General features: G+C 68.1%; 42 protein-coding genes and 2 pseudogenes (2 of these 44 cut by a window edge). 14 read left to right on the top strand and 30 right to left on the bottom strand.

The annotated features are described in order from the left end of the window. The 6 genes from ACWCPW_RS33010 to ACWCPW_RS32985 all read right to left on the bottom strand — a co-directional run. Nucleotides 1-1,350, bottom strand: the 5' portion of a protein-coding gene (locus tag ACWCPW_RS33010) for a hypothetical protein (protein WP_449765229.1). 3 nt of this gene lie to the left of the window's left edge; 1,350 of the gene's 1,353 nt are visible here — the first part of the coding sequence; the start codon lies at nucleotides 1,348-1,350; its stop codon lies beyond the left edge, outside the window. After that, entirely contained in the window at nucleotides 1,343-3,490 is a 2,148-nt protein-coding gene (locus tag ACWCPW_RS33005) for a tetratricopeptide repeat protein (protein ID WP_449765228.1), read from the bottom strand. The genes ACWCPW_RS33010 and ACWCPW_RS33005 overlap by 8 nt, the downstream gene beginning before the upstream one ends. Nucleotides 3,491-3,555: 65 nt before the next feature. Further along, entirely contained in the window at nucleotides 3,556-6,570 is a 3,015-nt protein-coding gene (locus tag ACWCPW_RS33000; RefSeq protein ID WP_449765227.1) for a S8 family peptidase, read from the bottom strand. Between the two features lie 438 nt (nucleotides 6,571-7,008). Further along, nucleotides 7,009-7,731 (bottom strand): hypothetical protein, encoded by a 723-nt coding sequence (locus ACWCPW_RS32995; protein WP_449765226.1) that lies wholly within the window; start codon nucleotides 7,729-7,731, stop codon nucleotides 7,009-7,011. After that, complete coding sequence (locus ACWCPW_RS32990; protein ID WP_449765225.1) at nucleotides 7,728-8,288, bottom strand: SigE family RNA polymerase sigma factor; 561 nt, start codon at nucleotides 8,286-8,288, stop codon at nucleotides 7,728-7,730. Before ACWCPW_RS32990 ends, ACWCPW_RS32995 begins: the two co-directional genes overlap by 4 nt. Before the next feature lie 280 nt (nucleotides 8,289-8,568). Then, on the bottom strand, nucleotides 8,569-9,546 hold the full coding sequence (locus ACWCPW_RS32985; protein WP_449765224.1) for a serine hydrolase: 978 nt from the start codon (nucleotides 9,544-9,546) through the stop codon (nucleotides 8,569-8,571). 445 nt (nucleotides 9,547-9,991) lie between these two features. Between ACWCPW_RS32985 and ACWCPW_RS32980 the strand changes: the two genes are divergently transcribed. Then, the gene (locus tag ACWCPW_RS32980; protein ID WP_449765223.1) at nucleotides 9,992-10,651 is read left to right on the top strand and encodes a hypothetical protein; all 660 of its coding nucleotides are present in this window, start codon (nucleotides 9,992-9,994) and stop codon (nucleotides 10,649-10,651) included. Between the two features lie 173 nt (nucleotides 10,652-10,824). Here the strand turns inward: ACWCPW_RS32980 and ACWCPW_RS32975 are convergent, their stop codons facing one another. The 8 genes from ACWCPW_RS32975 to ACWCPW_RS32940 all read right to left on the bottom strand — a co-directional run bounded on the left by ACWCPW_RS32975 (nucleotide 10,825) and on the right by ACWCPW_RS32940 (nucleotide 23,366). Further along, the gene (locus tag ACWCPW_RS32975) at nucleotides 10,825-11,574 is read right to left on the bottom strand and encodes a sulfite exporter TauE/SafE family protein (protein WP_449765222.1); all 750 of its coding nucleotides are present in this window, start codon (nucleotides 11,572-11,574) and stop codon (nucleotides 10,825-10,827) included. Further along, on the bottom strand, nucleotides 11,571-12,446 hold the full coding sequence (locus tag ACWCPW_RS32970) for a fumarylacetoacetate hydrolase family protein (protein ID WP_449765221.1): 876 nt from the start codon (nucleotides 12,444-12,446) through the stop codon (nucleotides 11,571-11,573). The genes ACWCPW_RS32975 and ACWCPW_RS32970 overlap by 4 nt, the downstream gene beginning before the upstream one ends. Next, nucleotides 12,443-12,880, bottom strand: a complete 438-nt coding sequence (locus ACWCPW_RS32965; protein ID WP_449765220.1) for a RidA family protein — start codon at nucleotides 12,878-12,880, stop codon at nucleotides 12,443-12,445. Before ACWCPW_RS32965 ends, ACWCPW_RS32970 begins: the two co-directional genes overlap by 4 nt. After that, the gene (locus ACWCPW_RS32960) at nucleotides 12,877-13,401 is read right to left on the bottom strand and encodes a hypothetical protein (protein ID WP_449765219.1); all 525 of its coding nucleotides are present in this window, start codon (nucleotides 13,399-13,401) and stop codon (nucleotides 12,877-12,879) included. Before ACWCPW_RS32960 ends, ACWCPW_RS32965 begins: the two co-directional genes overlap by 4 nt. Beyond that, entirely contained in the window at nucleotides 13,398-14,921 is a 1,524-nt protein-coding gene (locus ACWCPW_RS32955; protein ID WP_449765218.1) for a purine-cytosine permease family protein, read from the bottom strand. Before ACWCPW_RS32955 ends, ACWCPW_RS32960 begins: the two co-directional genes overlap by 4 nt. 70 nt (nucleotides 14,922-14,991) lie before the next feature. Continuing rightward, entirely contained in the window at nucleotides 14,992-15,678 is a 687-nt protein-coding gene (locus ACWCPW_RS32950) for a GntR family transcriptional regulator (RefSeq protein WP_449765217.1), read from the bottom strand. Nucleotides 15,679-15,990: 312 nt separating this feature from the next. Beyond that, nucleotides 15,991-17,694, bottom strand: coding sequence for a hypothetical protein (locus tag ACWCPW_RS32945; protein WP_449765216.1), 1,704 nt, complete (start codon nucleotides 17,692-17,694; stop codon nucleotides 15,991-15,993). Between the two features lie 875 nt (nucleotides 17,695-18,569). After that, a complete protein-coding gene (locus ACWCPW_RS32940) occupies nucleotides 18,570-23,366 on the bottom strand; it encodes a DNA-binding protein (protein WP_449765215.1) in 4,797 nt (1,598 codons plus the stop codon). A 580-nt stretch (nucleotides 23,367-23,946) separates the two neighbouring features. Between ACWCPW_RS32940 and ACWCPW_RS32935 the strand changes: the two genes are divergently transcribed. Then, on the top strand, nucleotides 23,947-24,774 hold the full coding sequence (locus tag ACWCPW_RS32935; protein ID WP_449765214.1) for a tetratricopeptide repeat protein: 828 nt from the start codon (nucleotides 23,947-23,949) through the stop codon (nucleotides 24,772-24,774). A gap of 383 nt (nucleotides 24,775-25,157) precedes the next feature. Next, nucleotides 25,158-26,069 carry a HEAT repeat domain-containing protein gene (locus ACWCPW_RS32930; protein ID WP_449765213.1) on the top strand — a complete coding sequence of 304 codons (912 nt, stop codon included), beginning with the start codon at nucleotides 25,158-25,160 and terminating at the stop codon, nucleotides 26,067-26,069. Between the two features lie 404 nt (nucleotides 26,070-26,473). On the opposite strand, the gene ACWCPW_RS32925 is transcribed toward ACWCPW_RS32930, so the two are convergent. From ACWCPW_RS32925 to ACWCPW_RS32905, 5 genes are all read right to left on the bottom strand, one after another. Further along, entirely contained in the window at nucleotides 26,474-27,415 is a 942-nt protein-coding gene (locus ACWCPW_RS32925; RefSeq protein ID WP_449765212.1) for a TIGR01777 family oxidoreductase, read from the bottom strand. A gap of 181 nt (nucleotides 27,416-27,596) precedes the next feature. Beyond that, nucleotides 27,597-28,322 carry a hypothetical protein gene (locus tag ACWCPW_RS32920; protein WP_449765211.1) on the bottom strand — a complete coding sequence of 242 codons (726 nt, stop codon included), beginning with the start codon at nucleotides 28,320-28,322 and terminating at the stop codon, nucleotides 27,597-27,599. 331 nt (nucleotides 28,323-28,653) lie between these two features. Next, a complete protein-coding gene (locus ACWCPW_RS32915; protein WP_449765210.1) occupies nucleotides 28,654-29,439 on the bottom strand; it encodes a metallophosphoesterase in 786 nt (261 codons plus the stop codon). Between the two features lie 398 nt (nucleotides 29,440-29,837). Then, nucleotides 29,838-30,167: a DUF6087 family protein gene (locus ACWCPW_RS32910; protein WP_449765209.1), complete on the bottom strand. Its 330-nt coding sequence runs from the start codon at nucleotides 30,165-30,167 to the stop codon at nucleotides 29,838-29,840. Nucleotides 30,168-30,578: 411 nt separating this feature from the next. Further along, entirely contained in the window at nucleotides 30,579-31,469 is an 891-nt protein-coding gene (locus ACWCPW_RS32905) for a LysR family transcriptional regulator (RefSeq protein ID WP_449765208.1), read from the bottom strand. A gap of 412 nt (nucleotides 31,470-31,881) precedes the next feature. On the opposite strand from ACWCPW_RS32905, the gene ACWCPW_RS32900 reads away from it, so the two are divergent. From ACWCPW_RS32900 to ACWCPW_RS32890, 3 genes are all read left to right on the top strand, one after another. Continuing rightward, nucleotides 31,882-32,526: a mycothiol-dependent nitroreductase Rv2466c family protein gene (locus tag ACWCPW_RS32900; RefSeq protein ID WP_449765207.1), complete on the top strand. Its 645-nt coding sequence runs from the start codon at nucleotides 31,882-31,884 to the stop codon at nucleotides 32,524-32,526. 161 nt (nucleotides 32,527-32,687) lie between these two features. Then, on the top strand, nucleotides 32,688-33,650 hold the full coding sequence (locus tag ACWCPW_RS32895) for an EamA family transporter (RefSeq protein ID WP_449765206.1): 963 nt from the start codon (nucleotides 32,688-32,690) through the stop codon (nucleotides 33,648-33,650). Nucleotides 33,651-33,791: 141 nt separating this feature from the next. Then, nucleotides 33,792-35,006 (top strand): MFS transporter, encoded by a 1,215-nt coding sequence (locus ACWCPW_RS32890; RefSeq protein WP_449765205.1) that lies wholly within the window; start codon nucleotides 33,792-33,794, stop codon nucleotides 35,004-35,006. Nucleotides 35,007-35,070: 64 nt separating this feature from the next. Here the strand turns inward: ACWCPW_RS32890 and ACWCPW_RS32885 are convergent, their stop codons facing one another. The 4 genes from ACWCPW_RS32885 to ACWCPW_RS32870 all read right to left on the bottom strand — a co-directional run bounded on the left by ACWCPW_RS32885 (nucleotide 35,071) and on the right by ACWCPW_RS32870 (nucleotide 44,098). Continuing rightward, on the bottom strand, nucleotides 35,071-37,566 hold the full coding sequence (locus ACWCPW_RS32885) for a hypothetical protein (RefSeq protein ID WP_449765204.1): 2,496 nt from the start codon (nucleotides 37,564-37,566) through the stop codon (nucleotides 35,071-35,073). Nucleotides 37,567-38,764: 1,198 nt separating this feature from the next. Beyond that, the gene (locus ACWCPW_RS32880) at nucleotides 38,765-39,646 is read right to left on the bottom strand and encodes an alpha/beta fold hydrolase (protein WP_449765203.1); all 882 of its coding nucleotides are present in this window, start codon (nucleotides 39,644-39,646) and stop codon (nucleotides 38,765-38,767) included. 19 nt (nucleotides 39,647-39,665) lie between these two features. After that, on the bottom strand, nucleotides 39,666-42,026 hold the full coding sequence (locus ACWCPW_RS32875) for a WD40 repeat domain-containing protein (protein WP_449765202.1): 2,361 nt from the start codon (nucleotides 42,024-42,026) through the stop codon (nucleotides 39,666-39,668). Next, nucleotides 42,023-44,098 carry an nSTAND1 domain-containing NTPase gene (locus ACWCPW_RS32870; RefSeq protein ID WP_449765201.1) on the bottom strand — a complete coding sequence of 692 codons (2,076 nt, stop codon included), beginning with the start codon at nucleotides 44,096-44,098 and terminating at the stop codon, nucleotides 42,023-42,025. The genes ACWCPW_RS32875 and ACWCPW_RS32870 overlap by 4 nt, the downstream gene beginning before the upstream one ends. 272 nt (nucleotides 44,099-44,370) lie before the next feature. On the opposite strand from ACWCPW_RS32870, the gene ACWCPW_RS32865 reads away from it, so the two are divergent. Then, complete coding sequence (locus ACWCPW_RS32865; RefSeq protein WP_449765200.1) at nucleotides 44,371-45,393, top strand: hypothetical protein; 1,023 nt, start codon at nucleotides 44,371-44,373, stop codon at nucleotides 45,391-45,393. Between the two features lie 248 nt (nucleotides 45,394-45,641). On the opposite strand, the gene ACWCPW_RS32860 is transcribed toward ACWCPW_RS32865, so the two are convergent. From ACWCPW_RS32860 to ACWCPW_RS32850, 3 genes are all read right to left on the bottom strand, one after another. After that, nucleotides 45,642-46,880 (bottom strand): PP2C family protein-serine/threonine phosphatase, encoded by a 1,239-nt coding sequence (locus tag ACWCPW_RS32860; protein WP_449765199.1) that lies wholly within the window; start codon nucleotides 46,878-46,880, stop codon nucleotides 45,642-45,644. A 625-nt stretch (nucleotides 46,881-47,505) separates the two neighbouring features. Further along, nucleotides 47,506-47,937: a hypothetical protein gene (locus ACWCPW_RS32855; RefSeq protein WP_449765198.1), complete on the bottom strand. Its 432-nt coding sequence runs from the start codon at nucleotides 47,935-47,937 to the stop codon at nucleotides 47,506-47,508. 108 nt (nucleotides 47,938-48,045) lie between these two features. Then, nucleotides 48,046-48,795 carry a hypothetical protein gene (locus ACWCPW_RS32850; protein WP_449765197.1) on the bottom strand — a complete coding sequence of 250 codons (750 nt, stop codon included), beginning with the start codon at nucleotides 48,793-48,795 and terminating at the stop codon, nucleotides 48,046-48,048. Nucleotides 48,796-49,384: 589 nt separating this feature from the next. On the opposite strand from ACWCPW_RS32850, the pseudogene ACWCPW_RS32845 reads away from it, so the two are divergent. The 4 genes and pseudogenes from ACWCPW_RS32845 to ACWCPW_RS32830 all read left to right on the top strand — a co-directional run. Then, nucleotides 49,385-49,603, top strand: a pseudogene (locus ACWCPW_RS32845) (acetate--CoA ligase family protein); the annotation flags it as partial. A 313-nt stretch (nucleotides 49,604-49,916) separates the two neighbouring features. After that, nucleotides 49,917-51,161 (top strand): Na+/H+ antiporter NhaA, encoded by a 1,245-nt coding sequence (gene nhaA / locus ACWCPW_RS32840; protein ID WP_449765196.1) that lies wholly within the window; start codon nucleotides 49,917-49,919, stop codon nucleotides 51,159-51,161. Between the two features lie 390 nt (nucleotides 51,162-51,551). Then, nucleotides 51,552-51,698, top strand: coding sequence for a hypothetical protein (locus tag ACWCPW_RS32835; protein ID WP_449765195.1), 147 nt, complete (start codon nucleotides 51,552-51,554; stop codon nucleotides 51,696-51,698). After that, entirely contained in the window at nucleotides 51,695-52,180 is a 486-nt protein-coding gene (locus ACWCPW_RS32830; RefSeq protein ID WP_449765194.1) for a hypothetical protein, read from the top strand. Before ACWCPW_RS32835 ends, ACWCPW_RS32830 begins: the two co-directional genes overlap by 4 nt. Before the next feature lie 160 nt (nucleotides 52,181-52,340). Here ACWCPW_RS32830 and ACWCPW_RS32825 read toward each other — a convergent pair. The 3 genes and pseudogenes from ACWCPW_RS32825 to ACWCPW_RS32815 form a co-directional block, all read right to left on the bottom strand. Then, nucleotides 52,341-52,571: pseudogene (locus ACWCPW_RS32825) on the bottom strand (ATP-binding protein); the annotation flags it as partial. Then, nucleotides 52,517-52,762: a hypothetical protein gene (locus ACWCPW_RS32820; RefSeq protein WP_449765193.1), complete on the bottom strand. Its 246-nt coding sequence runs from the start codon at nucleotides 52,760-52,762 to the stop codon at nucleotides 52,517-52,519. The pseudogene ACWCPW_RS32825 and the gene ACWCPW_RS32820, both read right to left, overlap by 55 nt. Next, the gene (locus tag ACWCPW_RS32815) at nucleotides 52,763-53,092 is read right to left on the bottom strand and encodes a hypothetical protein (RefSeq protein WP_449765192.1); all 330 of its coding nucleotides are present in this window, start codon (nucleotides 53,090-53,092) and stop codon (nucleotides 52,763-52,765) included. 185 nt (nucleotides 53,093-53,277) lie between these two features. On the opposite strand from ACWCPW_RS32815, the gene ACWCPW_RS32810 reads away from it, so the two are divergent. Further along, the gene (locus ACWCPW_RS32810) at nucleotides 53,278-54,201 is read left to right on the top strand and encodes a helix-turn-helix domain-containing protein (protein ID WP_449765191.1); all 924 of its coding nucleotides are present in this window, start codon (nucleotides 53,278-53,280) and stop codon (nucleotides 54,199-54,201) included. A gap of 262 nt (nucleotides 54,202-54,463) precedes the next feature. Beyond that, complete coding sequence (locus ACWCPW_RS32805; protein WP_449765190.1) at nucleotides 54,464-54,943, top strand: pyridoxamine 5'-phosphate oxidase family protein; 480 nt, start codon at nucleotides 54,464-54,466, stop codon at nucleotides 54,941-54,943. Nucleotides 54,944-55,133: 190 nt separating this feature from the next. Here ACWCPW_RS32805 and ACWCPW_RS32800 read toward each other — a convergent pair whose 3' ends face one another. Then, complete coding sequence (locus ACWCPW_RS32800; RefSeq protein WP_449765189.1) at nucleotides 55,134-56,141, bottom strand: GNAT family N-acetyltransferase; 1,008 nt, start codon at nucleotides 56,139-56,141, stop codon at nucleotides 55,134-55,136. Nucleotides 56,142-56,504: 363 nt separating this feature from the next. Between ACWCPW_RS32800 and ACWCPW_RS32795 the strand changes: the two genes are divergently transcribed. Further along, nucleotides 56,505-57,671 carry the 5' portion of a rhomboid-like protein gene (locus ACWCPW_RS32795; RefSeq protein WP_449765188.1) on the top strand. Its footprint extends 108 nt past the window's final position, so 1,167 of the gene's 1,275 nt are visible here — the first part of the coding sequence; its start codon is at nucleotides 56,505-56,507; its stop codon lies off the right edge, out of view.

Below are 57,671 nucleotides of genomic sequence, written 5' to 3'. Positions count from 1 at the left end.
ACTCTCGGAGCCCCCGGGGCGGAAGCGGTCGGGCAGGCTCCGCCAGGCACGGGCGAAGCCTGGGGGATAGGCGGTGAGCGGAAGCGCGCTGTGGAGTTTCGGGTGGTAGTCGCCGATGACGGGCAGCCGATCGGTGACGCAGGCGGCCGCGAGTATCGTCGCCTGCCGTCGCAGGTGGGTCAGGGCGAAGCGTTCGGCGCCTTCCTCCGTGGTCCACTCCCGGTTCCAACCGTGTCGGTCGCCGTCGAGGGTGGCGTCGCCGGCGAGGCGTTGCAGCCAACGGAGCCATGCGGCGGCCTCCTCCGGCCGGGCCGCCCCCTCGCGGTCCGTGGGACTGCGCAGGAAGCGGTACCACGCGGCGGGGAACCACCACGGTCCGAGCGCGAAGTCCCAGGGCTGCCGTGGGCCCGGCGCAGATGGGGGAGAGGGATCCCAGAACGGCTTGGCCACGGCGCCGATCAGGGTGTCGGGCCCGTCTCGGGGAACGTCCGGTGCGGCGAGAGCCTCGTGCAGTCGATCCCACAGCACCTGCGGATCGACGACGAAGCTCCGCTGATGGGCCGACGGGAGCCGCAGGGGAACCGAACGCGTGACCGATCGGCCGGTGTCCGATTCGACGCTGTGGTGGGGCAGGCGCTCGACCCAGCGAAGTCCGTCGTCTTCGGACCGCAATTCGACGAGGGCCCGTTCGTCGGGCTCCGGCAGCGGAATCGGTATCCCCCTCGCCAGATCGGGCAACGACAATGTGTGTGCGAGCATTTCGTCCTGCCCGTTCGACCGGGAGATGTGGCACAACGTGGTGGAGATGCAGAATTTGCCGCTCTCGGCGACCGCGACGCCGGGGCCGCTGGTGCCCAGTCGGATGTGGTCGGCCTGCACGCCGGCCAGGCCGGGTGCGTGGAGCGTGAGTCGACACAACTCCGCTCTCGACCCGGCGATTTCCGTGACAACGACAAGGTGATCGTCGAAGAACTTCATGTATGGCACGCCCGTCACGTAGTCGGCCCGCTCGTTTGTCAGCGGGACGGCGATGTGTCGATGTGGTTCGTCGAAGTGCACCCAGCCCTGGATCCGGGGCAGGTCCGTCAGACCGTCGCCCGCGAGCCTGAGCCACACGGCGACCCACGTGTCACCGTCCTCGTCGGGAGGGAACGTGTGCCGTTGGACCCAGGCGACGCGGTCCCGGTCTACGACCCCCGCCATGACTTCGATCGCGTACCCGTCCGGTGGTCCCGGCGTAGCCGCGTCACGGTCCTCGCCATCCCACCACCACGCCGGAGGTGGGAACTCGCGCAAGGGGCCGTCGATTCCCAAGGCGTGCCCGATCACGGTGAGCAGGTCTTCAGGCACCGGCCGCACGATCCCTTGTGCTCCGATCGCCGCCGCCTTCCAGCTCCGCCAGGAACGCGCTTGCCGAAGCGGCCTCGACGGCGTCGATCCGCTGGTAGATCGAGACCGCAGTCCGCATGTCCGCCAGTGCGGCGACCCGGTCGCCCATTCCCGCCAGCGTGCGGGCTTTGCCCTCCAGGGCCCGTGCCTCTTGCGCCCCGCTGCCAACGGCGCGGGCCAGTTCCAGGGCCTCCCGAAACGTTGTCACGGCCTCTGCGGGACGCGACGACTCGGTAAACAGTGTGCCGATGCTGTTCAGAACCTCGGCTTCCGACCACAGCTCGCCGCATTCTCGTAACAGGTGCAGGGACTGCTCGAACAGGTCGGCGGCGGCCGGATATTCCCCGCCGGTCAGCCGTACTCGGCCCAGTTCGTGGAGGAGGAGAGCCCGCGCGAAGGACTCGTCGGAGTCGGTCAGGTCCAAGGCCCGCTCCAGCAGGTCCACGGCTGCCTGACCCCCGGTCGCCAACTGCGCGCAGTCCAGTTCCAGGTCCAGGCGGATGGTGATCTGCCCGGACAGGTCGCCGAGGTCGAGGTACAGGTCCAGGGCATGCTTCAGCAGGCCGGCGGCGGAAGGGGAGTCCCCGCACATCCCCCGCGCCAGGCCCAGTTCGCGGAGAGCGTCGGCCTGCGCGAGCGGATCGCCGAGGTCGGTGTACAGCTCCAGGGCCCGCTCCAACAATTCGGCGGCGGTCTGGTGGTCCCGGGCCTCCGACCTCACTCGGCCGAGATCGCTGAGGGCGCCTGCCGGCCCAAGGCGGTCGCCGATGCGGTGGGCGATGTCGGCCGCTTGTTGGTGGAGGCGGGCGGCTTCCGGCCAGGGACCGTACAGTCGCCGGAACGCGGCCAGGGCTGCGGTGGTGCGGATCACGTGTGTGGGGCGATCGTGGCGTGCGGCGTGGTCGAGGCAGGCGATGAGATTGGGTTGCTCGGCGCGCAGCCAGGCCAGCGCCGCGTCGCGATCGGGCAGGGCGGGACCGGTCACCCGAGGCTGCGAAGGTTGTCGAGGGCGAGGGATGACGTCGAAGAATTGGGCGGCGGCCTCGGCGGTGTGTTGGTAGTGGTTCAAGAGCCGGGTGAGGGCCTGTTCGCGTGTTTCGCGCGGATCGCGGTGCGTGGCGAGGGTGTGGGCGTAAGCGCCGAGCAGGTTGTGGAATCGGTAGCGGTCGGCGGTGGTGCCGGTGAATCCGGTCACGAGATGGGCGGCGTGGAGTGCCGCCAGTTCTCGGCGGGCGCGGGTGAGAGGGACGTCGGCGAGGGCGGCCGCCGCGTGGGCATCGATGTCGGGGCCGGGGTGCAGGCTCAGGCGGCGGAACATGCGGCGCAGGGAGGGCGGCAGGCCGCGGTAGGACATCTCGAAGGCCGCCGCGATGGCAGGGTCTCCGTGGGCCGGTTCGGCGTGGCGGTCCTTGATCTTCGCGAATTCCTCGGCGCAGTCGGCCGGGTTCCATTCCGTGCGGGTCGCGATTCGTCCGGCGAGCAGGGTGATGGCGAGGGGGAGATGTCCACCGAGGTGGACGATCTTCTTCACGGCGCGCCGGTCGACCGTGGGCGGGTGGCGAGCCAGGGCGGTGAAGAGGAGGACTGCGTCGTCTTCGGGTAGGACGTCGAGTTCGATGGTGTCGCTGACATCGAGTTCGGACAGGTGGTGGCGGCTGGTGACCAGGACCAGGCAATTGTCGGCGCCGGGGCCGGGGAGGAGCGGTGCGACCTGCTCGGCGTCGGCGGCATCGTCGAGGACGAGCAGCACTCGGCGTCCGACCAGGCGGTCGCGCCACAGCGCGGCGCGCGCGCCCGGCGTGTCGGGGAGGTGGGCGTTGTGCAGGCCCAGCCCTTCCACCAGGAGGTGGGCCAGGACGGCGGCCGGGTCGGCCGGGTTGTGGTTGAGGGTGTGTGCGTGCAGCCGGACGAGGTACTGCCCGTCGGGGTAGCGGTCGGTCAGGAGGGCGGCGGCGTGGGCGACCAGAGCCGTCTTGCCGACACCGGGCACACCGGTCACGGCGAGGACTTCGACCGCCTTCGGCCCGATCGCCGCGTCGGTGTCCCCGGCGGCGGCCAACAGCCGGTCCAACTCCGCGCGGCGGCCTATGAACTTGGTCATTGCTCGCTCCGGGGTCCATGTCGTGGTCGGCGGCGTCTGCCTCTGCCTCGATCGAGCCGTGCCGGCTACCGAGGACTCAGTGCGTACGCACGCTCGATGGTCTGGGCCATCGTGTTGCCGGCGGAGTCGCGAGTCGTGGTGCGCAAGGCGACGAAGTCGCCGTCGCCCGAACCCGGGGGCGGGAGCACGGCCACGAAACGTCCGCCGCCAACGGGCATGGAAGTCAGCCGCTGCCACGTCGTACCCTCGTCGAGCGAAGCCTCGATCGACGTTGTCCGCACGCCTGCGGTGTTCGTGCCCTCGACGGTCATCCGCAGCACGGACGGGCGACCCCTCGGAACGCGGTCGTCGGTCCCGAACTCCCCGTCGACCCGAGTCGCGAACAGCGGGGCCACTTCCTTCGCACACTCCTGCTCGCTGGGCCGCGACGACACGAAGGTCCACTCGGCCCGGACCCGGGTCGCGGTCACCGCCTTGTCGCGCTGGGCCTCCAGACGCATCGTGTATCGCGCCGGGCTCGAGAGCAGACCGCCGAGTTCCGCCGAGGACGGGGTGTCACTGGAGGACACCTCCAGGCCGTCCCGAAGAAGCGTGACCCGACCGGTCCAGGGCCCTGCGGTCGCCGATCCGGCGTGCCCCGGGGTCGACGCTGAGAAGGGATGGATCTCCGCGTAGATCGCGTCGCCGCACCGGGCGCTCGCGACGACCGGCGAGAAGGCGGGTGCGTTCCACCTCTCGACCGTGCGTCGACCGGGAACGTATCCGGTGGCGGGACCCACTTCGTATCCTGCGTCGGACTGGAGATATCCCGACCATGTCAGGTTCGGGCCGGCCGAGAAGTACTCGGTCATGGTGCCCGGGATCGCGACGTCGTGGAACCATCCCGAGCCGTATCCGCTCTTGTCCAACTCCGACAACCGGGAGAGCGTACCCGGCATCGAATCGTTGTCACCGTGGATCCGCGTCTGTACCTCGGCGAGGTCGCGGGTGCGCACCCGGTAGGACGGATCGCTCGGAATACCACCCTCGTGCAGGAGCGTCAGGTTGTACGCGGTTCGCGCGTCACTGCGGAATTCGCGCATGACGAGCGAGTACGACCTGGATGTGACCTTCTCGGTCGGGACCGCGTACAACAGGGTCGTGGGGTCGGTGGCGGCAATGGCGCCCTCCTGCGACACACCCGCGATCGTCTGGGCCAACGACAGGCGTCGTAAACGCAGGCCCGCGGCGGAGTTGTCGAGGTCGACGGTGACCGGCATGCCCGCTCGGGCGTCCAAACCGAGTGAGACGTTCTGCGAAACGGTCACCTCGGGGACGCCGGCGATGGTCCAACTTGCCGCGTCCTCGCCGGCCGGAGTGCGGATCATCGAGTCCGCCGCGTACCGGCCCTTCGGAACTCGAACGACGAGGGAGTCGCCCATGGGGGTGGGCCGGAAGGACTCGCCGGTGTGGAGGTCGACGAGCCGTACCGCGCTCGTCCGGGGCAGAGCACCGTTGCGATCACGCACGTCGAAGGTCACGTCGTACATCTCGGACTCCGCATAGGCGCTGATCGGAACCCGCACGATGCGACCACTCGCACCGGTTGCCAGCAACGTCGCCCCCAAAGGTGCCTGCCCGGCTGCGGCTGCGGTGAAGGTCACCGTGACGTGGGCGGTTCCGTGGGCGGGCACCGTGACCTGCGCGCTGTCGACGGCTATCGGGGCCGCTCCGTCCACGCGCAGGTCGAGCGTTTCCGGCGTGTCGCCGTCGTTGCGGAGGGTCAGTGGGTGCGTGAGGGGGTTCGCATGCGGCCATTTCGAGAACAGGGAGAGGGTGCTCTGCTCCGCGAATACGTTCTGGGTGACGGCGCGGGTGACGTCGACGCGACCGGCACCCTGGGCGAATACAGCGGTGTCGGGCGTGGGTTCGGCAGTCCCGACCAAAGCGGCCTTGAGACGATCCGCACGCCATGTGGGGTGCTGTTGCGCGAGCAGCGCCGCCGCGCCGGCGACATGGGGAGTCGCCATCGAGGTACCGCTCAGGCGGGTGTGGGACTCGCCGATGGGCACACCGGCGTGCGTGTCGGCCGCGCGGGCCGCGGCGATGGCCACGCCCGGCGCGGTCACCTCGGGTTTGAGCGCCTGGTCGCCCAGGCGTGGTCCCGTGCTGGAGAACGGGGCGACGGACCCGTCGCGGTCGATCGCACCGACGGTCAACGCCGCGGTGGCGGCACCCGGGGCGCTCACCTTCCCACCGAACAAACCGTTGTTGCCGGCGGCGACCACGAACAGCGTGCCCGTGGAGGCGGTGAGCCGGTCGAGAGCGAGAGACATCGGGTCCTTGCCGTTACCCGGCCCGGATCCCAGGCTCATGTTCACTACGCGGGCACCGTTGTCGGTCGCCCATTGCATCCCGGCGATGATGCGGGATTCGCTGCCGAAGCCCTCGTCGTCGAGCACCTTGCCGATCAGCAGGGTGCTGTCGGGTGCGACTCCCTTGTACGGGCCGGAGGTCGTACTCGATCCGCCGGTGACGATCGAGGCGACGTGGGTGCCGTGTCCGTTGCCGTCCCGGACCCCTTGCGCGTTGTCGGTGAAGTCGGCGGACTGCGCCACCGCGTCGACGAGATCGGGGTGGGTGGCGTCGATTCCCGTGTCCAGGACCGCGGTTCGCACGCCTTGTCCGGTGTGGCCGGCCTGCCAGGCCGAGGGTGCGCCGATCTGCGGCACACTGAGTTCCAGATCGGCCGCGACCCTGCCGTCGAGCCAGATCCGGGTGATCCCGGGGGCCGCCGCCCGGGTCTGCGACGATCCCGTGGTGACCGACTGCCAGAACTCGCCGGCGGTCGACTTGGGCTCGGCCACGGCACGCGCGCCGATACTGGGCAGTTCCCGGCCCGGTCCCCCTCTGAGGGCCCTTTGATCATCGGACTGGATGATCAAGGGAATGGTGGGTCGTGACCGGTCGTCGTAGCGTGCGCGGAGCAGACCGGTCACATCGAACAGCCGGGCGTCCAGGACGCCTTGGTCCATCAGGGCAAGTGCGTCGGCCGGCAGCACGGACACCGACGTCCCGCTCCGCCATTGCGTGAACGCCATCCCCGCACGGCCGGGGCCGGGCTCGACGGACACTCCCGTGACACGTCCCCCCGAGAGCCGATCGACGCGGACGCGATCGCCGGTCACCAATGTGACGTTGTCGTGGGCGTCGCCGGTCTCCGCTCGACCGGTCGGTGTCCGGTTGCCCGGCGCCGATGGTCCGACGGCCGACGCGCCGCCGCCGGACACCAGCGTCGCCGCGAGCGCGATCGCCGCCAATCCGAAGCCTGTCGACGTCTTGCCGGATCGCCTTCCGTACCGATGCACGGCATCCTTTCGTGGATCGTTGAGCGGCTGTACTCGGCCGCGGTCTGTCGTTGAGTGCGCGAGCGACGACGTATCCATCGCGCCCGGGGTCAGGACATGCCGATGGCGCGTTTCCGGCTCCACCCGTGCGTCGCCTGCCCGAAGCGGGTGCGCCGTCGGGCGGCACCGCCTCTATCGGCGGGTCGACCGGGGATAGCGGTCGAGCACGGTGCCGTCGGCGGTGTAGCCGACGACGGTGATCCGTTTGGGGGGTACCGAGAGCGTGGGAGGCGCGGCGGGATCGACCGGGTCCTGAGGGACCTGGAGATGGAAAGCGGCCCATCCGGGTGCACCGTTCAGCGTGACCACGTTGGCGCGAAGCGTCCTGCCATCCTGTTCGATGGTCACCGAGTCCAGAGTTCCCGTGCCCCGGTAGGTCCCCACGTAGAGGGTCGTGTTCAAGTCGCCGAGGGCCCGAGACGTGAACGAAAGCGGGGCGTCGCTCGAGGACAACCGGTTTCGGTGCTCCAGCAGCTGCGTTGTTCCGGTCCACACGACCGTGATGATCTGACCGTCCGAGGTCAAAGTGATCGTGCTGCCCTGCCCCACGTCCACGCGTTCCCCCGAGGCGACGACCCGAGGTCGCTGCGGAGCCGTCTCCGTCGGAGCGTTCGTGGTCACGGGCGTTGCCGTCGTGGCGGCGGGAGAGGTCGAGGTCTTCGTCGACGTCGGGTCGAGTCCGACCGTCAGGACGGACGTGATCACCACTACGCCCAAAACCGTTCCTCGGGTCGCGCGCCGACGCCGGCGCAGCCCCTTCGCGCGCCGGACCACGGTCTCCACCGGGGCGGGGTGTGGAGGAAGGTCGGTCGTGGCCGTCCGCAATACGTGCAGGATTCGGTCGTCGTCCGTCATGTGCGAGTGGGCCTTTTCAACGTGTCCGGCTCCTGTCGGCGGTCGGTGTCTCCCGACCCGCCGATCAGGCCTGTGAGCGTGGCGTCGCCACGAAGCTTGGCCAATCCCCGGGTGACCTGGCTGCGTATCGTCGACGGCCGAGTGCCGAGAACTTCCGCGGCCTGCTCGTGGCTCATGTCGTCGAGGTAGCACAGAGCGATCGCGGCGCGCTGGCGGACGGGGAGTCGGGTCAGCGCGTCCATGATCACCCGGCGGTCCTCGAATCGGAGCGTGGTGTCGCTCGTCGAAGACTCCGGTGGGCGATTGGTGAACCACTCGCGAACTCGGCGCCGGCGCAGGCGGTCCGTGTTGTGATGGAACATCATCTGCCATACGTAGTTGTCCATATGGTCGCTGCGCCGCACGCGATCCCACTTGATGTAGACGCGTGCGAGCGTTCCCTGCGCGAGTTCCTCGGCGTCGTGATGGTTGCCGGTGAGCGTGTAGGCGGTGCGCAGCAGCCGAGGCCAACGGCTGACCATGAAATCGCGAAATTGCTGTTCGAGCTGGTCGTTCAAGCTTCCTCGCCCGGAAACGTGTGCTGTGGTGGTCGTGCCGGACGTACGGGTTCGAACCACCTCGGGAGCGGACGGACGGTCCCATCCACTTCTCAAGACGCCTGTCGCACGGCGCGTGTTGCTCGGGGCCGAGAATCTCTCGCGCCGTCGTCGAATACGTCGATCCGACCACGCCGATTGCGCGAAGTACGCGTCGGGTGGTGCGGCTGTACGGGATCGCGATCGGGCGGAGCGCAGGGTCGGCCACCCCGGACCGAGGGCGACCGACCCCGAGGATTGATCAGTTGCCGTTTTCGCCGGTCGGTGAACCGTCGGAGACGGTCGGGAGGTCGGTGGGGTCGGTCCTGTGTGTGTAGCCCGGAATCGGGAGGCTTCCCCCCAAGTGCGTGTGCACCTTGGCGGCGATGTCCTCGATGTCCCGCACGCCGGTGGCCATGTTCGCCTTGTCCGCGGTCAGTACGACCACCCCGTAGTCGTGTCCGCGCCCGGTGAAGGCGCCGAGGCTGTGCACGCGCCAGCCTCCGGCGGAACGCTGGAGCCACCCGTTCTTCACGTGCACAATGGCGTCGCTCGGGGCGCCGGCGGGCGTTCCCCATCGCTGCGCGGGAATCACACGGTTCATCAGGTCCAGCGCGTATGTGCGGGAATCCTCGTCCAGGACCGGGTTGGTGGAGGTGAGCAGCCTCGTCAGCCTGATCTCGTCGGCGGCGTTGATCCGGGTGAGCCCCCAGTACCCTTCCGCGTCGGGCACGGTGTTCGCCATGCCTGCCGAGTGCAGGAAGTCGTTGATGCGGGGCAGCCCGAGCTGTCGCCACAGGGTGGTCGTCGAGTCGTTGTCCGACTCGGTGATCATCTTTTCGGCGAGTTTGCGTTCGGTTTCGGTCAGGTCGCGGTGCTCGTCCTGGGCGGCGCGCAGGAGCGTGCCCAGGACGATGACCTTGACCACGCTCGCGGAGTCGTAACTCCTGTTCGCGTCGTAGGAGCACTCTGTGTCGGTCGTGCGGTCGTACAGGGCCAGGGAGGTGCGTCCGGCCTGCGCCTCGATCACATCCGTGAGGTCCTTGGCCAGGCGTTCGGAGAGGAGCCGGTCCGCGGATGTGCAGACCACCTTCGCGCTCGGCCAATCGGCCGATGTTCCTCCGCTCGTACTCGCCGTCGCCGGATACGCGGTCGTCGCGACGGAGACCAGCGTCGCGACGACCATCCCCATGGTGAGTGTGTGTCGCTGGCGGCCCGGGACGGGCGTGCGCACAGACATGTCGAACTTCCCTCTTCACAGTGAGGTGAGCCGGAGCGAGGAGGCCCGGCGACACCTTCGTCGATTGCCGGGACACGAAGGCGTCTTCGCGCCCGAACTCCGGAAGGCGGGTCATCGCCTTCGCCGATAGACGTTGCCGAGACCTGCACCCGCTGCTCACGCGGCCGGCTTGTTACCGAACCGCGACAGCGACGATCCCCGGTGCCCGATCGGCGGCACGACCGTGTGCGATCCGTGGTCGACCGGGTGTGCATCGGATGCGTGTGTCGACCGCGGTCGCTCGGGTACGGAGGCGAGGGTTCGACGCGGCGACGGGTTTCTCCAATGCGTGTACCCCCTCGCGCCGAAGGATGTTACGCAAACGGATACCGACGACCATCCGCGTCCCGCCGCTGATGCCCAGGGAGCGTCGGGCTTGTGCGACGCCGGGAAGGAGTGGCAACCGATGCGAACGGCTCGCGAATTCGGGTACGTGATCTCACCGGAAGTGGCCTTGCGCAGCCTGAACCTGGAGGCCCGCTTCGGACATCTCCGAGGCCGACGGAACCGTGCCAAATGGCTTTGCTACACGGGCGCTCTCGCGTCAACCGCAGGAGCCCTCCTGGCGCTCTCCAAGGCTCCTCGCGGGCATCTGCCGGAGGCGATCGACGCGATGCTCTCCATCGCCTTCTTCGTGGCGGTCTCGGTCCTCGCATTTCTCCTCCTCGCGCCGCAGCGTTGGTTGCCCGTGTCCCCGTACGAGATCCTCTCCAGATACCACTGGGAGGTATGGCCCTGTGTCGTCGAGGTCGGCCTCCCTCCGACGATTCGATTGATGCGTCCGGACGGCAGCCTGTGCGCGAGACTCCACCCCCGTTGGTCGCAGCAGGTTCTCGCCGAGGCGGGCCTGCACGAGCTGACCCATGTGTGGTTCGCGGGCGACCTGCGCTTCGGTGGTGTCGTCGCGTCGCCGGGTGGTGCCTTGCCCGTCCTGGCGCCCGCCGGCGAGTATCCAGGGCGCGCACCGATCGAACCCGGAGCCGACGAAGGAGACGATCGGAAGGCCCTGTACGCGGGCATCTATTCGCGCAACCCCAGAGTGAAAGGGTGGGGAAAGGTTCCTTGACCCTTCCATCGGCGGCACCGTCTTTGCCGGGGAACGCCTTCACCGGCTCACCGAAGCCACCCCAATGGGGCCTCGGGACACGCGGGTTGCCGGCCATGACAGTGTGACGAAGGCGGCGGGGAGATCTCTTCCCGAGAGCCCCACCGTGCCTTGCCGCAGAGCCGGTTCGCCGTTCACAGCCACAGCGCGATGGCGACGACCGTGCCGAAGGCGACTATGACCACGCGCAGCGGACCGGGCGCGAGTCGGCGCGCGACGCCGACTCCGACGTGGCCGCCGATCAGGCTGGTCACGGCCATGATCGCGGCCGCGCTCCACTGGACGGGCCCGAAGACCGCGAAGAACACGGTCGAGCCGACGCCGATCACCAGGGACAGCACGTTCTTGAGGGCGTTGACCTGGTGGAGTCCTCGATCGAGGAGCAAACCGAGGACGGCGAGCATCATGATGCCGATGCCGGCCCCGAAGTACCCGCCGTACAGACCCACGACGAACTGGATCGGGACGACGAGGCGTCCGTCTCGGCCTTCCGTTCGACGGTGCGCGACGGCGCGGGCGAGTCGCGGTTGGAGCGCCAGCAGCAGGCAGGACGCGAGAACCAGGCAGGGGGCCAGCGCGTCGAAGACGTCGGCGGGGCCGATCAGCAGCAACGCGGCCCCGGCGACCCCGCCGAGTGCTCCGGCCGAGGCCAGGCGGGGGAGTCCTCGGGTCTGGCTTCGTATCTCGTTTCGATAGGCGACCGTGCCCCCGACGTATCCGGGGAGCACGGCGACCGCGTTGGTCACATTGGCGGTGACCGGGGGATATCCCACGGCCAGGAGCGCGGGGAAGGACACCAGGGAGCCGCCGCCGGCGATGGCGTTGACCAGGCCGGCCATCAGTCCGGCGACGGCTACCAGGACGAACTCCGCCCAACCGGTCACGACGGCGAGGCGACCGCGCCGACCTCGCTGGCGAGTCGGCCGATCCCCTCCACCGCGACCGCCACCGTGCTGCCTGGGCGAAGGAATCGGCCGGTTCCCCAGGCCACGCCCGGTGGCGTGCCGGTGCCGATGACGTCGCCGGGTTCCAGGGTCAGGCCGGTGCTGATCCCGGCGATCAGCGTCGCCACATCGAAGATCATGTTGGCGGTGGTGTCGGACTGGCGGATCTCGCCGTCCACGGTCGTCTCGATGGTCAGGTTCTGTGGGTCCGGTATCGCGTCCGCGGTGACCACCCACGGTCCCAGGGGGGCGTATCCGTCGGCGGACTTGCCGACGAACCACTGCTTGTGGCGCTGTTGTCGGTCGCGAGCGGTGACGTCGTTGAGGATGGTGTAGCCGAAGACGTGGTCCAGTGCTCGTTCGCGACGGATGTGACGGCCCGACTTCCCGATGACCACGGCGAGTTCACCCTCGTAGTCCAGTTGTTCGGTGAACTCCGGGTCCCAGGGGATGGTCCCGCCGTGCCCGGCGAGGGCGGTGTGGGCCTTGGTGAACCAGATCGGCTCGTCGGGGATCTCGAACCGCACCCCTTCGGCGTACGCGCCCTCGCGCACGTGCTCGACGTAGTTCTTGCCGACGCACAGGACGTTCTTGGGCGGGCGAAGGATCGGTGGGAGCAGCCGTGTCCCGGCCAGCGATCGCAGCCGCCCGCGCAGGAGTTCCGCCTCGGCGGGGGCCAGCGGCCGCGCGATCAGGACCGCGACGTCGGTGGCGTCCTCGCGCCCGGGCAGGGAGCGGACCGGGGCGAACCGGTCGTCCTCGACCAGGGCCGCCGACGTGGTGCCGTCGTGGGAGACGGTGGCGAGCCTCATCGTCGGTCCTCCCGCGGAGGCACCGCCGCGACGGCGCTCATCTCCAGCTTGAGCCGCGGATCCACCAGGCGGGACACCTCAAGCAGCGTGCCGGCGGGGAATCGGCCCTGGAAGTAGGGGGCCATGACCTCGCCGATGGCGTCCTGGTCGTTCATGTCGGTGACGAAGGTGTCGGTGCGGACGACGTGCGCCCACGTGGCGCCCGCCGCTTCCAGGCAGCGGGTCAGGTTGTCCATGACCAGCCGGGTCTGGAGGCGGACGTCCTCGGGAGGGTCGAGTTCGCCGTGCTCGTGCGGGTGTTGGTGGTACAGGGGGAGTGCGGTCGCACCGGAGAGGAACAGGAGATCGGCGCCCGCACTCACCCGGATGACCGGGGTGTAGGGCATGAAGAAGTCGGTCTTCTCGACTTCGACGGGCGAGTGGGGGAAGGTCACTGGAGGGCTCCGGTGCTTTCGATGGCGACGTTGTCGGCATAGGGATCGGCGGGCATCGGGCCCTGCTTGATCTCCAGCAGGCGGGTACCGTCCTCCAGCGTCTCCACGGAGTGCCCCTCGTAGAGCAGGACGAGGTCGCCCGACCCCAGGGTCACGTGTGCCACGTGTTCGCCCTCGCGGGTGAAGATGCCGATGGAGGCCCGACCGCCGAGGCAGATCATCACCTGGTGGCGTGTCTCGCTCTGCGGCGCCACGTCGTTGATGTGGTAGTGCGGGCGGACGTACGCTCCCGCGGGTCGCGCGAGCACGGTGAGCTGCAACGGCAGTTCGTCGGAGGTCAGGTGGGCCTTGGTGGTTCTCTCCAACTCGGGGCTGGCCACCCGGTAGTGCCGGGCGAGCCACTCCCGCTCCTCGGCGGTCTCGAACGTGGGCGGGTAGGCGGCGAAGTCGTCGAAGTCGGCGCGGACGACGAGTCCGATCCGGCGTCCGTCCGGCGCGAGGAATTCTTCGGCGGCGCTCATGAGATGCTCCCGATCGGTCGAAGCGGATTGCTTTCGGTGGTGAGGGTCTTGTCGACGACGGGGGATTCGTCGCCGGTGGCGAAGGTGGTGGCGGTGATCAGGGCGCCGGAGCGGACGGCGCGCAGCGCGCTCACGCCCTCCAGGGCCAGATAGAGGAACCCTCCGGCGAGCAGTCCGGCCGGATAGGCGAGGTCGGCTCCGTGCAGCCGCTCGGAGACCGAGCCGAACAGGGCGTTCAAGGCCCCGCCGCGTTCGCCGAGTTCGCTGCCCAGGGTGGTGTTGGAGAACGGCAGGCACAGTACGTAGCCGGCCACCAGCGACACGAACGCGTTCCAGCGCCAGGGCAGGGAGCTCACGGGCGCGGTCGCGGCCCTGATCATCTCGTCCCCTCGCGGCCTGCGCCACAGGTACACCGCCCAGATCCCGACGAACGGGCCCACCCAGTAGGTGGCCAGGAGGATCAGATTGGTGGCCTTCTCGGCGAGGTCGCCCGCGTTGAGGTAGAGGGTCAGGCCGAACGCGACCACGGCGACGACGGCGGTCATCACCGGCCGGGGCAGTCGGACCCCGGAGGCCAACATCTGGAGACCGGCCGAGTACTGCGCGACGGTGGCGTTGGCGACCACTCCCAGGTATAGGGCTACCAGGACCAGGGCGCCCCCGGCGCCGCCACCCATCAGCGAGTCGATCGAGGCCATCGGCGCCGCACCGCTCAGCAGCGCGCCCGCGGCCAGACCCAGGATCTCGATCCAGACACAGGCCAGCGAGATCCCTCCGAACACCGACCAGAACAGTCGCCGGGGTCGCACACTCGCGGGAAGGTAGCGGCAGTAGTCGGGGGCGTTGTGTGCCCATCCGAAGGCGAAGCCGAAGCACACGGCGGCCAGGAGACCGAACGCGCCCCACGCGTTCGGGCCCGAGACCGAGTGCGGAATCGACACCTGGTCCGCTTTGGTGATCACGACGACGGTCACCGCGACGAAGCCCGCGCCGACCACGACGACCATCGCGTGTTCGAACAGGTGCATGACCCGATAGCCCGCCACGCTCACCGCGGCCTCCAGCGCGAAGACCAGGGCGATGGCGACGTATTCGTTGAGACCGAAGGCGACCTGGAGCGCCTCGGCGCCGAAGATCGCGCCGAGTGCGATGAACGCGACGCTGGTGAAGGCGGCGATCGGCCCGAGCACCATGATGCCCCGCCCGAACGGGGACCGGGCCTGGGCCAGTGTCGCCAGGCCGGTCGTCGGTCCGGTCAGGCCGAGCGCGGCCGGCCCCAGAGCCCCGAGCATCGTGCCGACGACGATCGCGGCCGCGGCCTGCCCGAAGCCGAGACCGATGAAGTCGGTCGCGCCGAGGGCTCCCAGGAAGAACGCGGTGGGGACCAACTGGGCCGCGAACCAGAGCAATCCCACCCGCCCGACGGACCCATGCCTGTCGCCGTCCGGCACGGCCTCCAGCCCTCGTCGCTCGAGGACCTCGCTCGCTCTGTCGTCGGGGTCGTCCTGTCTGACGTTCATGACGTTCGCCTCCTGATCGAAGGACGGCGTGACCGGGACCGAGGGCGAGACGTGCGCCGTCGGCGGTGGTTCAGTCGTCCGACTGGGATGTGTGACGCTCGTACACCCGCGCCGCGCACATGACATGGCGACCGGCGATCTCGTCGGCCGCGTCCGGGGTGCCGGCCGCGATCGCGTCGAGCAGTTGCGCGTGTTGCACGAGTGCCTCCCGTGCCCACCGGGTGTCGTGCAGGTTGCTCAGGCTGGAGACCGCGATGCGATCCCACAGCCGCCCCAGTGCCTCCTCGAGCAGCGGGTTGCCGCTCAGCGTCGCGATCGCCCGGTGCAGTTCGAGGTTGGCGCGCGTCATCTCCGGGAGGTCCAGCGTGCGGGTGGCCTCCTCCATCGCGCTCGCCGTGCCGCGCAGCGCCACGATCTCGGACGGGGCGATCTCTCCGGCCGCCTGCCGCTCGGCCGACAGCCGAGCGGCCAGCGACTCCAACGAGGCGCGGAGCCGGTAGGAGTGCCCGACGTGCGCGGCGGGCAGCGACGCCAGGACCACGCCACGTCCGCTGGGCCGGACCAGGCCGTCCGCCTGCAACCGGCGCAGGGCCTCGCGCACAGGCGTGCGGCTGACCCGGAGCTCCTCGCTGAGCTCCAGCTCCGCGAGGCGATCACCCTGTGCGAAGCGCCCGGACAACATCAGTGCCCTGAGCTTGCGGTAGGTGGCCTCGCCGGCGCTCAGCTCGTTCGTCGATTCGGTGCGCTCCGTCGTCATGCATGCAATGTATACATTGCATGCCGAGAGGACAATGGGGTGACGCACATCGGATGACAACGCAGGAAACGGCCGGTGCCCATCGGCCCGCACGCGACCGGACGCGGTCCAGGAACCGTCACCCAGGCATCAAGGCCGGTTCAGTGGTGGGGACGCACCCGCTTCGGACGGCGCGCGACACCTCGACCCGCTCCGTCGACTCGTCGTGCTCGCCGGGTCGCGCGACCGACCCGGCGCGAGTGGCGTCCCATCCCGGCTGCCACGTGCTCTCGGGGCACCTCATGGAGAGGCTCCCGTCTTCGAGACACCGTCCTATCCGTCTTCCGCGGGCAGGTCGACGCTGTCGCGTTGCTTCCGCGGAAGCGCCCGTACCGCCCACGTCGCCGTGACGCACGCACCTGCGACAACGTAGAGAATCAAGGTCCAGGTCATTCCGACCCGCGACCACCAACCCAGGTCCTTCGGGTGATCGTCCCGGTGGTGCTTCGGCGCATCCTGGCGGAGGGGCGGAGATGTGGGTGGTCCATCGAGCGATCCCCCGTTGTCGACGGCGCCGGCCGGCGTGGCGCTGAGGGGAGTGAGGGTGCTCTCGTCGGTGGGCGCTCCCGTTCGCAGGGTTTGTGGACCCGGCGAATCACGAATGGCGGGGGATGTCCTGGTCCCACAGCCGTGATCACGACCACCGCGATAGGGCGAACCCACTTTGTAGTCGCCGCCCTTGGGAACGGTCAGCCGTGTCCACTCGCCGATGGGCCGGACACAGCCACCGTCCATCGAGAGCCAGGGCGAGTACACCACGCGCAGCGTGTAGGAACCGGGAGCCGGAATGTGCACGATGATCTCGGCCTCGTCGGCCCGCAGCACCTTCGCGGGTTCGTCGATGAGAGGCACCGCGTCCAGGACGTGGTAGACGGTCCACTCGCCGTTGCCCCACACCGGCCTCAACCAGGTGGGGCCGGAGCGCACGATCCGAGCCTCCTCCCGCCCCGAGCTGTCGGGCGTTCCGGAGTTCAGCACGACGAACTCCACCGCCCAGAGTTTCAGCCAGGCGTGGTAGGTGTCGGGCGTGAGGGTGCCGTCGTAGAAGAGGCGACCGCGTTCGACATCGAGCTGACGGTTCCAACCACGCGCCAGGTTGAAATGCGGTGCCAAGACCGCCGCTTCACGATGATCACGGTTGGGAACAACCTCGATCCGTGTGCGCTCCGCCCCGCGCAGGCGCAATTCTCGGACGACGTCATCGGTATGTCCATGCCAGGAAGGTACGGTGGCCGTGACCCGGAGATCGCGAACGGTCGCGTTGAGGATATGCATGGTGGTCAAGACCAAGAACGTGATGCCGAACGCGTGGACAACCCGCCGGCGACCGTTCGAGCCCGCCCACCGCGCCGTGAGGGCGGCCAGGAGAAGAGGCGGTCCGAATGTCGCGGCCAAGCGCACGACGTTGGTCCCGACCGGCGAGGGTATGAGGTAACACAGGACCACGCCCAACGCGTATACGGCGGAGCCGACGCGCGGTAGACGCCACTCGCGGGGAGCCGTGACGACAACCGCGACGCAGACCGCGAGCGGCATCAGAAGTCGCTCCCCCGGCATCGGCTGCTCGCCGTGAAAGGGAAACAGGAGCGACGCCGCGGCCAGTGTCGCGCAGGGGGGCAGGATGAGCGGCACAGCTCTCGACCAGTTCCAGTCGATCGCGGCCGCGGCACCGACCACCAGCAGGAACAGGCCGGCGATGGGACTTGCCAGCGTTGCCGCCGCCGAGCAGAGGGCGATCACAGACCGACGACCGGCCAGCAACGCGCCCAGCCCGATCGCCGTACCGAGGGCGAAGGTTGTGCGGCCGGAGGCCACGTTGCACCAGATCATGAGCGCGCCCAGCGCCGCCGGCGCCAGGGCCCGTCGCGGGCCGAGCTTTCGCGCGAACAGAACGGCGGTGAACCATGTCCCGAGCAGCCCGGACGCGACCGATACCGCTCTGACCCCCAGGTTCGCCATCAACAATGGCGACAGCACGCTGTAGTTCGCGGTGTGGGCACCCCCGTACCACGAAAGGTTGTACGCGGATCCGGGTTGACGTTCGGCGAATCCGGACCAGGCGAACTGGGCCGCCAGGTCCCCGCCTCCCGTGGCGAGGAAAGCCGCCCAGAGAATGTAGAGCGGAACGACGGCACCCGTGACGACCGTAGGAGTCCGCAGATGTCGCCACCTGCTCGTCCATGGTTCGGAGGTTCCACCTCTCGGGGATGAAGCGCGTCGCGTGGCCGGTGTGGTCGCGTGTTCGGCGACACCGTCCAAAATCTTCTCCAGCCGTGTTCTCGATGTAAGCGACGCGCTGTTCGTGAAGCGGCCGGATGCCGGCGGTGCCGGTCAACGTGCCGACGGGCTCGTCCCCCGGACACCGTCGACACCGCCTGCCGGGCAGCGTGACCCGAACGCCGGATGGAACACGGCGTGCGAATGCCGCGCGCATCGCCCGGTTCGGGCAGGCCGGTTCCCTGCTCATGGATGACCGCATGGGCTCCGGCACGGAGACCTTCGCGGCCGCGTCGGGACCCGCCTCCGGAGCGCTGGTGCGGAGAGAGGCGTACGTCGCGGGTGGGCTGTCGATGCGGTGGCATGGGCGATCGCACAACGAAGCAAGGACATGCCGGCGTGATCCCCTGGGCTCGCGCGTGCCGATCACGATTGTCGTCTCGGTGGCCGAATGGCCATCGAGAACGTTAGATCCCGCGCCCCGGCACACTCTTGTACGAACGCGCCGCTGTACGGACGCACCGCGCGAGTGATGGGTGTGCGGCGTTGTCCGGTGGCTGCGATTCGTGGCGGGATGCGAGCCGTGACCTCGGCCGGAGACGGGTGGTTCGGCGCCGGCCGAGATCGCGACGGTGTCAGGGCGTGGGCTTCTCCTCGTAGCGGGGTGCGTCGTCGTCGAGGACGCGTTGCCACGCGCGGTGGAGCAGGGTGGGTGCGGGCTCGCGGGGGACGATGGCGCCCAGGATCGGGGTGCCGACGATGCCCATGGTGGCCATGGGGTCGAAGAAGGGAAGCTTCCAGGTCTCGAGCGCGGCGTATGGGGCTTTGTTGGCGGTCCAGGGTCCGGGGAGGAACAGCGAGCGGCCGGCTCGGGCGCGGCGGGCCCGGAGCACCAGGTCTTCACGCTCGGTCAGTTCGGTGGCGGCGGCGGTGAGGCGCGGGCGCTTCCACCCGGTCCAGCGGGCGACGTTGCGGTCGGTGGGGTCGGGGAGGGCGAGCAGCATCAGATAGAACGCGGCGGCGTCCGGTGCCAGGGAGAGGCAGGCGGCGACTTCGGTGACGAGATCGGGTACGGATCGGGTGGGGTCTTGCGGCCACCAGGTGCCGTCGGGGTCGCGCTCGCCGGCGACCGGATCGCCGGGGTCCGCGAGCGAGGCGGCGAAGTCGGCGTCGTACACCCGCCGGAAGGCGGTTCCGCGTTGGTAGTCCTGGGCGAACTCCGGCAACGTTGAAAGGAGAAGGGTCAGGTAGGGGTCCCGACCGTCCGCGTCCAGGAGGTCGGTACGTACGATCGGGGAACTCATGATGTTCGGATGAAGATCCCAATCGAGGCCGCGCGTCATCACGACGGCTCCGTGCCTTTCCCACACCTCGTCGGTCTCGGTCGGGGGACCCGCCGCCGTACGGAACGCGCCCAAATGGGCGTTGTGATCGAGGTCAAGCAACGTGCCCGGTTCGGCGAGGCGTTCCCGCAGGAGTGTCAGAGCAACGGGTAGCGACGCGCGCAGGGCGTGTCCCGCCGGGAGTCGGTGCGCCAGCCAGCTCGCCACCGAGACCAGCGCCGGCAGGATCTCCCCGCCGAACCCCGTTTTGTCATCGTCCTTCCAGGGACGAAGTCGGCTGCCCCTGAGCACTGTCCGGGTGCGAGTGCGAGCGAGGTCGGGGCTCTTGGTCGGGTCGAGCAGGGCGCGCAGCGCCAGCATCGTCGCGGTGAGGCGGCCCTCGTCGCGCCACAGCAGATTGGGCATCGCCGCCGTGGCCTCGACCAGGAGATCGTCGGGGATGGGCTTGAGCCGGCCGACCCGACGATTCCACAACTTTGCTGCGGCGGAGACGTCCACCCCGTCGGTCCACAACCGTTCCGGGTCCTGCGGGAGGAGTGCGGTGACCAGTTCCGCGCGTGTGGTCGGTGATGCCAACCGCACGATCTCGTGGCGTGCGAGCCGGGCCTCTCCTTCCTTCAGGCCGAGCAGTCCACGGAGTTCGGCCGAGGGGAAGTCCGTGTCCTCCACCTCGGGCAAGCCGGCGACCACCAGCCGAGAGGCGGCATGACCGATCCCGGTGACTGCGTGCAACTCGTCCGCGCCCGCCTGATCCCACGCGAACGGCGGGCGCCCGTCTCGCAGGGCCGGATGGGCCGCGGCCGCGATCGCGGCGAGATCCAGTTCGACCGAGGAGTCGACGCGATAGGCCGAGGGCAGCTTGAACTCGCCACTCGGATCCCGGTGCAACGCTTCGAAGTCGCAGCCGTAGTTCTTGGCATCGCGGCGCACCTCCAACGGAACCGACGCCCCCGCGACGAAGAGAAACGCTCCATCCCCCAACGGCAGTACGCCACGTGAACTCGCGGCGTCCTCGTTCTCCCATCCGGCATCGGTGAGCGCTTCGCGGCGCACGTGCACGGTGACGCGACGCCACGTTCCGGCGCGCTCCCCGGCCGGCCCCAGAGCATGGACGAGGTTCAACAGGCGATGCAGCGCGTCTCGTTCGGCGGCGGAGGTCGTCGGCGCACACGCCCGCACGCCGATCGCGGGAGCGGCGGCGACGAGATCGGGCACGGATATCAGTGAGGCGGGAATCTTTGTCCGTCCGATGTGCAGACGGACGTCGGCGTCGTCGGGGGCCTTCGAATCGGTCATGTTCTCGCGCAACGTCGCCGCCAGCACGCGTAGTTGGGCACACGCGCGCGGATCGTTGAGGGTGAAAACGTCGGGCCGTGAGATTCCGCGCCACAGGGACAGACCACTGAGAGCGTGCGCGAGCAACCTGTCCCCCGGGTCGTCACGCGGGTCGTCGGCCTCGTCCGGGGGCCCGTCGCGCAGGTGTCGGGTCAAGCGGTCGGCCACGGACCGCATCGAAGTCTGCCGTTGCTCGACGAAGCGGATGACGCGCGCGACTCCGGCGGCGAGCGTGTCGTCTTCGACGCGCGGGATCAGTCGGCGCACCCGCGCGGGAAGCGCGGCGTCGTCGGCGTGCGCGGCGGCGTCGAGCAACGCGGACGCGGTGGCGTGATCGATCTCGCGCAACGCGGCCGAACCCGCCGGGTCGCGCGGTCGCATGAGGTGCCAGAACGAGGTCGGCGGCAGCACGCGGCCCTCGGACAGGAACGCCGAGTCCGCCGTCGCGGTGATCACACCGTCGGGATCGACCACCGCGCGGTAGCCGAGCCTGTGTCGGATCAGGCCTCGGGGACGATCGTCGCCGGGCAGGGTCAGCGCACCGAAGAAGTCGATGGTGAAAGGTCCGTCGAGGACCGTTCGCGAAATGGTGACCGTGCGGCCCGCCAGGTCCTCACCACGCAGCAAGCCGCCGTCGATCTCCGTCACCCGCCAGCCGAGCAGGCCGTCCACCGGCACGCCGACCGGAGTCGCCTCGTCGGACGGGGCAGGGCGTACCCAACCGGGCTGGGCATCCCACGCGAGTCTCGGACCGACGTCCGTGAGCAGGAAGGGCGGCGTCGCCTTGTCGCGCCGTGCCCCCGTGGCGGGATCATGAGAGAACCACAACGAGGACCCGCGGTCCCAGGCCCACAGCGAGACGCCGTCGCCACTCACGGCGGCCTCCCTCGGGATCGTGGTGTCACCCATGCGCAGGATCCCCCGACCGGTGAACCGACCACCTCCCGGAAACGGCAGGGAAACCTCGCCGCGGCGACGTTCGAACTCATCCGTGTCACCGGTCAGGGAAAGCGGCGGATTCGAGTCCTCGCAGACCTCATCCTCCTCCTGCGGGAAATGCCAGTATCCGAGCAGCAGGTCTTCGTGCCGCTGTGTCCAGAAGACCAGAAGGGCCCCGTCCACGAAATGGAATCCACGCCGACCCGTCCACATGTCCTCCTGTCGCGAGCGGATTCGGTGCGTCAGGATCGTTCCCCGGGAACCGATTACGCGGGCTTCAGTGCCGTTTGCCACGATGAGATGTGGCCAGGCGTCGAAGAACGCCGGCGGTGTGCCGTCGTGGCCTGCCGCCAAGCTCTCGGCCTCGGGCAGGCACAGCTCGTCGAACAGGCCACCGCGCAAGGTGCGCACGAGTTCCGGGGCCGGGTCCACGGCGCATGCGGCGAACACGTTCTCCGAGGCCAGGGCGAGGATCTCGGGGGGCACCCACGTCAGGTGTCGTTGGGCGTGCGGGAGGTTCGGCAGACCCGCAGGCCACGCGCCGCGAGCCTGCTCACGCACCCAACCCGTCAAGAGGGAGCGCCCGCCCGATGTCGCCGCGAGGGCGCGAAGAGTGCGTCGACCATCGTCGTTGTCATGGATCGGCTGTAGGCCCTTGTAGAGGCAGGCCGCGAGAGTGGGGTGTTCGGCCAGGGCTCGGAGGTCGCGCCGCTCCGGCGCCCTGCTCCAGAGACTCGCGTCGAGATAGCCGATTCCGGGTTCGGTGGGTCTCACCGGGATGTCCAGGGAGAGCAGGAGGTCAACCAGGTCCAGGTCGTAGGTGAGCGAGCCCGTCAACTCCACCGCGGCGCCGGAGGCCGCGAGTTCGCCGCGCAGGCGATCCGCGACCCGCTCCACCAGTGCGTGTAGTCCGGGGAGTCGGGGATCGTCTCCACCCGAGCTCCAGCTCTTCAGGATCCGAGCGAGCCATCCGGCCGTGCCGTCGGTGGGACGTTCCCGATCGGTCACGTTGGGGTCGTCGCCCAGTCCCGCGGTTGCACTCGTCTCCTCGAGGAGCGCTATCCAGTGCACCATCAATGCCCGGTGCTGCTCGATGGGCTTGTCGCTCCGGGGCCAATCGGGAGTGAGGTTCAAGAGGGCGCCCCGAACGGAGGGATCGCGGCGAGCCAGCATCACCAGTGCCTCATGGTGCGCCTCCCACCAACTCACCGGCGCGTCGATGACCGAGGGTAGCGCGAGGATCTCGGCGAGATACCCCTGTTCGCGAACCGGGGCGTCGCCGGCCGCCCGCGCCAGCCGCTTGATCGCGGCGGCCATCTGCGCCGACGGTGCCAGATTCGCCTCGGTACGACTCACGGACACGCGAGCGAAGCGTCGAAAGGCGGCCTCGGGCGTCAGACGCGTGGACAACTCCTTGGAGTACTCCGCCACCGCCTTCGCGGGAAGGACCCCGGCCTTCGCGAACTTCGTGAAGGTTTCGTCCACGTGCGGATCGTTCACCGCGAGCGCGTGCTCCGCCTCGGCCTGACGGGCGGCGGAGAGCCGGCGCGCGGCGAAGGACGAGTTCCCCGCGGCCAGAAATACCCACGCGGCCTGTTCATGGAACTCGGGAAGCAGATGCGCGGCGACGCGGACCAGTTCGGTGGCGAGGTGTTCGAAGGTCTCCTGGGCCCGGGCCGGTCGATGCGAGACGTGCCGGCAGGCCTTCCGCAGTTGCTCTTCCCACTCGGGAAACAGGGCAAGGACGCGTGTGCGGTCGACCGGATGATGGGTGCCCAGCCAGGATGAAAAGGCTTTGGCCTGAAGGGTGTTCACGCTTGTGGGTTCCTCCCGTTCGGCATCGCCCGGTGCGATCCCGGCGGCGACGCAGGGCAGGTTACCGGCGTTTGTCGCTCCGGCAGGCACAGGTGAGCCCCGTGGGAGTGCGCCGGCAACACTGTCGGGATTTTCCTATCCCAGGGCGGCGGTTTCGTGCACCGTGGGAGAGTGTGTGGTTGTTGCGCGAGCGGGTTTCAGTGTGGGCACGAGCAAGCCGGTATGGTCCCGCTGGTTCCCTGATCCGAGGAAACCGCACTGAGGGAACCGAGTTGTGGGGTCGGATGGCCCTCGCGCCGGGTTGTCCTCCTCGGGTTCCGGATTCTCTCTCATGGCTTTGGTGTTCGCGGGCGGTAGCCGGATCCGGCACCACCAACGCCGGGGACGGATTCGCGCCGCGCGGGTCGAAGGTCGAGGACGGCACGCGGCCATCGGTGGCCGAGGCCGGAGGGGAGATCAGGAAGCGGGTCGCCGGTCCCCGCCACACGGATCTCCATGACCGATGCACCTTGAGTCGGAACCGAAATCGGCGGCCGTCGAGTCGGGCCTGCCGGAAACCCTCACCCCATCAGGACACATCATGAGCATCCCGCGCCCCTCCGCCGACGACGCCTATGCCACCGCCATCACACACCGGCTGGAGGGTCGGTCCGAAGATGCCATCCACTGGTATCGCCAAGCGGCGGAAGACGGCCACACCGACGCGATGTTCTGGTTCGGCGGGCTGACCTACCAGGGAGGCGACGTCGCGGAAGGCAAGCGCTGGTTCCGTCGCGCGGCCGCAGCGGGACATGCCGATTCGGCCAACGAACTCGGGGTAATTGCCTATGGATCAGGTGATACTCACCAGGCCGCGGGGTGGTACCGCAAGGCGGCCGACGCCGGACACGTCAACGCCATGATCAGCCTCGGCGACCTGCTCCACCATCGCGGCCGTGACGACGAGACCGTCGTCCTTTGGCGCAAGGCCGCGGCGGCAGGCGCGAATGGCGCGATGTACGGGCTTGCCATGGTCGCGACCGAGCAGGGCGACACCGCGGAGGCGAAGAGGTGGTACCGCAAGGCCGCCCAGGCCGGAAACAGCGGCGGCATGTTGCAACTCGGTCTGCTTCTCCTCGATCAGAACGCGGCGGAGGGGGAGGCCTGGTGGCTGCGCGCACTGGACGCAGGTGAGTCCAAGGCGCACTACCACCTGGGCAAGCTCTACAAGGAGCAGGGCCGTTCCGAGGAGGCCGAACCGCATCTCCGCCGGGCCGCCGACATCGGCCACCCCGGTGCCGCGTCCACCCTGGCCGACCTTCTCCAAGACGACGGACGGAGCGAGGAAGCTGAAACATGGTACGGCAAGGCAGCCGACGAAAGCACGATCAGGGGCATGTTCAACCTCGACTCTTTCTCGTCGAACTGAACCACCGGGAGAAAGGCCAAGCCCGCTGCCACGAGTCCGCCCACAATGGTGATTTCGTGCGCCGCGCGCCGACCTGCCTCGGTCCCAGTCGGGAGGCATGGACGGCCTCGCTCACGGCGACGTTATGGAGGCGATCTCGACGACGGGTGTTCCAGCCACACGAACGTCTCCGGGGCGATCAGCGCAATCGAGGGGCCGACGCGCTGCTGCAATCCGCGTTGACGCCGTCGACGTCGGGTGACCGCGGCCGACCCCCCGGATTCGGTACGCCAACGCCCAGTCCGCCGTGACATCGCGCGGTCGGCCCCGGGCCACCGCACCGCGGTTCGGGACGACGATGCCTCACGGCGGCGTGCCGTGCGTCCGCGTGCTCCAATGGGTCCGTGATTGTACTCTCCGCAACCGAGTTGCTGGTCCGAGCGGGTACGGAGGCGGTCGAGGCAGCGAATGCGGGGGTGCCGCCCGACTTGGAGAGCGGTGCGATCGGCGAACTCGTGGTGGCGATGGACTACTGGCCCTTGATCGAATCCGCCGTGGCCTTGGAGCGGGCCATTCGAGAGAGCCGCGACCCGGCTCTGATGCCGTTGTGGGTCGCGTTACTCGCCGCTGTCCGCGACATGCCCGCGGATTGTGCGCGCTGCCTGCCGTACCTGGTCGTGGATACCGTGGCCTCCCTCGACGAGCCCGGGGTACTGGCCGCGCTGTCGGGCGTGTTGTCCGACGCCGGTCGAACGCCGGATCTTCGTCGTGCGGCCGCGTCGGCACTGGGCGTCCACGGTGATCCGGCCGCGGTCGAGGGTCTGCGGGCCGCGTTGGTGTACGCCGACTCGGACGACGGGGAACTGCGGGCTTTGGCGCTGGAAGCGGCGATGACTCTGGCCAAGCTGGGCGACACATCCGGATCGAGTCTGTCCGTCGCCGCTCTGCACGACGAGTCGCCCCTGGTCAGGGAACTCGCCGTGCGGGCCCTGGATCTGCTCCGCCCGCCGGGAGCGGTCCGATTGTGGGCGGAGGCCCTGTGCGATCCCGACAACCATGTCCGCCGCTCCGCGATGTGGGCCCTCGTCGACGTCGGCACCCCCGAGGCCGTCGAACTCGTCCTGCCCCTCGCCGACGACCTGGACCCCGATCTGGCCGAGAACTGTGCGGTCCTGGTGGGGCGTCTCATCGGTCTGTCGATCGATCCGGACGTCGACGATCCGCCCAACCGTGCGCAACTGGCCGCCGCGTGGCGGCAAATGAACGACACGAGCGACGAGGGGCCGCGCCCCGGCGGCGTCGTCGAGGCAACCTGACGGAGCCCGGGGCGGAAACGCAGGAGGCTCGACGGGCGCCGGTCGGTGTGGTCTCCGAGGCGGTTGTTTCGCGTCGGACTTCTGTGACGGCCGGTCACCGCACCACGCGGTGATCCCGGACGGTCGGCCCACGGCGAGCATGTCGGGCCCGTACCCGACCGCCGCACCCCCGGATTCACGAGGTGCAGTCCGCGTTGACGCGGATGTAGCCCTCGGAGAACGCGGCCGAACGACCCCCAGGATTCACCACGATCTCGCCGAACGCGTGGTGGACGAACTCGTCGTTCGCGGAGTGAACGGCGACACAACCATGCTCACGGTCCGCGCCGGATCGCCCCGGCGCCTGCGCGGGACCGGCCGACGCGCGCGTCGACCGCCGGACGTTGCCACGACGAGCCGAGCCGTCAACGCCTGCGCACACTGCGAACCAGGTCGTCGGCCGCGTCCCCCCACAGACCATGGTCGAAGGCGAACCCCGATGCGAGCAGGCGACCGGGGACCACGCGCCGACTCTTCAGCAGCAGTTCGGTGTCCGAGCGCAGCGCGTACGCGCCGACCTCGGCCATCCACTTCGTCGCGGGAAGGCCGATCGGCACTCCCCACGCGGTACGCAGCGCGCGCATGAACGCGCCTTGCGGCACGGGATTCGGGGCGGCGATGTTCACCGGACCGGCGAGGTCGTCCCGTTCGATCAAGAACTCGACCGCGCGCACGAAGTCGCGCTCGTGGACCCAGGACACGTACTGCGCCCCACCCGCGACCGGTCCGCCCAGGCCCAGTCGTGCCAGCCGCAGCAGGACGTCGAAGACACCGCCGCGGTCGGGGCTCATCACCATCGCGGACCGCAGGGCGACCTTTCGGGTGTCGGGGGTGTCGGCCTGCTCTTGGGCTCTTTCCCACGCCTGGGCGATCTCGACGCTGAAACCCCAGTAGGCCGGCGCCCCGGGTTCAGCGCCGCCGACGACACCCGTCGCCTCGTCGTTGGGGGCGTCGAACCGGTGGGCGTAGATGGTGGCGGTGCTCATCTGGAGCCAGACCCGCGGCGGTCGGGCGGCGGCCGCGATCGCCTCACCGACGACCCGGGCGGAGCGTACACGCGAGTCCATCATCGCCCACAGATTGTCCTTCGTATACCGGCAACTCACGCTGCGCCCGGCCAGGTTGACCACGACGTCGCTGTTGTCCACGGCCTCGGCCCAGGCGCCCAGCGTCTCGCCGTCCCAGAGAACCTCGTTCGCGCGGCGCGGGTTACGGGTCAGAACCACGACCTCATGACCGGCGGAGGTCAGCCCGCGGGTCAGGATCGCGCCGACCTGCCCGGTTCCCCCGGGTATCACAATCCTCATGTGGCTCCTTGCCTGGGAAGGGATCATCCTCGCACCTTCGTGGCGCTTGTGGGTCGGTGATGAGGGCTGGGGAATGCCGACCGAAGGAGCACCTGCACGGCCAAGGGACGGCCATGAGGGTGGGCGTCCCATGCGTGGTGACGAACCGGGTCAGCCCCTGGAAGCGTGCGATGCCGAGCAGTCAGCGCCGCCACTCGATGGGCGGGGACGTCGAGTCCGGCAAACGGTAGACGACGCCGTCGAATGACGCGGCGGCCGGCAGCAGGAATGTTCTGCAGTCCGTGCGCACAGTGCCCTTCGTGAACGAGGTGAAGTCGGACGCCGGGCACTTCTCGAGTCCCTCGAGCAGCACGGTGGGCGAGACTCGTTGTGTGTGGTCGGCCAGGCCTCCAAGGTGGGATGCCGGTGCGGCGAGGGACAGGTCGCTGTCCGAGAGATTGATGTAGGAGACCCGCACGTAGTACGGGGTTGCACGGTGTTGTTCCTTGGTCAAGGAGTATCCGCCTTGCACGAGATCTTGGATCGATCCCTTCTCCACGCCGATGGGAGTGATTCGTACGAGCCCCCTTCGGTCACCGGACGTGAGGCCGGCGACGGCTGATTCGCCCATCTTCAATCGGGTGCCGGCCTTGGTGACCGCGGTGTCGTCGGATGAAGCACCACCCGAGGGTGCCGACGACGCGGTTTCGGGCGAGCCGGTCGCGAAGGCCGACGGCGAACCAGGCGACGCGTCGGAGGGGGAGACGACGGCGCCATCCCTCCGATTCGCCCGAGACGTGTTTTGCGCCCCGTCGGCTCGCTCGCCTCTCCCATCGGCCGACTCCCTGCCGCCTCCGTTCCTCTCGCAGCCGAGGACAAGCACGCCCAACGCGGCGACGGAGAGGATCACCGCAGTCCGTACGTTCATACGCCATGGTCAACGCCGACTCGAGGGCGGACGCTAGGAGATTCACGCCGGAACACGTGGCCCCGTCCTCCGCGCAGTCGAGTGCTGCTGCGCGCCGCGGTGCCGTCGGTGGCGCGGGGCGGCCTTCGACGAGGATCGCACCGGCTTCGGGCAGTGCGTCGGCGACCCGGGTGCCGGGGCTCGGTTTGACTTCGCCGGCAACGCCGACTTCCGGACCAGGTCCGACAGGGGCCGACGCGGGTGATTTGCGCGTCGTGGGCATCCACCTGCCGGATCGACGCGAGCGAGTCGACGCGACCGGGTCGACGCCATCCCGGATCCGACTCCGAACCTAGCCGCGCCCGCCGGCGGTCTCGGTGTCCTCGGTCGGTCGCACCACGCGGTAGTGCGTGGTCAGGCGGCTCGCGTCCCAGACGTTGAAGGTCAGCATGGGCGGTAGCAGCGGGTCGATGTGGCCGGCGTCGTCCCCGCGCTCCCATGGCAGCCGCACCGTGGAGATGATGCCGGGCGCGAGGAGGAGAGGCTTGCCGGCGAAGGTCGTGGCGGCGGGGCTGTGCACGTGCCCGCACAGCAGCGCTGCGACATTCGGGTGCCGCACGACCAGTTCCGCCAAGTCCGTCTCGCCGAACTGGCGGATGACGTCGAGCGTGGGGATCCGGAGTTCCACCGGGGGATGGTGGAACGCAATGAACACTGGTACGTCGGAGGGGGTTTCGTCGAGGACGCCGGACAACCACCCCAGCGTTTCCGGCGCGAGCAGGCCATCGTGTCGGCCCGGGATCGACGAGTCACACATCGCGTACACGGCGGACTCGGTTCGCAGCACCTGATTGATCGGGCTGTCGTCGTGGGCGGATTCGCCCAGCAGGCCTGCGCGGAACGGGCCCCGCACGTCGTGATTGCCCGGGCCGATCAGGATCGGGTGCCGGGACGCGAGGAGGGCCCGGGCCGTGTCGTATTCCGCAGGGGTGCCGTTGTCGGCGACGTCACCGGTGACCAGGATCGCGTCCAGGTCGTAAGGCAGCGCCTCGAGATGATCCATCGCCGCGCGAGTGCGCTCGACACTGCGCGCGCCGCCGTCGAAATGGGTGTCGCTGAGATGGGCGAACACGATCATGCTGTGGGGTCCTTGGGTCGGGGAAGGTGGCCGTGTGGTCGCGGCCGTGACCGGACCACCGCGAAGCCGGTGCCGCGCGCCGAACCCTGGGGCATCGTGAGGTTTCGGCGAGAACGTGGGCAAGCGGCGGCATCGCGGGTACGGATCCATCGGTGTCGATGGCAATCGGCGGGCCGAGGCCGAGGGCGAACCGAAACGCTCGGCCGAACCGCCCCTGCGTCCCACTCCACCTCCTACCCGTGGTAAGCGAGCAAGGTCTCGATTCGACGCCGTGCCCGGGCAAGCCTGGCCGCGCTCGGGGCGACCCCGAAAGGAGAATCACGACGTCGGCACGACCGGTCGGCGCCTTCACGAACCGGCGACCCGTGTGGCGACCGCGCGCAGCCGTCGACGACGCGCTACGTCGTCTTGCGGTGGCGACCGGTGCCCTCTCCGAGTGGCCCCGGGCGCCCGGATGCGTCAGGCTGCCGGCCCGGAGCCGGGTCACCGCCGAGCGCCATTTCCTGAGCATCGGGGTAGAGCAGCCGTGCGGCTTCGGTGTAGTTCGCCACGACCGCGAGCGTGACCCACTGGAATCCATCCCACTCCAGCACGACGCGGGGCGCGTCACGATCGACGTGTGGCGCGCGAGGAGGTCCGGTGAGGTGCATCATCTTGCGTTCACCCACCGGACGGAGCCGCTTCTCGCGGCGGGCGGCCCAGTGGTCCAAGGGTTCGTTGTTGTCCACGTGCACTCCATCGTGATCGCATACGCCCCGACAGCCTTCGGGGCGCTCCTGATCGACGCGTGACCAGGGCCTGGACACGCTGCCATCGGCTTCGAGTCCGCGCGGTCGCGACGGCGGCCGCTCGTCGAATACCTGTCCCCACGACAGGAGCAGCTCCTGCACGGGACCGTTGTCCCCGGCCCCTGCGGTCTGCTGGGCGTATTGTTCCGCATCACGCCGGAACACCTGTGCCGTTGTGGTCGGTTGTCACGTCCGTGTCGTCACGCAGCCTGGTGCCGCCGTCTCGTGGCAGCGCAGATGCGGCCATCGCGTGGTCGGGTGTCCGGGCCGGTCGCCGATCCAGGAGCCAGTGCGTTCAGTCTTCTCGGCACAGCGTCGTTCGGCTCTCGCACGCCGAGACGGGCGTCCGTCTCATTCCGCGCCGTTGATTCCGGGTAGGTCGAGGATTTCGAGGAAGGCCGTCGCTGCGGGCGTGGGGCTGACGCGGCTCCAGACGACGTACTCGACGCGAGTAGGCGCGTCGACGACCTCGATGGCGGTGACGCCGGTGAGTTGTGGCACGTAGGTCGAGGGCAGCATGGCGATGGCGAGGCCCTGTTGGACCAGTCGAGCCATCATCGAGTCCGCGGTCGTTACCTCGAAGGCGACATCACGGCTCAGACCGGCGGCGGCGAAGGCCAGGTCGGACTGGGCGCGTCCTGGCGCTCCGGCCGGCAGATCCACGAACACCTCGGAGGAGAGCCTGTGCAGGTCGACGGCGGATTCGCCGACCAGGGGATGACCCGGTGCGACGACTGCCACGAGTCGGTCCCGAGCGAGTTCGTAAGCCTGAACGCCCTGGAGTCGGGCCGTGGTCGGCAATCCGAGGAAGGCCAGATCGATTGCTCCTTCCCGGACCAACTCGGCGAGTTCGTCACTCGCACCCACGCGCAGGCTGATGCGCACCTGAGGATGCCGCTGGTGGAAGTCGCGCATGGTGCCGGGGATGTCGACCGCGGCAACGGTGGGGATCAGTCCCACGGCCAGCCGTCCGCGGATCTCGCCGACGGCTGCGGCGACCTCGGCGACAGCGCGCTCGGCGGCGTCCAGGCATTGACGCGCAAGCGGGAGGAACGCCGCACCGGCCGGGGTCAACCGCACCCGGCGGCTCGTGCGCTCGAAGAGTCTCGCCCCGAGTTCCTTCTCCAGATGCGCGATCTGATGGCTGAGAGCCGACTGCACGACCAGGCAACGTTCGGCGGCCCTCGTGAAGTTGTTCGTCTCGGCGACGGCGACCACGTAGCGCATTTGCTGAAGTTCCATTCATCCATCTTGAAACGAGATGGATGGGATGACAAGCATGTCTTGGACTCATCGACGGTTGCCGTCGAGACTGGGGACATGACCAGCGCAACCACCCGAGGGGCCGGCGGTCCAGCGTCACCGGTTTGACCGAACTCGCCCGGCGCGAGGGACCGATCACACTTCGGGCAGGCCCGAGACCGCTTCGGGTCCACAGAAATCGCCCGTCATGCACGCATTGCTTGCCACTCGCGGCGATCGGCACCGCAAGACTCCGGTCTCGCATGACGCGAAACACCGTTCCACGATCCGTGCTCGGCCGCCGCCGGCCCGCTTCACCGTGCCCCGGAACGACTCGCGGGCTGGAGCACGCTCGCGGGCGAACGAATCGTGGCTGTAAGTCCGGCCGTCAACTCGAAAGGACGAGTCGATGATGAATGAAACGCTCGTGGAAGACCAGGCGGTCACCGCCGTCGAGATGTGGTTCGATCCGCGCTGCCCTTGGGCCTGGATCACCTCGCGTTGGCTCTTGGAGGTCGAGCGAGTGCGATCCATCGAAACGCGCTTCCACGTGATGAGCCTATCCGTGCTCAACGAAGGGCGGGAAGTACCGGATAAATACAAGAAAGCCATGATCGAGGGTTGGGGACCCGTGCGCGTCTGTATCGCAGCGAAACAGCATCACGGCCCCGAGGTGCTGAGGTCGCTCTACACGGCCATGGGAACCCTGATTCATCATCACGATGCGGGCCTGGGACGAGACACGCTGCTTGCCGCACTCGCCGACGCCGATCTGCCGTCGGAACTCGCGGAAGCGGCGGGGACGACGGAATACGACGCGGAGCTGCGCGTCAGTCACCACGCCGGCATGGATCCCGTCGGCGGCGAGGTGGGTACTCCCGTGATCCACGTCCCCGGGCTCGACGGCAAACGCATCGCGTTCTTCGGTCCGGTGATCTCCCCTGTCCCTCGCGGCGAGGCCGCCGGGCACCTTTGGGACGGCGTCCTCGCGGTGGCAGGCACCGACGGATTCTTCGAACTCAAGCGCACTCGAACCCGTGATCCCATTTTCGACTGATCCAGGCGAAAAACGCGGTCGCGTGATATATCCCCGAACTGTCTCGCGAGAGGCTGCCATCTCGAGCATTACCGGTCGGATCCGAGACCAGAGGAAATGATCCGCGATCGAGGAGCGGTGAAAATGAACACCAATGCAGCGGCTTCGGAAGGGTGGCCGGCATGAATAGCGGCCGACTGCTGCTCACTGCGGGTGTGACAGCGCTGGCGCCGGCGATCTGGGGAAGTACCTACCTCGTGACGACCGAGTGGTTGCCCCCGGATCGCCCACTATTGGCCGCCACGGTGCGATCGTTGCCCGCGGGATTGATCCTGCTTGCCTTTGCCCGTACCCTGCCGACCCGAATATGGCTCTGGCGTGCCCTGGTGCTCGGAACACTCAACATCGGCGCATTCCTCTTCCTGCTCTTCGTCGCGGCCTATCGCCTGCCGGGGGGCATTGCGGCCGTGATCATGACGGTACAGCCGATGTTCGTACTGATCCTGGCCGCGCTGTTCCTGGGTGACAAAATACGCCTCCTGCATGTTCTTGCCTGTTTTCTGGGCACGGGTGGCGTCGTGCTGCTCGTGTTCAAGGGATCGGTGGGTCTGGATTTCGTGGGCGTCGCGGCGGCGCTCGGCGGTGCGGCCTGCATGGCTACCGGGATCACATTCACCAAACGGTGGGGACGTCCGGACGGAATGGGGCTCCTTCCCTTCACGGGTTGGCAACTCGTGGTTGGTGGGCTTGTGTTGCTTCCGTTCACGCTGGCGGTCGAAGGGTTGCCCGCAACCGTCACGAGAGCCAACATCATGGGCTTTGCGTACCTGATCTCCCTGGGTGCCGTCATCAGTTATGCGATCTGGTTCCGCGGCATAGAGAAACTGCCCGCGTTGGCAGTCTCCTTCCTCGCCATGGGCAGTCCCGTCGTCGCGACCCTTCTCGGATATCTGTTCCTGCACGAGACGTTGTCCATCATGCAGATGGTGGGAATTGTGGTCATCATCACCGCAGTGCTGCTTGCGCAGCCCCGACCGATCCGGTCGCCGGAGTCGGCTCGCCGCGCGCGTCCCGGACGCCGAGATGGTGCCGCCGAAACCGAAGCACGCCGAGGGGTCGGCATCGATATCCGTGACCGGGGCTGAGCCCCGAGTCGATGGCGGTTCGTTGCCCGGGTACGCCGAACTTCCCGATGGGATATGCGCGCGCGGCGCCGGTCGACGGAAAGCGAGCGTGATGCTCCGAGTGTCCCCCGGTCACCCATTCAAGAATATCGAGGACGAGACATGTCGAAAGTAGAAGAACACCCGGTCTCGGGTGTACGAGGATGGCTGGGCGTAGCCGCGATCACGGCCAGTTTGTTCGTTTTCCTCACCACCGAACTCATGCCTGTCGGCCTGCTGACGCCGCTGAGCCAGAGCCTGGATATATCCGTGGGCGTCGCCGGACTGATGGTCACCTTGCAGGGCATCTCGGCCGGGTTGGGCGTGCCTTTCCTCGTGGCGTGGACCCGACGGGTCAATCGGCGCGTGTTGCTGTCCACACTGTTGGCGATCCTCGCGTTGGGAAACCTGGTCACCGCCGTCTCACCGAACTATGCGCTCATCTTGACGACGCGACTCATCATGGGTTTCGCCAGCGGCGTCTTCTGGGCCATCGGCGTGAGCATGGCGATGCGTCTGGTTCCGGAGCGTCACGCGAGCCGGGCGGCCGCGATCGTGATGTCCGGGATCTCGATCGCCACCGTGGTCGGCATACCTCTCGGAACCGTCGTCGAGAGCCTGACCAGTTGGCGAACCACCTTTCTCATCTGGGCCGGTCTCAGCGTGCTGGTGTTCCTCGCGGTCACCGCCTTGGTTCCGTCCCTGCCATCGGCGAACGCCGTCTCGGTCCGGGAAGTCTTCGGGCTTCCGCGCAGAAACGTCCGCTTGCGTCTGGTGTTGTTCATCGTCGTGTTCTTCGTCCTCGGACATTTCGCGGCGTACACCTTCGTGCGTCCTTTCCTGGAGGAGCACACGTCGGCCACCCCTGCCTTCGTCACCGTGGTGCTGATCATCTTCGGCATCGGAGGTGCCGTCGGGAACTTCGTGGCCGGACACACGGTGAACAAGAACCTGAGGACCAGCTTCGTCATCGGATGCGTGGGACTCGTTACGTCGCTGCTCTTGCTGCTCGTCACCGGCGGCACGAAAGCGGGCACGATCGTCGCACTGATCCTGTGGGGGATTTCCTTCGGCGTCGTGCAGTTGTGCCAAGTCAACATGACGCTTGCCGCGGCGCCCGAGACATTCGAAGCCGCGATGTCCCTCAACACCATGGCGTACAACACGTCGATCGCGCTCGGTGCCCTTTTCGGTGGACTCTTCGCCGACAACATAGGCGTGACAAGCGTCGTCTGGTTCGGCGTGGCGCTGATAACCGCCTCGCTGATCATCAGGATCAGCACCGGTCGGAAGACGCCGAGCACCGTATTGGATGACACCCTGGCCACCGGGGCGTAATGCGGGCGCCGGCGACGGACGCCGGCTGGTCACCACGGCGAGCGACCCTGATCGACGCGCCCGGTCAGGACGCGGCCTTCGCCGCCGTGGTGATCAGTTCCGGGAGGGTTCCGGTGAAAGCGTCCAACAGGCGCAACGCGACCACCCAGGCCTCCGGGTTGCCGTCGAGATGGTCGCGGACGAGTTGTGCGACGACGGCACGGGCGTCGGGGTCCTCGTATATCCGGAGAGCCGGCAACCCGACGACAGGGCGGCCATGTTGCAGCAGTTCACTGGCGGTGAACCGAGCCTCGGCGAGAGCGTCCGTCACCCAGACGTCGCCGGATCGCAGCGTGCGGCGGGCGATGCCGCGCAACGTCGATGGGGAGGTCGGGCTGCTCTTCCGGGCCGGAGTGAGACTCCGGCGGCCTTGGCGCAACGTGGCGGGACAGCCCGGAAGTTCGGCGAGACGAGGGAGCAGATCGTCCTGGAGATGACCACGCTCGTACGCGGCCTCGACGACGGACCAATCCCAGCGGTACCCCTCGTTCAGGAGTTGAGGCAGCGAACGTGCCGTCGTGCTGCGCAGGCGCTTGGCGAGGCTCTCGGCGGACTCGGCGTCTCGGACGTGCTCGCGCAGTGTTCCCAACGCGGTCTCCGAGTCGGGTTCGGCGATGAGCGCGGTGATGAGCGCTGTGGTGGTGTCCGGGAACCAGTGGGGAAGCTTGACCGTGTCCCGGCCCGCACGCTCCCACTGGCCCAACGCCATCTTCAGTTGTAGGTGTCGACTGTTGATCTTTACCACGTCGAGTGCGGCCGCGAGGAGGTCCGGGTCGCCGGAGCCGACGAAGGGCGCCAGCCACTGCCGCTTCGGCAGCGCACTCGGGGGGAGCAGCTCTGCAAGCAGTGTCGGTGAGAGTGCGAGACGCGTGCCGTCCGGACGAGCCTGCTGCGGGACGCCTTGGACCAGGTCCTGGAGCAGACGACCGTTCGCGTGGATCTGATAGATGAGTCCGGCGTTCACCTCCGGGTCGTCGAGAGCCGCCAAGGGAGCCACCGCCTCGGGGGGCAGCCGGCGATGACGGGCGGTGAGGGCGAGTTCGCGGTTCGGGCCCCGGGCGATCAGCTCGATGAGCCGGGCGGGGCGCCATCGGCCGTGCGCCGTGACGTCGTACGCGGTCCGGCCGTCCAGGTGCGGTGCCAATGCGTGCAATGCCCCGTCGTCGGCGGCGTCGGTGAGCGTGACGAAGGCTTGACGGACCACGTCGAGGCGCGGTGTCTCGGTGTAGCCGGGAGTGTCCGCCGCCGCAGGCCACGGTGCGAGGGCGTCGTCGGTCGAAACCGCCTGGCGAACCCCTTGTTCCACCAGTTCGGTCACCGTGCCCCGGAATCGGTTCAGGTTCTCGGCGACGGCGCGCCACGCCGCGATGTCCGTCCCGAGCCTGGCCTGGACGAGTTCGGCGAGGCGGGCGTGAAATCCCTCCCACTCGGGCGCGTCAGGGGCCGAGTCGGTCGGGTGGGCGAGTGCGAGCACGACCTTTGCCGGGCGCGCGTGTTCGAACAGGTCCTCTCCGGACAGACCGTGCCCGAGGCAGCGCTCGACCAGGACCGCCATCACCTTCGCCGTGACGCGCTTGGGCGGAAGCTGGGCAAGGGCCGTGCCGGGTGGTGGTGTGGCGGAGGCGCTCAGGAGTTCAACCGGAGAAGAGTGCGTCGAACACAGAGCCATCAGCAATTCGGGGAAGCAGTCGAGGCGTTCCACGAGGGCCTTGGCGGCGTGCGGTCCGAAGGGCGTCTGCGCGTGAGCAACGAGAAGGGCACTCGTGTCGAGTTCGGTCCGCCAGACCAGACTGTCCGCCGCGTCGGCGTACGAGTCCGCACGGCGCAGTTCCTCGATCAGCCCGACGGTGCCCTCGGCCTCGAGCACCGCGGCCCGCAGGGAATCGAGGCCCGTCTCCCCGCCGGACGCTTCGAGGAGTTCGCGAACACCGGGATGCAGGCTGCGACGCAGATGATCCAGGACGACGCGCACAGCGTCCTCGCTGCCATGGGTTCGCAGGGACAGCAACGCGCGGAGCTGTTCGGCACGAGTCAGTCGCGTGCCCAGTTCGTACAGAGCGTGCGTCAGCACGTCGGGAAAAGGGCACACCACCGCGGCCCTGAGGGCGGGACGTCCGTGGGCGACCAGCCAACGACGCAACTCCGTCCACGCGTTTCGCCATTCGGGGCGCAAATCGGCGGCAGCCAACACCCGCCGGCGATCGTGCTTGGTCCACGTCGCCCCCGGGAGCACGACGAACGCAACGCGCGGATCGCCGGTGGCCGTCAACCGGTTGCGCAGGTCCGCGATCTCGGCGAGCGCCTTCTCGTTGTGCGCGAGGGCTTCGAGTCCAGGTACCCAGTGGGACGAGAACACCGCGTCGACCAGGCTGCTCGGCGGGACTCCCTGGGACAGGAGTCGTGTGAACAACGCCGGTTCGCGGTCGAGGTTGTGTCGGTGATCGGCAGCCCGCCCGGCGGCCACGAGCAGTGCGGCCGGTGACTCCGGGCCTGTCCCGTCCCCCGATACGCCGTCGAACATGTGAGGCCCCGTTTCGCCGAGTTGTACCAGTCGCCGTGCGGTGATCGGCATGAACGCGGGCGACTGTAGCCGCCTCCGGGGACACCCAGTGCTCCGCCTGTGGGGAGACACACGACGACCATCCGCTGGGGCGCGCGGTCGAGGTTGCTCGGGACACGTCGACTGCCCTGGTTGTGAGCCTGCCATCGCGTGAGTCGTGCGGCCGAACCGGCTTTCGAGCTCCGAAAAATTGCGAGAGTGCCCTTGAGAGTGGCGGAGGAGAGGGCCCGAGGCAGCAGGCCCCGTGAACGTCCTGGTCCGCTCCGGGTGACGGGTCCTGGTTGTCCGGCGGAGCGGACGAGGGGCGTGGCCGTCGGCGGCCTACGGCCACGCCCGAAAGATCGAGGCTAATCGCATGGCCGCAACCCCGGTACGGGCTGATAGTTGCCCCCTCCGGAGATGTGCGTGGCGGGGAACCATCCCCAGCCCGATTGACCGGGGTACGGCCTGTCAGCCAACGTCCATAGCCACCAGTCATTTCTCCACACCCCGATCGGGGGGTTCTGCCATCCGGTGTATTGCTTCTGGCAGACGAACCAGCTCACTCCGGCGAAGAGCTCGCCGCTCGGGTTGTTGCGGTAATGCCAAACCGTGCCTGCACGATAAGCATTGCAATTGGCCACGGGTACCTTCCGTCCGTAGGGATAGAACGGAAGTTCCACATACTTTGCAGGATTTTTCGGCGTGCAACCGGGTGCGGCCGATGCTTGCCCCGTATTTGTCACGGCCATTCCGCACACGAGGGCGACGGTGGCGAGAAGGTAGACGATCTTCCGGCGAAAATTCATGACTTCCCCTTTGTTGTAGAGGGAAAGATGGATGAGGCTCGGCGCCCGCCCGTTCGAATGACCTGTCCGGCGAACTCCGGTAAGCAAACGATGATCCCGAAGGCCGCCGGGTGCTTGTAAGAAGGCGACGGTTCGTTGTGGTGCGGACAATCCACGAGTACGGCGACTCTTCGAATTCGAGTGCACACTTTGCGATGTGGTGTGGATCGATCGGCCATCGGCTCGTCGACCCGGTCCGTGGCGGTGGCATGGAGCCGAATGGGGAAGCAACTGCCGCAGCGGCGGGGCGCGACAAGGTTGATTGGTGGGGGAGTTGCGTCGTGGTCCGCGCGGAGGGCCGGGTCGGCCGACGGGGTCTCGGCCGCCGCCCCTCATCGGGGCAAAGGCATGAGTCCGGCGAGTATGGCTCGGCCGGTGGTCGCGCTCGTGAGATGGGCGCTGAGGTCGTGGGCCTTCCAGCCGTTGGACACGGTGCTGTCGACCACGGCATTCGTTTCCGTGTCGAACACCGGTCCCAACTTCTTGATGGCGGCGACGACATCGTAACGGTCGTTGATGTTGTGCCAGTTCAGCACAGCGGCCGGCCATTGGCCTCGGCCGTTGCGTCGCGGCGGGGGGCGGAGTCGATCGAGGATCAGCCCCGGCAGGCCGAGCGGCGACCCCAGCGTGATCAGGGTGTGCACCCCACGACCCGGGTGCGCGCAGAGCGTCTCGTAGGCGACGACCGAGCCCAGTGAGTGCCCGACGAGGATCGTGGTGTCCGAGCCGAGGCGCCGCAACACCGCCTCCTGGGCTCGATGGCGGATGTCGTCGTCGTGGAAGTAGCGGGCGACCTGCCGCATGCTGCCCAGAAGGAAGCGCTCGGCGGTGGCTGTCGAGACGAAGCGCGAACGCAGCAGCGCGTTCACGGCACGTTGCGCGGTCACCGGGACCCGGCCTCGGGTGCCCGTGGGGTCGGCCGATTCGACCCGGTCGGGTTCGGCCTCCGCGGCGGCCTGCCACCAGATGTGGAGCAGTGCCGTCTCGTAGGGGTCGACGATGTGTCGAGCCTCGACGCGCTCCTCCGAGCCGCGGATGCCGCTGGGCCGGAAGAGGTCGCCGTAGAAGGCCACATCGACATCGTCGACGGTCAGTCCGGTCGTGCCTCCGGCGGCCGCGACGCCATCGAGCACGGCTCGGGCCAGCCCGTCGCGCAGGCTCCAGCGTCCGAGGTATTGCTTGCCCACGCCGTGGACGATCACTACCCGGGCCATTCTCGTCTCCCGTTCGGCATCAGCGCGTGGATGTGTCGGAACGTCGCGACGAGAGTGAGAAGACGGCGACGGTCGTACCGACACGGACGACCGACCAGACACCGTTCACGATCGTCACGGACGTGATCGGAGCGGACATGGGTCGGGCCTGAAGTTGTCTCCTGCGTCGCAGATCCCAGAACCGCAGGGTGCCGTCCTCGCCGCCTGTGACCGCGATCGGGCGCGTGCCGACCGTTGCCGCAGCCATCGACGTCACCCGGCCGGTGTGCCCGACCATGGGGTCGCCGACCTGTTCGCCGGCGGCGAGGTCCCACACGCGTACGGTCGAGTCGGATCCACTGGTGACCGCGACCCATCGGTTGTCCAACCGCAGGCAGGCGAGCGCGTGAATCGCCCCTGTGTGGCCCGTCATCGGGGCGTCGATCTGCGCACCGGTGGCCAAGTCCCAAGTGCGCACGGTGTGATCGGTTCCGCCGCTTACGGCGATCGCGTGGTCACCGGTATCGACGCAGGCGATGGCATCGACGCGACCACGGTGGCCTGCCAGGCCGTGCAGACGTCGACCCGTGGTGAGGTCGAGGCAGCGCAACGTGCTTTCTCGACCGGCTGCGGTGACCACCGTGGGGTTGCCGTTGACGGTCGCACACGCCAACGCGTGGATGGCCTCGGAGTGCCCGCTCGCGAACGCGAGGCCTTCGGCCCCCGTCTCGGGGTCCCGGGTTCGCAGCCGATTTCCCTCGGCGGTGACCAGCACCGGGCGGGCGGCGATCGTGGTCCACGACAACGCGGTTGCCAGGGTCGCCGGCACGGACGCGGGCACGCCGAAGGGTTCGCCGCGTTCGAGGTCCCAGCAACGCATGGTGTGTCGATCGTCCACGGTGGCGGCGATGCCGCGGCCCCCGACGACCAGACTCGTCACCGCCGTGATCTCTCCGGCGACCGGGGTCTCCTGGGTCGAGGCGGGCGCCGCGATCGCGTCCAGGAACCAGCGTCGCACCGTCCCGTCGTCTCCGCAGCCGACCAGGACAGGCCGTTCGGTTACCTCGGCGCACGCCAGTGACCAGATCCGGCCCGCATCCGGGGCGCGGACAACATGTGCGGGTTCCCCTCGGGTCAGGTCCCACACACGGGCGCTGTCGTCGCGTCCGCCGGTCACGGCAACGGGCCTTCCCCGGATCGTGGCGCACGCCACGGTCCAAACCGGGCCGGCGTGACCGACGAGTGGATCGCCGATCTGCTCGCCACGCGCCGGATCCCAGACACGGACCGTGGCGTCCTCGCCCGCACTCACCAGGATCGGCCTGCGATCGACGATCGAGCCCGCGATCGACAGAACCCATCCCTGGTGACCGGTGAGCGTGCCGATCTCTTCCCGACGGGTGAGGTCCCACAGCCGGATCAGACCCTCGTCATCCCCTGTCGCCACGACGAGTTGCCCGTTGACGGTCGTACACGCGACCGCGTTCACCTCCGCAGGCGGCGCGGCGGTCAGGCGGCTCCCCGGCCGCCGGGGAGTGAACAGGTCGAGCAGGACTCCGTGTTCGAGGTCCCAGACCGCGAGCAGACCGTCCGCGCCACCGGTGACGGCGATGGGACGCCGGTCGAATATCGAGCAGGCGACCGACCGGACCGTGCCCCGATGGCCCCTGAGCGGTGGGCCGATCTCCCGAGTGGCCTGATCGTCCGCGCCGGCTCGATCCGGGTCGGGCTCCCAGATCCGCACGGTCGCGTCGTCACACGCGCCGACCACTACGGGACGGCCGGCCAGGACGGTGCAGGCCAGACCCACCACCCACCCCGCGTGCCCGGTGGGAAAGCTGGTCATCTGCTCGCCGCGGGACAGATCCCAGACGCGAATCACCGTGTCGCTGCCGGTCGTTACCGCAACAGGTACTCCCCGGAGCACCGTCGAGGCGCAAGCCCAGATCGGGCCGGTCCGACCGCCGAGCACATCGGTTGTCGAAGCGGGGAGCGCACCGGCCCAATGCGGCCAGGCGTGCGGCAGGTCGCTCGCCGGGCGCAGTTTGCGCGCCAACTCTTCCGCTCCGTGGTGAACCGCCGTCAGGGCGAGGTTCCAGCGCCGCGTCGAAGGGTCCGAGTCGAGACGGCCGGCGTGAGCGATGCGGTACACGTCCGCGACCTCGCGGGCTTCGCGGGACCGGGCACGGTCGAGGATGGGCAGAATCCTGGCCGGGTCGGCCTCGATGACGAAGTCGACGTCGGTGACCAGCGAATCGACGCGACCCGCGAGCACCGCGTGAGCAGGGAGGTGGTCCAGCAGGTACGGGTCCGCGCGTGACCAGTCGCGGACCCCTTCCGTGTCCTGGGGCACCGAGGCGAGGAGCCCCTCGTACAGACGGTGTTGATCGTCGTTGCTCATTCGGCCCCCTTGATCCCGCCGGGTCCACCGGCCGACTTGACCAAGTCCACGCCGGACTGCGGAGGCAACGAAGGCTCGCCCGTGTACAAGCGGAGTTCCTCGGCCAAAGCACTGTGATAGAGCCGGTACACCGAACGACCGTGGCGGTCGATGTTCTCCAGCACATAGGGCGCGACGCCTTCGGACTCGAGCAGGCGGCTGATCTCTTCGCTGGTGACGCCGGCACCGACGAGTGCGCCGGCGGCCTGCGGCCACAGGTCACCCAGCGGAAGTCCGTCGCCTTGGGCATGTGCCAGAGGCAACAACAGCGCTCGGGCACGATGCGTTTCCTCCGGGCCGAGCTGCGTCTCCATGGCCCAGCGGAATGCCGCTCCGATGGCGTTCCCGGTCGACGGGGGCAACAGCGAAGGCCAACTGCTGCGGTCGGCCCGCCAGAACGCCCGGTCGGGATGGGCCAGCGCGCGGGCGATCAGCCGCGTGGTGAGGTGATTGGGGTAGGTCACTTCGGCGATCTCCATCGCGGCATACCGCACAGCTCGATCCGGCAGCCCCGTGGCACTGCCGGGACCGTGTGGTTCGCGCAGCAACTGCGCCGCGTAGGCGACGATGTCTTCCCTCTCCGTCCATTCCTCGTCGTCGAGGTCCACGTGGGCCACGTGCGGAGGCCTTCGAAGTGCGGTGGGGAAGATGTGCGGCCTGCCGCCGAGGATCAGTCGTAGGCGAGGGGCGCGGACGGCGGCTTCGTGGAGGAACTCCGCGACGATCGCGGCATGTTCGGCATCATTGCCCGCCTCGTCCAGGGAGTCCACGACCACGGTCAAGGGTTCGGTTCCGGTGGCCAGCATGGTGAGGATCTGATCGCGTTCGGTCGCGGTACTCTCCAGGGCGTTCGCGAACGAGGCCAGAATCTGCGCCGGTGTTTTGCCTGCGGCGTGGATGGCGAGATCGATGGCTTCGGGGCGCACGTCGGTGGAACGGACGACCGTGGTGTCCGGGATGCGATCGCGCACACCGCCGTCCGCGAGAGTCACGACACGACCCAGCAGTGAGGACTTGCCCACACCGGGGCCTCCCGCGATCTGGAACACCCGTACATGCGCCTCGTCGTCGCCGCGCAACCAACGAGCCAAGCGCGTCATGACACGCGTACGGCCGGTGAAGAAGTGCCCATCGGCGGCGTGCGTGTCGACGGCGGCGCCGAGTCGGGCGAACAACTCGCGGTCGACCCCGGGCCGGCGGTGCTGGGCTCGGACTCGCGACTCCGCCAGATCGGTTCGCTCCGGCAACCCGGGAATGTGGTGCGGATTCGGGAAGAACGAGAGGTCTCCGCTGTGGATCAGCGCGAGGTCCGCTCGTTGCGGGATGTGGGACCGATCGAGCTCCAGATTGATTGCCCGTACCACCTCCTCCAGGGGGACGAACACGGGCCGCTCACGGACCAGGATCGGAGCCTGGACGACCTGTTCACGAAGGACCTTGACGAGCGCTTGTGCGAAGGCTCCGTCGCGCGCCGCTTCGCCACATCTGGCCGCCGATAGGATCGCGAGTGAATCCCAGAGTCGGCGCTGCCGATGGATCTGTCTGCTGCCGACCAGTTGATCCTTGGCGGTTTGGGCCAACCGGCGAGCCGCGAGTGTGCGTACGGCCTCGCCCGCCATGGCGTCGACCGCGCCGTCCGCGGCGAAACACGTATCGACGATCACCAACAGACGTCGCACGTCCCGGTCGCCCGGCAACTCCACCAGCCTCGAGGTCGGCACCCCGGTGATCCGCACCATCGGACCGGGGCTGGTGGTGCGACACACCAAGTGGTGTGGCTCCTCGTCGGCACCGTGGCCCGCGTGGTAGACGATGAGCGTGTCGTCCGCCGCACACTCGGTGGACAGCCAGGAATCAAAGGCCAGTTCGAGATCTTGGCGACTGGGTGGATCGATCAGCCCCTCGGGTCGATCAACCGGTGGACGATAGCCGAACCCGGCCAGTGTGGCGATTACCTCCAGCACGTCACGCGGAACCTGCGCGAGGTTCTCCCACGCGTCATCGTCGTAGGTAGCCGCACCGATGGCGAACACATGGCGGCGCCCTCCATCGGACGAGACATCGACACTCGGTTCGGTCATCAGGTCCCCACCCGGTCCCGTCGATCCCTCGGTCGAACGGCGACAGCCCTCCTCGCCGACCCGTGGGACCTTCCCCCGCACGCCCCCTGTGCGTGAATTCTGGGAGGAGCGTAAGCCGCGCGCGACGCCGAAATCCCGCGGATGCGGAAATCCACCGCCTACGAGAACGTGCACGGAGTGTGGTCGGTCTCGTCCTGTCGGGAAGATTGGCTACCCTCGCCTGCATGTCCGACGATCCGAGTCTCCGCGGACCAGCGTTGCGGGCAGCGCTGGTCGCGGAGGCCGTCATACCACTCCACGACCCGGTGCGACTGCTGAAAGGCGGCTTTCTGGCCGCTCCCTGTACCCATGAAGTCCTTTTTCTGGAGCCTGAGTTGCGGGTCGTCTCGCAGTTCCCCATCCCTGAAGACCGGACACATCGATATTCGTTGGCGGGCGGGGGTCTGCGGATCGACGTCAGTCCCGACCACCAATGGGTGGTCCTGGCGGGCACCGACCGCATGGTGGTGGTCGACCCGACGGGACAGGTGGCCTGGCGGACCGCCTACCCCGTCTTTCGCGACGCTGCCGGCGATACGGTGCCGGCCTGTGGGGTGTTCAGCCTCGACGGCTCCGAGTTGTGGGCCTTCGTACCGACTCTCGGCGCGTCCTCCGGCGAGGATTGGGTGGACGCCGAGCGATGGGTGGTCAGGACCTCGGACTGGCAGGTCACTGCCCGAGCCGAATCCCGCTACCGCGGGACCACCCACATCGCCGTCCATCCCGACGGGGAACAACTGGGGTATGCCGACTTGGACGGACACGGAGCCGACGGCAGTTGGACCACCTGGCAGGACAACGTCGAGAGCGCTCCCATCCGAGGCGACTGGATCCCGCTGGACGTATCCCCCGACGGCCACCGTTGGCTCGGTGTCATCTCGTACGACGTCGTCGTGGGCGACTTCACGGGCACCCGGATCGAACTGAACGAGGACGGTCGCTGGGACCACTGGAGGTTCAATTTTTGCGGCTGCTTCGTGACCCCGCTGCAAGTGCTCGTCGCGGTTTCCCACGACGACGGCAGAGAGCATCGGCATCTGCTCTTCCGCGCCGACACCCTGGAACAGGTGGGCCACGTTGCCTACCCCCCAGCGTTCCCGAGCGAGCAGGAGAATGGATTCGTGCTTGGCTACGGCGATGGCACCTGGCTTACCACGGACACGGAAGGAATTCGCCGCTGGGCATTCGTCGAGCCCACCGGCACCTGAACCCGGTTCTTGGAGCGGATTACGGAACGTGCCCGCCCGACGCGTCGATCGATCCGATGGTCTGATCACCCACTCTCTCGCGCCTGTGAGGTACGTGTCTGCCACGTGCTCCAGGAGGGCCTACCGCAGGCGAGCGCCCTGACGAACCGGAGTCGCGTTCGTGCGCGAACCGGCACGCTCGCGCAGCTCGCGCGGCGAATGTCCGGCGGCTTGGAGACGGGACCCTGCGGGCGCCCGTTCCGGTTCCGTTACAGCGGCAGGACCACCAGGGCGGTGTCGTCGGTGGCGCCGTCGGGTGGGAGGAGATCGGCGAGGAGGGCGTCGGCCAGGGATTCGGGGTCGAGGGTGCGGTGGCGGGCGAGTGCGAGGGCGAGGCGGGCGAGGGATGTGTCGATGTCCTCGTGGCGGCGCTCGATCAGGCCGTCGGTGTACAGGACCAGGGTCGCTCCGGTGGGGTAGTCGAGCCGGGCCTGGGGGCGGGGGAGGTGTTCGGGGTGGGCGCCGAGCGGGGGGTCGGTGGCCCGGTCGAGGAGGGTGACCGTTCCGTCCGGGGCGAGGAGGGCGGGAGGCAGGTGTCCCGCGCTGCTGTAGTGGAGGCTGCGGCACGCGGGGTCGACGGTCACGGCGACGGCGGTCGCCGATTCGGCGCCGGGCACCGAGCGCGCGTGCAGCCCGAGTGCCTCCAGGGCGTGGGCGGGTCCGTCGGCGATGCGCAGGGTCGCGGTGAGGGCGCTGCGCAGTTGCCCCATGACGGCGGCGGCCTCGAGGCCGTGTCCGACGACGTCGCCGACCGCGACGGCGGTGCGTCCCTGGGGCAGGTCGACCAGGTCGTACCAGTCGCCGCACACGTTCAGCGCGCCCTGCGCGGGGTGGTAGCGCACGGCCGCGGTGTGCGGACCGGCGTGCGGCGACGGCGCGGGCAGCATGGCGCTTTGCAGGACGAGGGCCACCTCGCGTTCGTGGGCGTAGGACCTGCGGAGGCGTTCGTTGACCTCTTGGAGCTCGCGGGCGCGGTTGTACAGTTCGGCCTCGATGAAGTCCGCGCGGCTCTCGGGGCAATCGCTTTTCGCGCGCAGGAGTTCGGTGACCTCCTCGACTCGGTGCAGCACCCAGCACGTTCGGCCGCGGGAGTCGAGGACGGGGGCGTTGAGGATGCTCCAGTACCGCTCGTCCCACACGCCGGGCTCGTCGGGGCGCTGTGTGTCGTAGCGCTGCACGGCCATCGTGTCGCGCTGCCCGGCCGCCGCCCGGCGCAGCGACGCGGCGAGGTTGCGCGTGCCGGTCGCGGACCCGTCGTGGGGGTTGTCGGGGAAGGCGTCGAAGATGTACCGGCCGATGATCTCCTCGTGTCCGCGCCCCGCCAGGCGCAGGTAAGCGGGGTTCGCCTCCGCGTAGATCAGCGCCGGCGTCAGCAGCGCCACGCCGGCAGGCAGCGCCTCGAACACCGCCCGGAAGTCCACCCGCCATGGGGGTTGCTCGTCATACACGGATATCTGCGCGCCCGAATCCGGATCGTCCGCGAATCGCGGGTCGGCCGTCGTCCCGAGCCCAGGCGCCGTGGACGGCCCAGGCGCGGTCGCCCCGGAACTACCGGCTGACCCGAGGACCGGAACAGTATCCGGGCGATTACGGTGGGGCATCTCTTGTGCCCGTGCCTGCCGGCGGGCCTGATTGTCCGACCGGTTGTCCGTGCTGCCGTCGACCTGATGGCCTGTGGATGTGCTCATGGCCACCACCCTTCGTCGGTGAAGAAGCCCCGAGCCCGTTTGCCATTCCACCGTACGCGTGCCGAACACCGCCACTTGTGCCATCGCGAACGGGCGGCCGCTTTCGGCGCGGGCCGCTGTCCGGACGCCCGGTGGGCACTCGCCTGTCGGAGCGGTGTCCGCCGGGAACAGAGTGGTCGCCCCGTGTTTGCCGCAGCGGTGCCGACTTCTACACCTTGCGTCTCCTCCTGCGCGGTGACGTCCCGCTTCCAGTCCTTCCTCCGCCTGGTCCGCCGGCGACGCGTCGGCATCGTGCTTGTGTGATGCCTGCGAGGTCGGCGGATGCGCCCCGGGTGCGTGGTGGCGATGGTGCCGCTTCGGTGTTCACGATCCGCCCGCACCGTGCCTACATCCAGGCCGCCGTCGCGAGCAATCGAGGGCCCGCGAATGGGCGGAACACCGTCCAGTACTCGGCCTGCCCGCTGAGCGGTGCCACAACTCTTGAATCGGCGGCAGCCAGCAGATCTTCATCCGAGGACGCAAGGATAATCTCGATGGTGTTTGCAATTTTGACCATCATACTCACATCTCCCGACTCGACGGACGCCACGACCACGGGCCAGAAGAAGCCTTCCGAAAGAATGCCGTAGGGGTTCACGGAGTCGCAGATTATTTCGTTTGCCAGATCTTCCCCGTTTTCCGCAGCCTCACGTTCGGCATCCCGCAAAAGGTGGGCCAGGTGGGGACGTGTCTCCGGAAGCGAGGCCCAGAGCCAGCGAAACAACCCACTGGAATCCAGGCTCGAATCCCGGTTCGACTTCGCGTCGTTTGTGATCATTCGGCGCCTCAAACTATTACGGGTGGGCGATTCTTGAAAATACTGCGGTCGTCAGCACTTCGAATGCATGAAGAATGAGGGCCGGTCGGTGTCGGCGGGAAGGGGCGATCAGCGCTCCAGGTCGGCCGTTCTTTCTCCGTGAGTCGTCCGCCCGGTCCTGTGCGATACAGCTTCGGCGAGCACATGTCCCTTATGGTCCCGCCCATCATCCGAGGAGGGCGATGAACGCGAAACCGAGCTCATCGGGGTCAGACCCAAAGCAGCTACGTCGGCGATGAGAGGTTCTCGAGCGTCGGAATCCGAGTCGGAGAGAACCCTCTTGATATCACCCATCAAACCCCTGTCCGAAGTCACGGATTCGAGTCTGGGCCGCTGGAATGACGCCTGGGAGAACTTCGACCCCGTGACGGACTGCATTTCAGGGAGAGCCTTGGCTGTATCGACGGCGTTCGCGACCGTCACCATCCGCTGGGGGTTGGCGCCGAGCCAGGCTGTTACGGCGCCCTTGGCGTCTGGGGTTTGGAGGGCGTCCATCAGCTCGCCGGCCTCTCGAAGCGCGATCGATCGGTCTTGATCCTTCAGGCCCGATTCCCATCGCAGTGCTTTACCGAGCCTTCCCAGGAGATCTGCGACGTCGACCGCATGATATGTCCCACGAAAACCTGTGGGTCGACCGTCATCCAGTTCCGCGCGAAGCGCGGAAGCAGCCTTTCCGTTACCGACCCATCGCTGTGCGCCGGGCTTGACATATATGTCCGCGAGGATTTGCCGCAACCTCTTGTTGTCGACAGCGGGCGGAGCTACCTGCTCTCCTTGTTGCCTGAGTGCGGAATCATCCGTACTCTCTTGTCGGCTCATACGCGGAATGATTCGCCGTCTATGGTGGTCGCGAAAAGAAGGGTCATCATCGGTCCATTCGTGCTGAGAATTCTACTTTATTATGCAATAGAAAAATGATCAAGGAATGCAAAAAGGCGTCTAGAAAACTTCACCAATGCGACTGTTTCGCTCACCGTGCGGCATCGGCCGCATTCCACGCGCTTGACCGTCGGGCCCGGCGCCGGAAGCCTCCTCCGCGCCACGGCCCTACCAACCCGGAGAAGGCCGGGCGGGAGTCGGCCCCGCCGAAGCGGCTCCTCCCCTGGCCTGGTCCGCGCGAGACTCGGCCCACCGGGCGACACCTCCCGCCTCATCCCGGAGCCGATGCCGCCGTGCCATGCCGTGAGGCAGGTTCCGTCGATGGGCCTCGCCAAGGCGCCCGACCCGCCAGGGACGACCGATGGCGAGGACGACTTGGCCCGGGCTCACGAACGCGCCACCCGGGGCGAGTCGTACCCGCCGGTTTGTCGGGTCAGGCGGGAGCGGCGTCGCCTCGTCGGTCGAGCATCGCGGCGGGCTCGGATGAGGGCTCCGATGCGGGCTCCTCCGCCGCCTCGCCGCGCCGAGCCGGGACGACGCCCGCGACGTGTATCGATCCCTGCCCGCGTCGCTGCGCACGGGCCCCCGGGGGAGACCGCCCGTGCCCGGGCACGACACGATCACCCTCCTGATCCACCTGGGCGCCGTGATCACCGCCAACCCGCACATCCGCGAGATCGACATCAACCCGGTACGGGTCACGGCCTCCGGCCTGCTCGCCCTGGACGCCGTCTTCCTCGCGAAGTAGCAAGCGGATTCCCGATTCCGCGTCCATCCCCGCAGCGCGGGATCGGGCGACGCCGCTCGTCTTCAGGGCGGACGGTGGTACAGGACGATGCCGAGGAAGCGGACGGCTCGACCGTTGGACCAGGCACACGGAACGCCCGGCGACCGAGCCCGTGATCGCAACACGAGCGCCATGAGGTGATCGACTGGTTGGCCGGAGTTTCCCAGATCCTCATGATGTGACCCCCTGAATTCGTCGGCCACCCGGACTCCTCGAAGGACGCGGGAATGCTCGCGACACGACAGATGGCCTTCGGCGGTACCGTTCCGGACCTGTGTCCCTCATATCCGGCTTCGCGCGTCTCCGCGCCGCGCTGCACTCCGACGCGGTCGGCGGTTCCCTGCTGATCGCCGCCGCACTGTTCGCACTGGTCTGGGCGAACTCACCCCTTTCCGCCGCCTACGAATCCCTGCGTACCTTCCACATCGGACCTCGAATCCTGCACCTGGACATGCCCGTGCACGCGTGGGCGGGCGACGGACTGCTGGCGGTGTTCTTCTTCATCGTCGGCAACGAGCTGAAACGAGACCTCGTCCACGGTGAACTTCGCGACCCACGCCGTGCCGCCCTGCCGATCGTGGCCGCCCTCGGCGGCGTCCTGGTCCCCGTCCTGATCTTCCTGGCCGTGAACGCCGGCACCGGTGGTGAGGCGGGCGGAGGATGGGGCATCCCGATGGCCACCGACATCGCCTTCGCCGTCGCCGTCCTCGCGGTGATCGGCAGGCATCTCCCCGCCCCGCTGCGGACGTTCCTGCTCACCCTGGCCACCGTGGACGACGTGTGCGCGGTCATCGTCATCGCCGTCGCCTATACGGGCGACCTATCCCTCACGGCGCTTGCCCTCGCCGCTCTCGGTCTGGCCACGTTCGGCCATCTGCAGAACGGGTCTGGTAGAGCGGTGACCCGGGTGCGGTCGGCGGTACCGGGGCCGTTGCTGTTCGGACCCCTTGCCCTGATCGTCTGGGCGCTGGTACACGCCTCCGGGGTCCACGCCACGATCGCCGGCGTCGCGATGGGCCTGCTCATGCGCACCACCACCCGTTCCGGCGAGAGGGTCAGCCCCTCACATCGGACGGACGAGGTGCTGCGGCCGGTTGCGTCCGGGCTGGCTTTGCCCGTGTTCGCGCTCATGTCCGCGGGCGTCTCGCTGTCCGGAGCGGGGGGTTTCTGGACCAGTACGATCACCTGGGGCGTCCTGGCGGGCCTGATCGGAGGCAAGCTCCTGGGCATCCTCGGCGGTACCTGGCTGACGGCCCGCTTCACCTCCGCCCACCTCAACCCCCAACTCGGCTGGGCCGACATCGCCGGGGTGGGCATCCTGGGCGGGATCGGCTTCACCGTCTCGCATCTGGTCGCCGAACTCTCCTACACCGAACCCGCCCATCTCACCGACGCAAAGGGCGCCGTCCTGCTCGCATCCGCCATCGCGTCGTCGCTCGCGGCCGTCGTCTTCGGTGCCCGCAGCCGTCACCACCGACGTCTCGCCGAATCCGCGCTCCGGGAGACGGATCCGCGGTGAACGCCATCGCGTCGCCACGGTCGTTGCCAGGACTGCCTGCGTCACCTTCCGTGGACGTCGTTTCGACGTGAGTTCGGGAGTCACGTGAGGCACCGAAGCAGGATCGGTGTCAATGTGAATTGATGTCACTCGGTCGCGATGCTCCCCGGGCCGGGGCTCTGCTCTTCCGGCGTGCGGTCATCGTGTCATGTGCCCGCCGCAGGTCGGTCGGACATGTAGGCGTGCCTGCCTCTTCGCGGATGGGGCAGGCTGTTGTTTGTGGGACTGGGTGAGGGGAGCCGGCCTCGTCACCCGGCACAGGCCAAGCTGACTTTGTGTGTCCATATGCAACCCTGGCCGGGTGGATGATTGGTTCGGCCCAACCGACGAGAACAGCGTTGGACGGGTGGCATGAACAACGACAATGGCACCGATGTGCGCGCCTTCCAGGCGGCGGCGGACAACGCGGGTATCGACAGCGATCGCTATGCCATGGCCCGGACTACTGCCCCTTCTGAATCAGGCTCTTCTCCGGATGACGGGCGGGTTCGCCCGTGAACCACTTCGGCGGCCCCGACGGTGGCCTCGACCTGACCAACGGCGGCACCGAGGTCTTCGTCGAGGTCATGATGCTCGCGGTCAGCCTGCTTGCCCGGGAACCGTGCGAGTACCGGTTCGCTGCTTTGATGGCCGCGCAGGACCAGAACATGGTGGGGCGCGGCTGCGTCGGCTTCGATCTGGACGAGATCGCCTGGGGGAGTACGGCCGAAGGGCAGGCTGAGGTCAGGGGCTTCATCCTGCGCACGATCGACCTCGCGGCGCGGGAACACCGCTGGGACGAGCTGGGGTATGAGCCGCCTTACGTCCACGGTTACTTGCGTCGGTTCCGGGTCATGGTCAAGGCGTTCGACCCCGTCCGCGGCGGACGTGACCCCGAACGCGCCGCCGGGCCCGACGACAACGCGCTGGCGATGTGCGTCCGACACCGCGTGCTCGCGCTCGCGGACTGGGGCGGCTACTGCGCGTTCTGCACACGCTGACCCCGCGACGGCCACACGGCGCCTTGCCCATTTGTCGCAGCGCGCACCGGTCACGATGACCTTCCACGCTCGCTCTCGATCCTCCGTTGATCCCGGCGTAGGCCCGCTGACCTGAGCGTCGACACCTGCCGCAGTAATACCCCGCTGAGGTTTGCCCGGCTTGAGCTTTGGTGTGGGCGAGACGGTACGAATCCGTGCCGGTCTGGATGATCGCGCCGCTGAAGGTGAGCCGGTCGACGATGGCAGCGCAGAGCCGCGGGTCGGTGAACGTCTTCGTCCAACCGCTGAAGGACTCGTTGGAGGCGATGGCGACGCTGTTCTTCTCTTCGCGTTCGGTCAGTACCTGGAACAGCAGTTCGGCTCTGCGGCAGTCGAGTTCCATGTATCCGAGTACGACAACCGCAGCGAGAACAGATAGGCCCGGGTCACGGTGCCGGGGCCGGGCTGCACGACCTGGACTTCCCCGAAGTCCACCTCCGCCTCCGCCCCGGGCAGATGCGTCTGCGGCACGAACAGCGCCTGCGGCCCCAGACCGGCCTTCCGCCCGGCCTTCCGCCGCACCTCCGGCCGCCGGACTTTCACCTAGGCGCGGACCCTGGCGTAAGAGATTTCGTCAGCGTTGTGCTCGTCCGCCAGACGGTCGAAGATCCGCTGAGCTGTGTGCCGCTGCTTCGGTGGCGCGTCCAGGTCTGCGCGGAGCATCCCGTCGATCAGCGGTTTGTCCGGGTCCAGCCGGGTCTCCCTACGCCGCGGTGGCTTCCGCTCACCTGGCCACTGCCCGTCCAGCGCTCGCCGGACCGTCCGCCAGGTGACGTTGTACTTGCGCCGCAAAGCCCGCTGGGACAAACCGATTTGGCGATGGTCGCGCCGGATCGCGGCGTACAGGTCGACCTTCGACTGCGACTTTCCCATCCGGCCTCCCGCGGCAGATGCACAGTCCACCGTCCCACCGCAAGGCTCCGGGTGACGTCAAAAAACAAACAGACACCGCAAACTCGGTCGGAACCCGACTCCCACCGACGCATCAGAACGACCCCCCTTCAGCAACAAAGCCACCAGGGCCGCGATGAGCATCCGCACCTTGACGCTTTCGGGCCATGGCGACGGCATTTTCCTATGACTGCCATGAGGCGTCCGGGAGTCTGAGCAACACCCGAGCCGATGGCGGTCCGGGGCTCGTCCGGAAGGCCGACGAGTACGTGCGTGCGAGCCCAGTCCCCGATGCGAAAGTGACGAAGTCGAACATGCGAGACACGCTGGACCGAGTCGGCGGCTCGCGGGGCGAGGCGGCACACTCCGTTGGATTCGTGATCGACCCAGCGTTCCAACAGGACCACCTGGCAACCTACTTCGCGCGAACCGACCGTCGAGGATGGAGGCCGCGCCAGGCAGGCGCAGACCCTGCCGTGCTGATGATCGATCGTGGACTTCCCTGGGCGCGTTCCCTCCTCGGGCCACTATCCGCGGCGGAGAGAGTCCATCGGTTGGCCTTGCCCACACTGGCTACCTCCCTGTCCGCCTGGCTCCATTCGCCAACCCCGGCTCACCGGGTGCTGGGGATCCACCGCAACACCCTCGCCAACCGCGTTCGCCTGCTCGGCAACCTCCTTGGAGTCGACACGACGAACCTGGGCGCCAGGGCGACCCTTTCGCTGGCCCTTCGCATCCACAACGCGTCCCACGAGCCCGGTCGTGCTCCCGTGGCGATGGCACCCGGCCTGCCCAGCGAACTCGTGGCTCTGCCCTCCGTGCGGGCCTGGGCGCGCACGCGACTGCGCCCACTCTCACAACTGCCTTTCGAAACCGGGATCCATACCCTCGCGACGTGGATCGAGAGCAGTGCTCGAAATGCTCCTGCCGCATCGGCCCTCGGCGTCGGCGAGGCAGGTCTGCGCAAGAGGATCAAGCGCATGGAGGACGTGCTCGGACAGCCGATCTCCACCGATCCGTTGGCCAGATTCGACATCTGGCTGGCATTTCGGGCGTGCGCGCTGCCCCACAAGGCTCGTGGCGTCGGGTAACTCCGGCCCTGCCCATGGCCGCTACACCGCGCGTGAGCACACGGCGCTCCCGCAGGTGTCGGAAATGCGGGCTCAGGCCCGGGCTCAGGCCTGCATTTCGGGTGCGGTGCCGATCCACGGCCCGCCCGCTGCTCCCGCTGGAATCCGCCGCCGTCGTGAGGTGTTGGGACGGAGGGCGAGGTGTCGGCTCTGTCGGGCTCGTGGAACGGCGGGTCGGCCACCTCGGTTTTTTGTGTACCACCAACGGACTCAAGGGGATTCGATGGCGGATTCGGTAGGCGGCTACCCATCGGGTGCGGGGCCGGCGGGGCGTGTCCCACCGGAAGAGGAACTGCTCGAGATCGTCGAAGGCGGGCGGATGGGCGTCCTGTCGGTGATCAAGACCGATGGCCGACCGCATCTCTCCAACGTGGCCTACGTCTGGGATCCCGCCGAGCGCGTCGCGCGAATCTCCACCGTCGCCGGTCGCGCCAAGGTACGGCTGCTGCGCGAAGACCCGCGCTGCTCGCTCCACGTCGGCGAGACGCCGCTACGGTACGCCGTCGCCGAGGCCGAGGCCGAAATCTCCTCGGTCAGCCTTACACGCGGTGACCCGACCGGGCTGGAACTATTGGGTATGAGCCCTGAGTTCGACACGCTCGAGTCCCGGGTCGCGTTTCTCGACCAGATGGTCAAGGATCGCCGCCTGGTACTCCGCCTGCACGTCTCCCGCCTCTACGGCCTCTCCATCGATCTTTCCTGATTGCGAGGCTCGCCCGGGAGCCGGCGTTCGCCGAGCCCGGCGGACGCCGGCCACCGGCTCACGGTCGGCCGGTGTGGGGCGGGAGGCCGAAATGGCCCGGCAGCCGGTGAAGATGTGGTGCAACCGAGACCCTCTCGCGTTGTCACGGAAGCCATCTCGTCTCGGTGACGCAGCGGAGACTCGCCGACGGTCAGCGAGGCGTCCGGCGCATGATCCAGATGGGCAGTGGCTCGGTCACGGTTGCCGAGATTTCCCATCCGGCGCGACGGTAGACCTCGACGTTGGCGGGGTTGCCGGTCTCGAGTACCGCCGGCAGGTCGTCCTCGGCGGCGCGTCGCAATCCGGCTTTCATGACGGTGTGGCCCCAACGCCGCCCGGCGTGTTCGGGGTGGGTACCCAGGACGCCGAGATACCAGAAGGGTTCGGTCGGCAGCGCGTTGTGCACGGCCCCGTCGTAAGCGTGGACCCGGGCGAGCGCGTCGTCCGGGAGCGGGGAGTGCCACGATTCACTCGACGGGTCGTCGTCGGTGGCGGGGGGTTCCCAGATCGCGACGGAGGAGCCGTGCCCAACCGTCCAGATCGTCTTCTTGTGCACCCGTTTATCGAACAGACGACCGAAGAAGGTCGCGGCGTGAGCCGGATAGTTCTTGTCGGGGAAGAGATAGCGCAGAACCGGGTCGTCGGTGAACGCGGCGACCAGCGAGGCTATGACCTGTGTACGCTCCGCCGGAGTGGCGATGGTGATCTCGGGTTCAGTCACAACATCGGACGATAGCCCAGACCCCTGAGCCCGACGCGGCCGTCGACGGGTGAAATCGAACGCAGCGATCGCGCTTGGCACGTTCCCGCACGCCCAAGGCCCGACGAGACGACAGGGGCGCCCCGAGAAGTCGATCGATGACCCGCGGTGGCGAGCAGCCCCCGCTGTTGTTCGACGTCTCGGCACACGTAGCGAAGCCGCAGCCCTCGCGCCCGGATGATGGTTGTCGGCGTCGCGTCGAGGTCGGCGCTCGGATGAGGCGGCGTCATACTCCTCGCGACGGGTGAGTACCTCGTCCATGTGCGTCTCCGCCCAGTCCTTGATGCCGTGCATGAGTTGGTGGAGCGAGAAGCCGAGGTTGGTCAGCTCGTCCGTGGCTGTGACCGGCACCGTCGGCGTCACCGTGCGGGTGACCAGGCCGTCGACCGATTCCTTCATCCGGACACTCGCACCGCCCCCACCGGCACCAGAGGTGGGAGGCACGCCTCATCCGATTGAATGCGTGGAAACGTCCTGGATCGCCGCCGGGTAGGCGCCGCCCTCGGCTTGGCCGACATGTTCGCGCGGGACGGCGTTGATCCCTCGTAATCGGATGAAACGTGACGACTCGGTGACGATGCGCCGACGTTGCCGGGCGTCGCGTTCTTCCTAGAGCACCTTCAGTTGCTCCACCCACACTGGTCAGGCTTTTGACAGTCCAACCGATTTCCGTTCGATCAGTAGCCGTGGTTCGAGCGTGAACAGTACGGCGAAGTTCGGTGACCGGCGATCCCACGTTCGGCGCACTTCGCGGCAGTCGTCATGCATCGAGCGGAGACAGGGGTGTACGCGGTCGTGGTGTCGACCCATGGCCTCCCGGGGGGAACATTGCGACTGCATCGCTGCATTTTTCCGATCTCCTTCATTCTCCTGGCTTCTTGTCTGTCGTTGTTGTCCGCGACGGTTCTCCCTGCGGAATATCAAGCCTTTGTACAATGGAGTTCGACGAATCTGATCAATCTGCGGAACCATCCCATGGAATCACTGCTGACCTCGTGTCTGATTCTGGGAAGGTCAAGACCCTGGATCCCCGTCCTGCTGCTGTCGTCGCTCTTTCCACTTTCCTTACGATTCGGAAATATCCGAGCACTGGTCATCGTTTTTTCGGCGCATATGGTGGCCACGTTCTTGAGCCAAGGGATCTTGGCCGTGCGAATCGCTGGCGACAAGGCGCCGGCCGCCTTGGCTTCGATGGACGACTATGGGACGTCCTATGTATACGTGGCAGCCTTGGCCGCAGTCATTCTGTACGGGCGGGTGCTGTTCTGGCGATTTGCCGCCTTATCCTGCCTGTGCGTCAAAGCAGAATATCTTCTGCACGGGATCGATACTCTCGAGGTCGAGCCCGTTGGCCATTCGGCAAGTTTCGCCACTGCGGCGATCCTGGGAAGGATTTTCGCCAGAACGGAAACGGGGTCCTCCGAGGGCACCCGAACGTCGGACCGGGTCACGGAACGGCCCCCACAATCATCAGTGTCTACCTTTCTTCGATGGAGCGCGGCCCGCCTGCCGCGCTACGGTCGCCGTGACGCCGACGTAACCAAGCCCCCGTCGGCGGCTCATCACGACACCGCCGATCCCAGTGACCACAAGGAAAGCGCCATGAGTCGGCGCACCTATGCCGATCAAATCGAAGTCGCAGCCACCCCTGCGGCGATTTTTCGGATCTACTCCGACGTTGAGAACTGGTCCCGGTGGGATCGCGCTGTTCATCGTTCAGCCGTCGACAGGTTCGAGACCGGAGGGCGTGGGTTTCTCAAATCTAGGAACGGGCCGAAATCGAGAATGGAGATACTCGAGGTCGTCGACGGGGTGTCGTTCACGACAAAATTCAGGCTGCCGCTGTGTCGCCTGTGGCTGAAGTACGAACTTCGACCCGCAGGCGACGGTAAGACGCTTGTTGTCCATAGCGTGGCGTTCTACGGAACG

The organism is Embleya sp. NPDC001921 (genome assembly GCF_053594475.1).
The sequence above is the reverse complement of the archived record's forward strand: the minus strand, read 5'-3'. Positions and strand labels throughout refer to the sequence as shown.

Coding starts and splice junctions, on each gene's coding strand:
- ACWCPW_RS33005 (WP_449765228.1), bottom strand. CDS start 3,490: ATGACCAAGTTCATAGGCCGCCGCGCGGAGTTGGACCGGCTGTTGGCC.
- ACWCPW_RS33000 (WP_449765227.1), bottom strand. CDS start 6,570: ATGGCGTTCACGCAATGGCGGAGCGGGACGTCGGTGTCCGTGCTGCCG.
- ACWCPW_RS32995 (WP_449765226.1), bottom strand. CDS start 7,731: ATGACGGACGACGACCGAATCCTGCACGTATTGCGGACGGCCACGACC.
- ACWCPW_RS32985 (WP_449765224.1), bottom strand. CDS start 9,546: ATGTCTGTGCGCACGCCCGTCCCGGGCCGCCAGCGACACACACTCACC.
- ACWCPW_RS32980 (WP_449765223.1), top strand. CDS start 9,992: ATGCGAACGGCTCGCGAATTCGGGTACGTGATCTCACCGGAAGTGGCC.
- ACWCPW_RS32970 (WP_449765221.1), bottom strand. CDS start 12,446: ATGAGGCTCGCCACCGTCTCCCACGACGGCACCACGTCGGCGGCCCTG.
- ACWCPW_RS32960 (WP_449765219.1), bottom strand. CDS start 13,401: ATGAGCGCCGCCGAAGAATTCCTCGCGCCGGACGGACGCCGGATCGGA.
- ACWCPW_RS32955 (WP_449765218.1), bottom strand. CDS start 14,921: ATGAACGTCAGACAGGACGACCCCGACGACAGAGCGAGCGAGGTCCTC.
- ACWCPW_RS32950 (WP_449765217.1), bottom strand. CDS start 15,678: ATGACGACGGAGCGCACCGAATCGACGAACGAGCTGAGCGCCGGCGAG.
- ACWCPW_RS32935 (WP_449765214.1), top strand. CDS start 23,947: ATGAGCATCCCGCGCCCCTCCGCCGACGACGCCTATGCCACCGCCATC.
- ACWCPW_RS32925 (WP_449765212.1), bottom strand. CDS start 27,415: ATGAGGATTGTGATACCCGGGGGAACCGGGCAGGTCGGCGCGATCCTG.
- ACWCPW_RS32920 (WP_449765211.1), bottom strand. CDS start 28,322: ATGAACGTACGGACTGCGGTGATCCTCTCCGTCGCCGCGTTGGGCGTG.
- ACWCPW_RS32915 (WP_449765210.1), bottom strand. CDS start 29,439: ATGATCGTGTTCGCCCATCTCAGCGACACCCATTTCGACGGCGGCGCG.
- ACWCPW_RS32905 (WP_449765208.1), bottom strand. CDS start 31,469: ATGGAACTTCAGCAAATGCGCTACGTGGTCGCCGTCGCCGAGACGAAC.
- ACWCPW_RS32900 (WP_449765207.1), top strand. CDS start 31,882: ATGAATGAAACGCTCGTGGAAGACCAGGCGGTCACCGCCGTCGAGATG.
- ACWCPW_RS32895 (WP_449765206.1), top strand. CDS start 32,688: ATGAATAGCGGCCGACTGCTGCTCACTGCGGGTGTGACAGCGCTGGCG.
- ACWCPW_RS32890 (WP_449765205.1), top strand. CDS start 33,792: ATGTCGAAAGTAGAAGAACACCCGGTCTCGGGTGTACGAGGATGGCTG.
- ACWCPW_RS32885 (WP_449765204.1), bottom strand. CDS start 37,566: ATGTTCGACGGCGTATCGGGGGACGGGACAGGCCCGGAGTCACCGGCC.
- ACWCPW_RS32880 (WP_449765203.1), bottom strand. CDS start 39,646: ATGGCCCGGGTAGTGATCGTCCACGGCGTGGGCAAGCAATACCTCGGA.
- ACWCPW_RS32875 (WP_449765202.1), bottom strand. CDS start 42,026: ATGAGCAACGACGATCAACACCGTCTGTACGAGGGGCTCCTCGCCTCG.
- ACWCPW_RS32865 (WP_449765200.1), top strand. CDS start 44,371: ATGTCCGACGATCCGAGTCTCCGCGGACCAGCGTTGCGGGCAGCGCTG.
- ACWCPW_RS32855 (WP_449765198.1), bottom strand. CDS start 47,937: ATGATCACAAACGACGCGAAGTCGAACCGGGATTCGAGCCTGGATTCC.
- ACWCPW_RS32850 (WP_449765197.1), bottom strand. CDS start 48,795: ATGAGCCGACAAGAGAGTACGGATGATTCCGCACTCAGGCAACAAGGA.
- ACWCPW_RS32835 (WP_449765195.1), top strand. CDS start 51,552: ATGAACAACGACAATGGCACCGATGTGCGCGCCTTCCAGGCGGCGGCG.
- ACWCPW_RS32815 (WP_449765192.1), bottom strand. CDS start 53,092: ATGGGAAAGTCGCAGTCGAAGGTCGACCTGTACGCCGCGATCCGGCGC.
- ACWCPW_RS32810 (WP_449765191.1), top strand. CDS start 53,278: ATGGCGACGGCATTTTCCTATGACTGCCATGAGGCGTCCGGGAGTCTG.
- ACWCPW_RS32805 (WP_449765190.1), top strand. CDS start 54,464: ATGGCGGATTCGGTAGGCGGCTACCCATCGGGTGCGGGGCCGGCGGGG.
- ACWCPW_RS32800 (WP_449765189.1), bottom strand. CDS start 56,141: ATGAAGGAATCGGTCGACGGCCTGGTCACCCGCACGGTGACGCCGACG.